This is a genomic window from Corynebacterium sp. NML 150383 (assembly GCF_002285085.1).
GTDB lineage: Bacteria > Actinomycetota > Actinomycetes > Mycobacteriales > Mycobacteriaceae > Corynebacterium > Corynebacterium gottingense.
Genome location: NZ_NSGK01000002.1, coordinates 1 through 55,235, shown reverse-complemented (window position 1 = coordinate 55,235; position 55,235 = coordinate 1). Strand labels below are relative to the sequence as shown.

Sequence of the window (55,235 nt, the reverse complement as noted above, 5' to 3'; positions counted from 1 at the left end):
GACGCGGGCGCGTTCAAGCGTTTGCTTGGCGACGGCTCACGCTTCGGAGTCATGCTCAACTACGCAGTCCAACCCTCCCCGGATGGGCTCGCGCAGGCCTTCATCATCGGGGAGGATTTCATCGGCGACGACTCGGTCGCACTCGTGCTGGGGGATAACATCTTCGAGGGCACGCAGCTCACCCGGATTCTTGGCGAGACCCGCGACGTGGACGGCGGTGCCATCTTCGCCTACGAGGTCTCGGACCCGCAGCGCTACGGTGTCGTCGAGTTCGATGCAACAGGTACCGCCCTGTCCATCGAGGAAAAGCCGGATACACCGAAGTCCAACTTCGCCGTCGTGGGCCTGTACTTCTACGACAGCAAGGTGGTGGAGATTGCTAAACAGATCACCCCGAGCGCGCGCGGCGAGCTGGAAATCACCAGCGTGAACGAGGCCTACCTGCGCGAGGGCGCGCTGAAGGTCCACCGGCTGCACCGCGGGGACGTGTGGCTAGACACCGGCACCATTGATTCCATGAGCGAGGCCAGCGCGTACGTGGAGGTCATGCAGAAGCGCACCGGTACCATCATCGGCTCGCCCGAGGTGGCCGCCTACCGGGAGGGGTTCATCTCCCGCGACGCGCTCGAGGCCCTCGGCCGCGCCACGCTGAAATCGGGTTACGGGCGCTACTTGTTGGACGCAGCGCGGGACTAGGAGAAGTCACGGGAAAGTCATTTTCCCGCTCTAATTTTTGGTACAATTCTTTTACCCGGAAAACCACCGCGGTCCCCCCTCCCCCAACACCAAGGAGATGCCATGTTGGCAAAAATCACCGCAGCAGCAATGCTCGCACTTACCCTAGGCTTAACACCTCTCGCCCACGCGGATACCCAGGAGCTTGATACCGAAGGTTTTAGCAGCGTTGACCGAAGCCGAATCACTCCGACAGCAGAAGCTGATGCGAAAGCCTTCATCGAACAAAATCGCACTCTTTCCGAAGAGGAATTTTGGCAGGAATTCGACAACCTCAGTCTGGAAACCAAACTCGCAGTCACAGCGGAGCTTGAAGATGCAGCCGCCCTTGCGCACCCAAACGCACAAACGCGATCAGCCTACAGCCGAACCGTTTTAAGTGCTGCTGAGATTGCTCAATGCGGCATCACGCTAGGCGCGTCCAAATGCTACAAAGCAAAGCAACTCGCCGATCACGCTTCCGACGAAGCTATTCGCTTCTATCCGACTTCCTCACACAACGGAAGAGGAGACGCCTGGCGTCACTGCTGGTGGAGCGCATCAATGACAATCGATCTCGGAGAAAATGCAGCGAAACTGATTGGGACTAATCACGAGAAGTTCACAACCGGTCCGCAAGCTGAGAAGGAAATGGACCTATACAACAATGCTCAAGGAAGGTGGGCAGCTGTCGCCGCAGGAAATGACTGGAGAAAAGCAGTCAACTTCTGCCACACATGGTCGGGGAATGGTATTTTAAAAACCTTGAACTAGCCAGATGTGAAATCTCAGGGCTTCAGAGAAATTTGCCCTGAGATCACACGTTCACAATTCGAAGAAAAGCAGGTCAAGTCATTGCGCGTAGGCGAAGTCACAGTACTCATGTCCGTATACGCAAATACGAAAGCTGAAGATCTCGCCTTCGCCCTGAAGAGCCTACAAGCACAGACTCGACCGCCCGAACGCATTCTCGTAGTTCTCGACGGCCCAATCGCCCAGGACGTCCATTCGCTTCTCAACAACGTCGATACGCTACCGTTGGAAGAAAATGTTGGCCTCGGGAAAGCTCTGGCAGCTGGTCTTCGTGCAGTCGACACCGAATTTGTCGCACGCCTTGACTCGGACGATGCCGCTTTCCCACACCGCATCGAGACTCAGCTCAGTTTCCTCAGTAAGCACCCTGACATCTCGGTAGTCGGCTCCTCGATGAGGGAGTTCAACGAAGCGGGTCACGGCAATATTAGAAAACTGCCGGAATCTCCCTCGGCGATTGCAAAATACGTCCGACTCAACTCCCCAATGAACCACCCTTCGGTAATGTTTCGCACCGCCGACGTACTTGCCGTAGGAGGTTACCGCGATCTACGTGGCATGGAGGACTACGATTTATGGGCACGCATGATCTCGCAGGGGAAGAAACTTTATAATCTCCCAGAACCTCTAACATATTTTCGAGTGGATCAAGACCAGTTCAGACGCCGTTCCGCGAACAACGTACGCGAGGCTGAAAGAGAACTTCAAACCGCGCTGGTTCAGTATGGCCTAGTCTCGCCGGTGCGCGCGCGCCTCAACTTCGTCCTCCGAAACCTCTACCGCGCGCTCCCACTACACCTCATGCAGCGCGCATATGGCGTGCTGTTCCATCGAAGTAAGTGAACACCGTTTTCGCTGACTATTCCTCACAGGCTGCTCACGCGCGTGTACGCCCTACTTTTCCATCGAGACCGGTAACGTATTGAGCGCTATGAACCAATCTCGCGGCGTCGATAAGCATTCGGCGCAATACCCAGGGCGCGAACAGGGCGCGCACGAGTCCTTCACCGACACCTGGCTCATCGTCCCCTGCTACAACGAGGGTCAGGTCATCCAGGACGTGTTGGAGCACGCGCGGGAAACGTTTCCCAATATCGTGGCGGTCAATGACGGCTCGCACGACAACTCCGCCGAGTCGATCCACGCTGCGGGCGCACACCTGGTCAACCACCCGGTGAACCTTGGCCAGGGTGCCGCGATCCAGACGGGTGTTGAGTACGCGCGTACTCAGCCCGGCGCGAAGTACTTTGTCACTTTCGACGCCGACGGCCAGCACCAGGTCAAAGACGTTAAGCGCATGATCCACCGGCTGCGCACCGAGCCGATTGACATCGTCGTGGGCACCCGCTTTGCAGGCCAGGAGGAGACGCAGGTGCCGTGGATCAAGCGTCTCGTGCTGAGAACGGTGGTGCTCCTTTCCCCTCGCACCCGCAGACTTGGGCTGACCGACGCGCACAACGGCCTGCGCGCCTTCAATGCCAAAGTGGCACACGAGATGAACATCCGCATGAATGGGATGTCGCACGCCTCCGAAATTGTCAGCATGATTGATGCGCGGGGGTGGCGCGTGGCTGAGGAGCCGGTGGACATCCTGTACACCGAGTACTCCATGAGCAAGGGCCAGTCCCTGATCAACGGTGTGAACATCCTCGCGGACGGCATTGTGGCAAGGAGGCTCCCATGATCCAGCTGTTCCTCATCCTGGCGACCCTGGTGCTGGTCATCTACTTCTTCACTCACCGCAAGAAGGCGAACGCGAAGGCGTGGGTCAAGCTCGGTTTCGTGGTGCTCGTCTTCGCGGCAATCTGGGCGATCCTGCGCCCCGACGACGTCACGGTGCTGGCCAACTGGCTCGGGGTGTCTCGCGGCACGGATCTCATGCTGTACGCGCTCATCTTCGCGTTCTTCTTCACCACCATTTCCACGTGGACTCGGTTCCGCGAACAGGAGCTACGTTATGCCCGCTTGGCCCGCGCGGTAGCCTTGCAGAATGCGGTGCGCCCGGAAGATCCGTACGGCGCAGCGCCTCAAGCATCGCAACCTGAATAGGAGCAGTTTTACCGTGAGCGATACGAAGATCCCGCCCCTGATGTGGGCCTTTACGGCCGTGCTCGCCATCGGCACCGGCGTGGGCGGATATCTCATTGGCAACCAGACCGCGACGCCGCCCGCCGCGACGGAGACGGCCCAGCAGTCTACCCAGGCAGAGGCCCCGAAGGTGGATGTTGCTCGCCGCGAGGCCGACGACGCCATGGCGCTTGGCGACGTCGACGCCCCCGTCGTCATCTCCGAGTTCTCCGACTGGGCCTGCCCCTACTGCATGCGCTTCGCCGCGCAAACGATGCCGGAGATTGTGGAGCAGTACGTGGACACCGGCAAGGTCCGCTTCGAGATGAACGACTTTGTCATCAACGGACAAGGCGCCCTCAACGGGGCGCGCGCCGGCCGCGCCGCTGCGGACCAGGGCAAGTTCTTCGAGTTCCAGGAAGCCTACGTCGCGGCCGCCTCCAAGGTGGAGGGCCACCCGGACTTCTCCCTCGACGAGCTCGCGGGCTTTGCCAAGGAGGCCGGCGTGCCGGACCTCGAGCAGTTCCGCTCGGACGCGGAAAGTGACAAGTACGACCAGGCGCTTTCGGAGGCGAACACGCTCGCCCAGCAGTCCGAGGTCACCGCCACCCCGACCTTTATCATCAACGGCCAGGTGCTCGAGGGTGCACTGCCCTACGAGAAGTTTGCCCAGGTCATCGACGCAGAGCTTGAAAAAGCCGGGGCGTAGGGGCCAGCAAAAACTCGTATGCGACTTTCGCTAAGCTAGACAGCCCTAAGTTCAACCGCTCCTCGAGGAGTCCCCCATGTCTCATTTATATCCCGTCCCATCAACTGGCCAGCCGACGGCTATCGAGTTCTTCGCTGGTATCGGCCTCGCGCGAGCCGGGATGTCTGATGCTGGAATTTCGACGGTTTGGGCAAACGACTACGACAAGAATAAATTTGCCATGTACTCGGGCCAGTGGGGCGGCGATGACTTTGCACTGGAAAACGTGTTTGATGTGGACCCCGACCAAGTGCCGCATGCAGACATAGCCTGGTCTTCCTCCCCTTGCACGGATCTGTCACTTGCTGGAAAACGAAGTGGGATCAGCGGTCGGGAATCATCCGCGTTCTTCGGTTTCACCAAAGTCCTCCGCGGCATGGGGGATCGCGGACCAAGCGTGGCAGTCTTGGAGAATGTTGTCGGCCTCGCGTCTTCCCATGGCGGCGACGATCTCCGCGCCGCGATCCGGGAATTCAATGGGCTCGGGTACGCAGTAGATGTCGTCACCATCGATGCACGCCGGTTTGTCCCGCAATCCCGTCCAAGGCTTTTCCTCATAGGCGCAAAGCGACCACTCGAAGGAGGCAAGGACGACACCGCACTGCGACCAGACTCAGTGGCGTGGGTGCACCAAGAGGATGGTTTTCGCACCTTCAAATTTCCTTTCCCACCCATTCCCGCTCCGCGTAAGGAGGGGCTCAGCAGCGAAATCGAGCACCTCGCAGATGATGACTCACGGTGGTGGGACAGCCAGCGAACCGACAACTTCATCCGCTCCATGTCACCGACGCAAAGGCTGCGTGCTGATGGGTTCATCAACGCGCGCGAATTGTCCGCTCGCACTGCTTACCGGAGGACGCGAAACGGTGTGCCTACCTGGGAAATGCGCGCGGAAGACATCGCGGGATGCTTGCGTACGGCACGTGGCGGCTCCTCGAAACAGGCGGTAGCGGTTATGGGACACGGCCAGATCCGAGTTCGCTGGATGACCGGGCTCGAGTACGCCCGCCTCATGGGGGCCGGGTGGTACAACCTCAGAGGATTACGAGAGTCCCAGATTCATTACGGTTTTGGCGATGCGGTAGCTGTACCAGTTGTGTCCTGGCTTTCGCGAGAAGCGCTGGTTCCGCTTACGCTGCAGACTCGAGGGGGCGCATATGACGAGCATGCACTCTAACGACTCAAATACGAGTCGCGTAGAAGAAGCGTTCATCGAACTTCTCGGTGAAGCGACAGACTGGTATGAAGACCATCGCAAGCGAGATAGAAGTGCGAAAACGAATACGATCAATGTTGGGTTAATCGTTTCTAGGATGGTCCGCGATGGTTTGCCAATCCCCCAGGAACGTCTACTCTCCGAAAATCAAAGTCAGGTTCGCGGCCTTTCTGGCACAGCAATAAAGAAAATCCTGGCTGAACACGGCGAGCACAGAAAATACACCTCTGAAGGTGGGAGAACCTCCCGCGGAACAATCCCTAAGGCACAAGGTCTCGTTGCGCGCTGGAATCGCGTCAACATCGACGGGGTAGACGTTGCAGCTCTAGCGGATCAACTCGAGTCCTTTTTCGTCGAAAAAGCAAAAGTTGATTACTTTGACAAACAACGGATCAAAGTCGACCTGAACCACCGCAAGCCCGTTTCACTCACGGTTGGCGAGATTCTCGAGGCAGCTGCCGCCCGAGAAGACCGTCCCACCGGCGCAGTACTCCAACACCTGATTGGCGCAAAACTTGAGCTCCGTTTCCCGGATCTCGATGTGGGACGGGATAAAGCCAACACAGCGGATCTCCAGACTGACCGCTACGGCGATTTCCAGTTAGGCACCACCGCGTTTCACGTGACCGTTTCTCCAATGGAGAAGCTCATGGACCGATGCCGGGAGAACCTATCCGAAGAGGTACGCCCAGTAATTATCGTTCCCGCATCTCGTGTTCTGGCAGCGAAACAGCTCGCCGAAGTCGCCGCGATTGACCACAGCGTGGGCATAGTCGAGGCAGAATCCTACATTGGGACGAACATCGAGGAGCTCGCTCTGTACAGCTCTGACCAGATCCGTGAAGGCCTCGCTCGCCTCATTCGCCGTTACAACGAACGAATCGAGGATGTCGAATCCGACCTCTCTCTGCGTGTTGACGAGCCGAAATGGCTCAGCAAAATGGCAGACGAGCAAGGCTTCTAAAGGCGAGGGTCTAGGCAGTCGCCCTAGTAGCCGCGGCGGATCCACTCCTCCAGGTGCGGGGCCTCCGCACCGATGGTGGTGTGGTCGCCGTGGCCGGTGCGCACCACCGTCTCCGCGGGCAGGTCCAGTACGGACGTCTGCAGGGAGTGGATGATGGTGTCAAAGGACGAGAACGAGCGACCTGTAGCGCCCGGGCCGCCCTGGAACAGGGTGTCGCCCGAGAACAGCTCGCCGGCCTCCTGCGCGTAGACGACCACGGAGCCGGGCGAGTGGCCCGGGGTAGACAGCACCTTGAGGTCGGTGCCGGCGATCTGGAACGTGGTGCCGTCGACAAGCTGCTCATACTGCGCGTTGGGGTTCTCGCGCTGCCACAGGAAACCGTCGGTGGGGTGCAGGTACACCGGCGCGTTGACCAGGCGAGAGAGCTCCGGCGCGGCGTCGATGTGGTCCGAGTGCCCGTGGGTGGCAATGATGCCCTTCACCCGGCGGTCGCCCACCGCGGCGGCGATGGCGTTGGCGTCGTGGGCGGCGTCGATGATGTAGACCTCGCTGTCGTCGCCGACGATCCAGACGTTGTTGTCCACCTCCCACTCGCCGCCGTCCAGCTTGAACAGGCCGGAGGTGACAACGTTTTCTACGCGGAATGTCATGGTGGTCCTTTCGGGCTCGGTCTGACTAGAACTCGACGACGCTGCGCAACACGTCGCCACGCTTCATCTTGACAAAAGCGTCCTCCACATCGGCAATACCGATGCGCTCGGAGACGAACTCGCCCAGCGGGAAGCGGCCCTGCAGGTGCAGGTCGACGTAGGTGGGGAAATCGCGCTCCGGCAGGCAGTCGCCGTACCAGGCCGGCTTGATGGAGCCGCCGCGTCCGTAGACGTCGATAGCCGGCACGTCGATGTGGTCGGTCTGGTTGGGCACGCCCACCATGACCATGCGGCCGGCCAGGTCGCGCGAGTAGAAGGCCTGGCGCCAGGTGGGCTGGATACCCACGGCGTCGATCGCCACGTCGGTACCGAAGCCGTCGGTGAGCTCGCGGACCTTATCAATGACCTCCTGCTCGCTGAGGTCCTTCGCGCACACGGCGTGGGTGGCGCCGAAGGTCTCGGTGGCGGCGTCGCACTTGCGCTGGTCAATGTCCACCGCGATGATCTTCGATGCGCCCGCGAGCGCAGCACCCGCCACTGCGGCCAGGCCAACGCCGCCCAGGCCGAAGACGGCGACGGAATCGCCGCGCTGGATGTCGCCGGTGTTCACGGCCGCACCGAGGCCGGCCATGATGCCGCAGCCGAGCAGGCCCGCGGCCGCCGGATCCTCGTCCGGGTTCACCTTGGTGCACTGCAGCTCGTGGACCAGGGTCTTCTCCGCGAACGAGCCGATGCCCAGCGCCGGGGTGAGCTCGGTGCCGTCCTCCAGGGTCATGCCCTTGGAGGCGTTGTGGGTGTTGAAGCAGTTCTTCGTGTCGCCCTTGCGGCAGGCGCGGCACTCACCGCAGACTGCGCGCCAGTTCAGCACGACAAAATCGCCGGGTGCCACGTGGGTGACGTCCTCGCCGACCGTGTCGACCACGCCAGCGGTTTCGTGGCCGAGGAGGAAGGGGAAAGCGTCCTCGATGTCGCCGTCACGGTATGCCAGGTCGGTGTGACACACACCGGTGGCCTGGACTTTCACCACTACATCGTTGGGGCCCGGCTCCGGGATGACGATGGTGGTGACTTCAACGTCTGCGCCCTTCTCGCGGGCGATCACTCCTTGGACCTTTTGGATACTCATAGGGCCCTACCGTACCGAAATTTGGAGATCTGTCAACTATCCGAGCACTGGCCCCTCACACCAACCAAAGCCTTGACACATACCTAGATACATTTCATACTTAGGTACATGAAATTCCCCCAACCTTGGATACGCGCCTTCATGCCGGCTGCGGTCCTCCGATGCCTCGCCGACGGGCCCGCGCACGGCTACGCCATCGCACAATCGCTCGAATCGCTCGGCTTCGGCAGACCAAAGGGCGGCTCCCTCTACCCCGTCCTGGGCAAGCTCGAGAACGCCGACCTCATCGAAGCCCACTGGGCCCCCAGCGAAAGCGGGCCCGGCCGCAAGACCTACTCCATCACCACCAAGGGCAAGGCCGAGCTCTTCGACTACGGCACCCAACTCGACCAGCTCAAGGCGGCGCTTCGCGACGGGCCAACGCACACCACCGGCACCGCCCCCGCTGACTCTGCTGCTTCTGCTGCTTCTAGCGCTTCTACCGCGACCCGAAAGGACACGAAATGAGCTTCTGGACCGACCGCGCAACCCTCGTCCTCACCCTCAACCACGGCTTTTCCCGCGACGCGGCCGAGCAAGCCGCCACCGATGCCGCAGCGCACGCAGACGCCGACGGGCTCACACCCGAGGCCGCCTTTGGCAAGGCCGACGAGTGGGCAGAATCCCACGCCGCCGAGGTCCGCGACGACCTGGCACACGGTGGCACGGACCCGTTCGTCGGTCAGGGACTGGCGCGCCCACCGCGCCTGGCCTGGATCTTCTTCGTCGCCACGGCAGGCTTCGCCATCGGGACTACCATCTCCACCTGGAACGATGACGTCACCCTTGGCATGGCGATCGCCCCGGCAGTCCTCGCGCTCGGGCTGAGCGCCACGCTGGCAACGTACTGGAATCTCTACACCCGCATGGCGAAGTGGAAGGCCGGTGCCATTTCCGCCATCCCGCTCGTGGCGTTCAGCCTCCTCGGCGCGTGGCTCATTATGGCGCTGAGCACGATCGACCTGCCGTTTGGCAACGGGTGGGGCCTCATCCTGGCACTGGTCATGTCGGCCGCAGCGTTCTTCCTGCCGTGGAAGAAGCGCGCGCCTCTCAACGCCGCCCCCACCGGCGATTGGGACACCACGGTCGCCAGGGAGCTGCGCGCCCGTGGTGAGTACCGCGAGCGCGAGATCCGCGAAGTGCTTGCGGAGGCCCACGCGTTCGCCGAGGAAAACGGCACGACGGTGGAGGAAGAATTCGGCGACGCAAAGCGCTACGCGCACAGCCTTCCGTCGCGCCCGAAGCGTAAGTTGCAGCGCGCCGCCAGCATCAACGCCGGCGTATTCTTGCTCATGCTCGCCAACATGGCGCTCAACTACTTCAGCGAAGACGGGCCAAACATGTTCGGCATCGTCATGTTCAGCATCGCCGCGGTATGCTCCGCCGCGGCAGCGATCTACTCACTGCTTAAGATGCGGCAATCATAGCCGCGACGTGGGCGTGGCCGCGCTGGTTCACGTGGATGGGCAGATTGCCCGGCCCGCCGTAGAAGTCTACGAGGCCGGCCCACATGCGCTGGTTATCCGGTGAGCACATGTTGTTGTTCCAGGTGGACGGCTTCATGTCCAGGAACTCCACACCGGTCGCGCGCGCAAGGTCAACCTGCGCCCACTGCGCGGAGTCCTCCCACTCCTGCACCGCCGCGAACGGGGTGTAGTCCGACACGTTCGGCGCTACATGGAAGAGGCAGACGCGATCACCCTGCGTGATCTTGGGGTAGCCGACGATCTGGATGCGCGCATTAGGGGCGGCGGCGCGAATGCGGTTGATCTGCGGCACCATGGCGGCGACAAAGTCGCGTCGAAAAGCGGCTCGATCGCGCCCGTCGTTGTGGTAAGTGTCGTTGAAACCGGTGGAGATGATCACGCGGGCCGTGCTGGGGGTCAGGCCGCCCTCGTTGACGGCGCGGGTGACCTGGGAGGCGAACTGCGGCCCCTTCTGGATAGAGACCGTGCCCGTGCAGGAGTAGTCCCAGGCGGGCAGCCCGAGTCGGCCGGCCGCCTGCTTGCCCCAGCTGGTTGGCGAGGTCGGGCACCACGTGGTCACGGAAGAGGAACCGCGCGGGTCCAGCCCGAGCTTGCCCGCCGCCCACTGCGGGCCGCTCGGGTCCGCGATAACGGAGTCGCCGAGGATGACCAGGTTTCGCTCCTGCGCCTGCGCGGCCGGTGCGACGGCCGTGCCGGCAGCCCCGACGGAGCCGATGGTGGCCAGGACCGCTGCGCAGGTGGCGGCAACCTTGGTACGAAGTGAAGTGCGCGTCATGTTCCGTATGCTCCTTGTGGCGGCATTATGTACAGGATGTGTATCCCCAAGTCGTGGACAAACGTTACCCGTGCCATACTTTCACCACAACATAAGTCACATACGTTTACTGAATTAACATCCCAACTCTTTTTGTGTAACTAAGCAGATATGCTGTGTCTGCCAGCTTTTCAGGGAAAGAAGGACCTCGCGCCATGCCGCACCCCGCACTCTCTCCCGTGGGCCGCGCCGCGTTCACCGCGCGCTCCGCGGCCCGCTTCCTCCGCGCCGCCACCCGCGCCGGCTTCATCAGCGCCGAAGGCGGGCCGAAAGCCCTGCTCACCCTCGCGCCCGCGCTCGCGCGCTACCGCTTCACCACCGCGCGCGAGGTCGAGCAGGGCGCCGCGGCAGTGCCCGAGCGCACCGCGCTTATCGACGACGACGGCCTCCTCACCTACCGCCAGCTCCGCGACCACTCGCGCACCCTCGGCCGCTGGATGCTTGACGTCCAGCGCGCGCAGGACCTCGACGCGCTGCGCATCGGCGTGATGGCGCGCAACGGCCGCGGCATCATCCTGCCCCTCGCGGCGAAGGGCTACACCGGCGGCACGATCTTCCTGCTCAACATCGGTTCCTCCCTAGAGCAGCTCGCCGGCATCATCGCGGAAAACGACATCAACATCCTGTTCATCGACGACGAGTTCGCCGACCGCATCCCCGAGGGGATCGACCACGTCACCACGGTGTGGGCGCACACTTCCCGCGACCACGGCGACGAGCTGACCCAGGCCGGCATCATCGCCCGCGGCACCCGCGACCTCCCCGCACTCCCCACCTTCCCCGCGCACGGCGACATGGTGCTCATGTCATCGGGCACCTCCGGCATCCCCAAAGGCATCCTCCGCCCCGAGCCGAAGCTGCCGATCGTGGCAGCCGGCTACCTCGAAGCCATGCCGTTCCGCTCCGGCCACACCATCCAGATGACGGCGTCCATCTTCCACACCTGGGGGTGGTCCGCGCTCAACATCACGCTCGGCGTGCGCGGCACCGTGGTGACCCAGCGCGTCTTCGATCCCGAGAACGTGTTCCGCCAGATCCAGAACTTCCGCTGCGACGGGCTCGTCTCCTCCCCTGTCTTCTTCAAACAGATGCTGGACGTCCCCGGCAACGAGCGCTACGAGACCTCGCACCTGAAGTTCATCGGCTCGGCCGGCAACGCGCTCACCCCCGCCATCATTGAGCGCATGCACGAGCGCTTCGGCCCCATCCTGGCCAACATCTACGGCTCCACCGAACTCGCCCTCGCCGCGGCCGCTGACCCGGAACTGCTGGCCAGCGACTTCTCCGTCGCCGGCCGCGTCCCGCCGGGCACGGTGCTCAAGCTTTACGACGCCAACAACCAGGAAGTCCCCCAAGGCGAAGTCGGCCGCATCTTCCTCAACAACGAAACGGCCCTGCGCGGCTACACCAACCCGGACACCCCGCTGGTCACCATCGACGGACTCGTGGAGATGGGCGACCTCGGCTACTTCGACGAGCACGGCTACCTCCACGTCTTAAGTCGCAACGACGACATGATCATCGTCGGCGGCGAAAACGTGCACCCGCAGTCCGTCACCGAGGTCCTGGAGAAGATGCCGGGGGTGGACGAGCTCCACTCCGGCGGCGTCGACGACCCCGACACCTTCAAGCGCATCGCCGTGTGGGTGGTGCGCGAACGCTCCGACGCCGGCGCTCGCCTGACTCCCCAGGCAATTCGCGACTGGGTCCGAGCCCATTTGGCTGACCACTCCATCCCCCGCGACGTAAACTTCGTGGACAAGCTTCCGCGCAACGCGACGGGCAAGGTTGTCCCCCGCCTGCTGCCGGAAAGCCGCCGCGACACATAAGTCCCGAGGACCAGGGTGCCAGTGCTCATCCCCGGGCGGAAGGAGCCCCATGGGAGCTGCTGCACCGGGCCCGCGCGACAACGCCCGCGCACCATTCCTCCTCGCCCTCGCGTTCCTCATCACGGCCGGGTGGTCAGCGAACCACTTCGCCTCAGTGCTGGTGCTGCTGCGCCGCGACCACGACGTCTCCGCAGTGTTAGCCAACAGCGCCTACGGCATCTACGCGCTCGGGCTCTTCCCCAGCCTGCTCATCGGCGGGTGGATCGCTGACTGCTTCGGGTCGCGCCCCGCCGTCGTTGCGGGCACCGTCATCGCGGCCGCAGGCAATGTCTACCTCATGCTGGGTATCCCCGGGCACGGGTTGCTCCTCGGCCGCTTCGTTGTCGGGCTCGGGGTGGGGCTGGTCGTCAGCGCCGGCACTGCCTGGGCCGGCAGACTCCGCGGCGCGGGCGGTGCCACCGCCGCGGGCATCGCCCTGACCACCGGGTTCATGCTCGGTCCGGTCTCCTCCGGTGTGGTCGCCCACCTGGCCGCAGACGCGGTGAAGGTCCCGTTCGTGGTGCCGATTGTGATGGCTATGGGGGTGGTGGTGGCGTCGATAAGCATGCGCGACGACGGCGCGCCTGCGGTGACGCGAGAGACTGCTGAGGCTCGCCCGGGCCACAGCGAGGTCAAGGCGCTCGCGACTGCGGTGCCGATGGGGATATGGGTTTTCGCCTCGATCACGACCGCGATGGTGGTGCTGGCCGGGTGTACCGACTTTGCCATCGGCGCGGCGTTTATGCCTGGTGTGGCCGCGGTGCTGGGCTTTAGCGTGGCGCTGGCCGTGCAGGCGCTCGCGCGGCGCGGGCAGTGGGGGCCGCGCGCGGGTGTGGTCGGGGCGCTCGGCGCGGGCGGCGGCATGGCGCTCATCGCGGTTGGCGGAGCACGGCCGTCTGCTTGGGTGTTTGTGGCGGCGACCGCGCTGCTCGGGCTGGCGTACGGGCTGTGCCTGCGCGAGGGGCTTCTCGACGTCGACGAGTACACCCCACCCGAAAAACGCGGCCGCGTCATCGGGCTGTACTACGTGGCCACCTACATCGGGTTCGGGATCTCGCCGCTGATCGCGTGGATCACGCCGCGCGTCGGGCCGAGCCTGCCGTTCGTGGTGCTCGCCGCGCTGGCCGGGTGCTCCGCGCTCATCCGCGCCGCGCAGATTCGCCGCGGGTACCTGATGCGTGGGGTTGTTGGGAGTTGAGGTTTCGTCGGTGTGGCGTCGTGGGTGTGACGTCCTAGATGGAGCTAGCTCCGTTTGGCCGATGCGGGCGACGGCGACCTGGGGCTTTACGGAGCGGGCGGGTGCAAATGGAGCTAGCTCCGTTTGGACAATGCAATCCCACGGGTTGGAGTGTGATGAATCGCGTCGCTAGTGCCGAGAATCATTGCCCCTACTCATATCCGGATAGCTGCTGCGATAGCAAAACAACCCGCGTAGGCGGTAAGATTCCCGGCAATGACTGACAATGCTTCCCGGGTCGCTCCCCCGCCTCGTATCTATCTGGCGTATGTGAAACGTTTCTACCTAGATGACCCTTCCTCGGCTTTACAAGTTTTGGCAGGTGCTAGTTTCGACGAAACAACCGTTCTCAACTGGATCGAAGAGGGGAAACAGATAAACCATGATATCTGGTATGAGGACATTCCCATTGATAATCTCCCTCATCCCAGTGCTGCACCGCGTGAAATCCTCATCCATTTTACCGGTGATTTTATGGACGAGGGCTACTGTAATCAGGATCTCCAATGGTCGGATCCGGTAGGACGTAAAGCTCGCGTCCCAGATAATTTCCTTGGAATCGTGCGTCCCCAACCTGAACGAGAAGGAACACAAAACGAAGACGGTTATTTAGGCGATAACACGTACCTGTGGCGGGTCCCATGCCCATGGAAGAGTCGCTACTTGCTGTCACCGTTTACTGAAAGTAGTAACGAAAACATTAATTACGGTCGCCCTTGGTCGGTCTAAGTATTGCTTCAAGGGCCTATAGATTCCGTGAGGTGACCCACTTCTCACCCCGGATTTCCTGCGGCAACCCGGCGCGCCAAACCAACGAAGAAACCCCAGCTAAAACGGTGCGAACTGGGGTTTTGTGCCCGGCCTTGGTCCAAATGGAGCTAGCTCCGTTTGGACAATGCAGCCTCGCCGGTTCGAGTGTGTTGATCTCGTGGCTGAGGCTTGCAATCAATGCCCTGCTCATATCCGGATAGCTGCGACAGACCATTCTTCTTCGAGGGGAAGATCACCCAAGATCGATTCAAAATCACGGGAGATGATCACGGGGCGGAATCCTTCTGCATAGAACGTTACTTCTTTGGTCTTTTCTCCCCTGACTTTCAACGCGATTTTTCCTTGCTCAGGTGTGCGGTGTCGAACTACAGCATGATCGACGAGCGCTACAGCACTTGCCCAGGATTCCTTGTCTATATCTGCAAGGCAGTGCCCCGAATAGAAGTCGGGAAAGGAATTCCGCTGTACTGGAGAGATTCCAGGACGCGAAATTCTCTTCATGGCGACCGACCGAAGGTTCGAGATGATAGCTACAGGGAGCGCCAAGTCCCACACAGCGAAGAGTTGCCGAAGGGGCAATCGGCCCTCCGCAGAGCGGACATTTACATGTATTTGGATAGCTTGTAGCTCTTTGTTCATGTTGCGTGTGACGTCATTGAGTTCCCAGAGACCCGAAGAGACTTCCTCGTTCAAGGAATTCCCGGTGCTGGCGAAGCCAAGCGATAATTCTGCCCACCTAAAGCGATCAAAGAGTAGGTCTACGTCTACTTCCACGGCGGCTGAGGCAGAAGTCTCAAGGATGATGTAGTTGTCCTCGTACACGGTGTATGTCACACCCCGCAGGGTAGCGTCACTTCTACACCCCAAACCATGCCAGGGGCATCAGCATCATCGTTGATCTCCACATCGACGTCGCCTCGAAATACCGTTTGACCGTGATTCTTGCAGATAGCACGTGCGGTAGCCCGATTTCAGCGACCGCCCCCACCAGGAATAGAATTTTGGTACCCGTCCCTACCTTTCGGAACCCCTGGCCATGGGGTCCTTGGCCAAAGCTCAATACGTACCGTAGCAGTTCTTGCGGGCCAGAAACCTGATCCCACCATCCGTGGACACTGGCCGCCCTAGGTCCTTCAGATGTAGAAATATGCGGGAGGTCGAAAAACGAGATTTGAATCTGAATGGCTGCGGAAACAATCCATATGGATTGACATGTTCCTGTTCCTGCGGATCATTCAAATCGACTGCGTAGGATACCGTGGGTGCCTGTCCGAACGTGCTGGCTTGAGCGGGCGAAATGAATGAGATGATGGTTAAAACGCAAAAACTCATTGCACTCGCTTGCTCATACCGAGAGTCTTATTGGGTAGTGGCCTACTGCGGATGCTCCTCGCTGTAACGCAGCAAGGTATCCGCAACAATCAGGACTCCAAGCTCAGCTTCGTCACGCAGCTGTGCTTCGGAGTACGCAACGCCCTTGATGATTCGATGCTCAGCGTGGATAACACTCGCAGTCTCTTGGTCCACGCGGAAGACCACCGGCCACAACGCACGATTATTAAAGTCGCTGATCCAATTGAGGTCCTCTGCTTTCGGCTGACGCGCCTGGATCATCCCACCAATACCAATGTTCGTGTCCTGATCAACGATGTAGATAGGAACCCCATTGACCTTAGTAAGCAACCCACCAGTCGACAGCTGCGAGCAGCTAAGCCCCAGAGAGGAGAGTGCCTCCCCAATAGATTCGACGGATGCTTCACGCAACGTCGGCTTCTTCTTTCCAAACAATCCCATGGACTTACTCCGTTCCTTCAAAAAGAGCTTCGATCTTTCCCAGCGCGTCGAACCCGACCTGCAAGCTGGCGTCGATGAGCGTGTCCAGCTGGAATTGGGACACACCTTGGGTGAAGTTGAAGTGATTGCGGAAGACAACCATCCTGCGTCCCTCGATGACATTAGGAACCACTTTGCCGAATGCGAGGTTGTCGTTCGTCGCATTGATAGCGTTCATTGCCGCAAGCTGCTCGCCTGACGGGATTGTTTGAGAGGACTCAATGCGGACACTGAAATATTCACCCTCGGGAACGAAGATGGCAACACCTTGCGGAAATTGGGCGCCCCAATCGCCGTTGTCCTCTCTCGCAGAAATCTGCAACGTATTCAGAGACTTGACGAGCATAGGGACAGAGAAGGTCGTGATGTCTTTGTATGAACTCATTTTGCTCCTGCCGAGTTAGGTGTTGATGAGACGTTTGGGGTCAGGTGAGTCGTTCTCTTGCCCAGGAGTCGCCCCTATTCCCGCGCTTCACTGGAGCCATCCGCGATGATGCGCCCTAGAGATCCGATGATGACTGCGGTAATTAAGTATCCGCTGACCGCATAATTGAAAAGGCCGCTACACATCTCATCGCTGAGAATGTCGTAGATCAGAAAAACCGGGGCTAGTAAAACCATCACGACTAAGAAACGGAATGGAGAAAGCACCTTTCGCTTCACTGAAAGGTGGACAAGGTACCCCATTGCCATGATGCATAAGGAGATGAATATCGCGACCGCTGCGCCAAAGACCACATAGATCATATTTCTCCCTGAATTCATTTGGGGGTGGCCACCACAACCTGGAACAACTGGCGCGCCAGACCTACGATGAAACCCCAGCTAAAACGGTGTTCTATCTGGGGTTTTGGTGGAGCCGCCTGCGAGAATCGAACTCGCGACCTTTTCATTACGAGTGAAACGCTCTGCCGACTGAGCTAAGGCGGCCGGACAACGCACAAAGTGACGCTGTACCGGAAAGTGATTGTAGTGCAGAAACCGGCAAATAATAAACCAGCAGGTCAGCGCACGCCGCAGGCGATGCGCAGGTGTCCGATCATGCCGTTGAACGCCACGGTCGGTGTCACGGACTGGTGCAGGCGGGCGCGACACTGCGCGATCGCGTCCTGGCAGGCGACCAGGCCGGCGGCGGGTACGCGGTCCGCTACCTCGCGGACAAGTGGCTCGAAGTCGGGGTGCGTCAGCGGGACGTCGGCACCCGACTGCACCACCAGCGCATCCCGGTACACGCCGGCGAGGTCCACCAGGACCAGGTCGAAGACGTCGCGCTTACGCCGGGTGCCGCGCGCTTTCTGCCGCGACTCAAGCTCCTTGATGGAGCTGGCCGCCCCGCGCAGCGCCTTCGCCGCGCCCTTCCCCTTCGCGCCCATGCCCAGGGCCTGCTCGAGTTTGGCGCGCTCGGCGGCATCTTCCTCTGCGTAGGCGTCGACAGCTTCCTTCTCAGTCGCCTTGACCAGCGAACCCACTGCTTGGAACGCCTGTGCGCCGTGGAAAATCAGCTCGGCCAGGTTGATCGCGCGGGCGCGGCGCTGCTGGATGTCCGGGTTGCGCACCAGCAGGCGCGCGCGGCCCACGTGGCGCAGCGAGGTCGCCGCGGCCAGGCGCGCGTCGTGCTCGCTCGCGCCCTCCTCGTCCATGAGGATGCGCACGAGCTCCGACTCGGACGGCGACGGGATATAGAGGTGCCTGCAGCGAGAGCGCAGAGTTTGCGAGAAGTCCTCGGGGTCCGTCGACGGCGCGAGCATGATGATCACGGTGCGCTCCGGCGGCTCCTCCACCGTCTTGAGCAGGGCGTCCGCGGCGGCCGGGTGGAGGCGATCCGCGTTCTCGATGATCAGGACGCGGTGCGCGGCCACCGTGGGCATTCGGGCCGCTTGCGCCACAATGTCCCGGATGTACTCGGTTTTGATGATCAGTTCCTTGGGCACCACGTGCACCACGTCGGCGTGCTGGTCCGCCAGCGCGTCGCGGCACCCGGCGCAGCGGCCGCAGCCCACCTCGTGTGGGTCCGTGCACACCAGCGCCGCGGCGAACGCCATCGCGGCCTGCGAGCGCCCTGAGCCCGGCGGGCCCGTGAACAGCCAGGAGTGGGTCATTGCGTATTGGTCCGCGGGGGCGTCGATAAGCAACTGCTCGCGCGCAGACGCTGCGGCGAACAAGATGACGTCGCGCACGTGGGGTGCGTCGGCGAGGCGCTCTGCGACGCTGCGTGGATTGGCTGGCTGAGTCACGCTGCTCTAGCCTACTAGTTCGCCCCCACAACCACGATGAACGCTAAGGTGATAGGTCATGGAGAGATTCTGGCACGGACTGCGTTGGGTGTGGGGCACCTCATGGCCCCTGTACGCCGCAACCGTGCTTGGCACCAACGTGCTCGGCGCCGCCGCAATCATGTTGTTCATCAGGTACTTCATCCCCATGCCGGAGACCGATGAACTGGCGCTGCACAGCTCCACGCTCGGCCTGATCGGGCTGGTGTACGTGGTGTTCGCCGTGATCGTGGGCATGGTGGTCACGTTCTTCCTCTTCCGGCCCGTGCTGGAATGGCAGCGAAGCCCCGAGGACCACGACCCAAACATGGTGCGCCACCTGGTGCTTCGTCTGCCGGTGTTGCAGACGATGATCGTGGTGGTGGTGTGGCTCATCGGTATCGCCATCCTCGCCGTGATCACCGCGCGCACGAGCGGCCCGTTTGCGCTGGTCATTTTCATCGCGACCTCCATGGCCTGCTTCGTTACCGCCGTGCTCACCTACCTGCAGGCTGAGCGCCTCGTGCGGCCGATCGCCGCCACCGCGCTCGCGCGCCGCTTCGAGGACTCCACGCTGGAGCCGCCGATCAAGCAGCGCCTGTACATGACGTGGTTCACCACCTCGGCGGTGCCGATTCTGGGCATCGTCCTGCTCTTCGTTGCGCAGGCGCGCGGCTTCTTCACCGATACCCCGGGCGAGCTCGGGCCAGCCGTCTTCGCGCTCGCCATCTCCGCCCTGGTCACGGGCGCGTTCGGCACCGCGTTTGTGATCATGAGCGTGGTCGACCCGATCAAGGAGCTGCAGGACGCCATCAACAGCGTGCGCCGCGGCGAGACGAATACACAGGTGGACATTTACGACGGCTCCGAAATCGGCGTCCTCCAGGCCGGGTTCAACGAGATGATGCGGGGCTTGCGCGAACGCCAGCGCGTCCGCGACATCTTCGGCCGCTACGTGGGCAGCGAGGTCGCCCAGAAGGCACTCGAGGAAAAGCCGGAGCTGGGCGGCGAGGACCGCAAGGTCGCCGTCGTGTTTGTCGACGTCGTCGGCTCCACCACCTTTGCCGTCGACCACACCCCCGAGGAGGTCGTCGCGGCGCTGAACAAGTTCTTCGAAATCGTCGTCGAGGTCGTCCACCGCAACAAGGGCGTGATCAACAAGTTCCAGGGCGATGCGGCGCTCGCCGTCTTCGGGGCCCCAGTTTCGCTTCACGACGCCACCTCGCACGCCCTCCAAGCAGCCCGGGAACTCCGCCAGGAGCTCGGCGGGCTGGAGCTCGAAGCCGGCGTGGGCGTCGCCTCCGGGCACGTCGTGGCGGGCCACATCGGCGGCCACGACCGCTTCGAGTACACCGTGATCGGCGACGCCGTCAACGCCGCCGCCCGCCTCACCGAGCTGGCCAAGGGCGTCCAGGGCCGGGTGCTCACCAACGCATCGACCCTGCGCGCCGCCAACGAGGTCGAGCAGCAGCGCTGGACCCTCATGAAGTCGGTCGAGCTGCGCGGCCGTAACAAGATGACGCAGCTGGCGCGCCCAGTGCGCTCCACCATGGCGGACCAGTACTAGGCAGGTTGTTGCTTGGGGGCTGCTGGGCCCCACAAATGACGAGAGTGCGTAAAATTTCCCGCACCCAGCCCTATTCCCCCAGGTCGCCCCCCTCCCGGCTCCCCCGCGCCGAGCAAATCTGTCACTGTCGGTCCGGCGCGGTGAGCCCGTGGACGAGTAGCAGCTGGCCGATCGACCCCGCCCAGGAGACCGCGGCGCGCGTGCCGCGCTCGCCAAGCCACGCCGGGAGGCCCGCGGCGCGGCACACCCGGGCCGCCACGCCGGAGTTGGTGAGCAGGCGCAGCCCCTCGGCGGCGACGAGCAGATTCGCACCGTGGCTTAACCCCTCCCGGGCCGGGTCGATGGTGGTCGCGTTCGCATCGGCGCGGAAGGCGGGGTCGTTCGCCAGCGCGGCAGTCGCAGCCACCGCCGCGCCGCCGAGCAGCGTGGCGGGCAGCAGGCGGCGGTCCGCCCGGGCCGCGACCACACCACCAGCGGCGCCGCCGCCAGCCGCCGCCGCGCCGCCGCGCTTCCCCACCCTCGCCCCGCGCTGCCCGCGCCGCGCGATGTAGCCGGCCTGCTCGCCGGCCAGGGCCGCAACGCCGAGCGCCGACGGGCGCGTCGGGGCGCGGTGCTGCTCGAAGGCGGCGACGGCGGAGGCCAGGACGGCGCAGGTCAGGACAGCGTCGGCGCCGGAGGCAGCGCCGCGTCCGCCCTCCCGGTGCAGCGGGAGCGCGGCGAGCGCGACGCGGGAGGCCGGCTCGGCAACACGCGCAGCCCTGCGTGAACCGGCGAGGTGGGCGATGCCGGCGGCGTCCGCGCACCCGGCCCACGCGAGGCGGGCTGGGGTGGGGTTGGTGTGGGGAAGCAGGGCGTCGACAAGCGCCTCGGCGCCCCGGAGCGTGCGGGTGAACATTTACTTCTTCCTGGAGCCGGCCTTGACCACGCGCTTGGTGGTCTGCGTGGGCTTCTTCACCGTCTTCTTCGCGCGCTTAGTCGCCTTCTTCTTGGTGGCCTTCTTCTTCGTGACCTTCTTCTTGGTTGCCTTCTTCGGGCCCTCTTCGGCCTCGCGGGCGCGGCGGGCGGAGAGCAGCTCATTTGCGCGCTGGTCGGTGACCGTCTCCGGGGTGTCGCCGCGCTGCAGCGACGCGTTGGTCTCGCCGTCGGTGACGTACGGGCCGAAACGGCCGTCCTTGATGGTCATGGGTTTGCCGGAGACGTCGTTGTCGCCCAGCATCTTCAGCGGTGGCTTCGCGGCGGCGCGGCCGCGGCGCTTCGGCTCCGCGTAGATGCGGCGGGCTTCGTCGAGGGTGATGCTGAAGATTTGGTCCTCGCTGGCCAGGGAACGCGAGTCCGTACCCTTCTTCAGGTACGGGCCGTAGCGGCCGTTCTGCGCGGTGATGACCTCGCCGTCTGCCGGGTCCGTGCCCACCTCGCGCGGGAGGCTCAGCAGCTTCAGCGCTTCTTCGAGCGTGACCGATGCCGGCTCCATGTCCTGGAACAGGGACGCCGTGGCGGGCTTGAGTTGCTCGTCCACCAATTCGGCCAGGCGCTTTTCTTTCTGCTTCGCCGCCGTCTTGGTCTCCCAGTTCTTCTTGCGCTTGCCTTCTTCGGCGCGCTGGGCGTCCTCCTCGGCGCGCTCGGCCGCGATGACCTCCTCGGCGTGGGCCTCGGCGGTGGCGCGCTCGTCGTCACGCACAAGCTCGGTGACGTACGGGCCGTAGCGGCCCTCCTTGGCCACCACGGTGCGGCCGTTGGCCGGGTTCTCCCCCAGCTCGCGGCCGGACTGCGGGGTGGCGAAGAGCTTCTCCGCCATGTCGAGCGTGATGCCGTCCGGGGTGGAGGCCTCCGGCAGGTTGGCGCGCTGGTAGTCCGGCTCGCCGTCGGCGGTCACGCCCACCTGGCGCTCGATGTAGGGACCGTAGCGGCCGACGCGCACGTTGATGTCGCGACCCTCGGCGTCCTCGAAGAGCTTGAGCGAGTTCACCTGGCGCGCGTCGATGCTTTCCAGGTTGGCCTCGATGATGTGTTTGAGCCCGCCGCGGCGCGCGACGGCCTCGGCCATGTTCTCGTCCGCCTCGGCGTCGCCGAAGTAGAAGCCGGTGAGCCACTCGGTGCGGTCCTCGTTGCCGTGCGCGATCTCATCCAGCTCGTCCTCCATGGAGGAGGTGAAGTCGTAGTCCACCAGCGCGTCAAAGTTGTTCTCCAGCAGACCAACCACGGAAAACGCCACCCAGCTGGGCACGAGCGCATTGCCTCGAGTGACCACGTAGCCGCGGTCCTGGATGGTCTTGATAATGCTGGCGTAGGTGGACGGGCGGCCAATGCCCAGGTCTTCCATCTTCTTGACCAGGCTGGCCTCGTTGTAGCGCGACGGCGGGTTGGTGGTGTGCTCGTCGGCGCTCAGCTTCGTCGCGTCCAGCGCGTCGCCCTTGGCCAGCTGCGGCAGGTGCGTCTCCTTGTCGTTGGTGTCGGAGTACGCGCGCAGCCAGCCCGGGAAGGTGATGGTGCGACCGGTGGCGGTGAACTCGGCGCGCTCGCCGCTTTCCGCCTCACCGGCGACGGTGACCTTGGTGGAGTTGCCGCGCGCGTCCGCCATCTGCGAGGCCACGGTGCGCTGCCAGATCAGCTCGTAGAGCTTGAACTCCTCCGCGTCCAGCGACCCGCCGAGCTGGCCGGGGGTGGCGAAGCGCTCACCGGCGGGGCGGATCGCCTCGTGCGCCTCCTGCGAGTTCTTCACCTTGCGGTCGTAGGTGCGCGGGGACTTGGAGACGAAGCTGTCGCCGTACAGTTCGGTGGCCGCGGAGCGCGCGGCCTGCAGGCCCTGCTTGGACAGGGAGGTCGAGTCCGTACGCATATACGTAATGTGGCCGTTTTCGTACAGGCGCTGCGCGATGCGCATCGTGCGCGCGGACGTGAAGTGCAGCTTGCGCCCCGCTTCCTGCTGCAGGGTCGAGGTCATAAACGGCGCGTGCGGGCGGCGGGTGTACGGCTTTTCCTCCACTGCGGTGACGCGCATGGGGCGGTCACGGAGGCCGTCGGCAAGCGAATTGGCCTTTTGCTTATCGACGACCACCGCCTCGCCCTTCAGCCGACCCCGATCATCAAAGTCGCGGCCCTGCGCCACGCGCTGGCCGTCGAGCGTGGCCAACTTCGCGTCGAACTCGGTCTTCTCGCCCTGCTGTGGCAGGAGCGACGCGGTGATGTCCCAGTACTCGGCGGCGATGAACGCCATGCGCTCGCGCTCCCGCTCCACGATGACGCGGGTGGCCACGGATTGGACGCGGCCGGCGGACAGGCGCGGCATGACCTTCTTCCACAGCACCGGCGACACCTCGTAGCCGTACAGGCGGTCGAGGATGCGGCGGGTCTCCTGCGCCTCCACCAGGTCCATGTCCAGCTCGCGGGTGTTTTCGGCGGCCTCGCGGATGGCGGACTCGGTGATCTCGTTGAACACCATGCGCTCCACCGGCACCTTGGGCTTCAGCGTTTCCAGCAGGTGCCAGGCGATCGCTTCGCCCTCGCGGTCGGGGTCTGTGGCGAGCAGCAGCTTGTCCGACTCCTTGAGCTTGGCGCGCAGGTCAGCGACCTTCTTCTTCTTGTCCGGGCTGACCACGTAGATCGGCGAGAATCCCGCCTCCGGGTTCACGCCCAGCTTCGCCCACGGCTCCTTCTTGTACTTCGCGGGGATGTCGGCGGCGCGGCCCGGCAGGTCACGGATGTGGCCGACGGACGCCTCGACGATGTAGTCGTTGCCCAGGTACTTCTGGATCTTCTTCGCCTTCGTCGCCGACTCCACGATGACCAGGGTTTTGCCGTTTCCCGCCACGCTTTGTGACACCTCGCTCTATTTACTCGATTCGCACCTATATATATGTACTGATGCGATACATGCGCTTTCTCGCAGTATATGCATACACCCGGCGGGCGCGCCTAAACGCCGAATCTCAAACACCAACATTTGTAGCAGACCCGAGATCTCGCAGTCCCCGGTGCATGCGCGTATCGTAGCGGGGAGCATACGGCAGCGCCGCTCCCATCGCACCGCTGCGGCAAGCCCGTGACCAGGCGTTTTGAAAGGAGGAACCCCATGGAGATGTTCGACCCGTTCATCAACTTCCTCCACATGCTCATGGGCACCCCATTGTTCTACCCCCTCGTCACGGTACTCATCGTCGCCGACGCCCTCGCGCCGATCGTCCCGTCCGAGTCCGTGCTCAACCTGTCGGGCGCGTTCGCCGGCTCGCAAGGAGTGCCGGATGTAACGGCCGTGATCGTCGCCGCGATCATTGGCGGCATTATCGGCGACAACATCTGCTTCGCCCTCGGCGGCCGCCTCATCGGTTATGTCGAGCGGCTCGACGCGGAGTCCAAGGCCGGCCAGGCGATCCTCTGGGTGCGCCGCAACATGAACCGCGGCGCGGGCGCCACCATCATCGTCGCCCGCTTCATCCCCTGGGCCCGCTGGGTAGCCACGATCGTGCTCGGCTCGGTGCGCTTTAACTGGTTCGCCTTCGTCATCTACGACACGATCGGCGTCATCGTCTGGGCCATCCTCTCCGTGGGCATCGGCTACGCCGGCGGCGCGCTGTTCTCGGATTTCCCGCTGCTCGGCATGGTTGTGGGCGTGCTGCTCGGCTCGCTCGTCGGCTTTGGCGTCCAGAAGCTGCAGGGCAAGCTGTTCGACTGGCGCGACGAGCGCCGCGGCGAGTCCTCGCTGTAGGGGTGTAGGGCTGTAGGGAGGGGCGCCCGCGCTCGCTCTCGTCGGGAAACAGGGCGGCCAGCCCGCGGCGACGGCGGCAACAGCGCTCTCGACGCCCAGATGACGAGACCTGGATGACGAGGATACGACGAAAGGGGCCTGCGTCTTCGTCACCCTGCCCTCGTCAAACAGGCCAAACCCCACCCCACCCCACACATTTTGCCGTTTCACCCGCGCACCCCGCCCGCACACCCCACCAGACCGGGCAGCGGGCCCAAAAATACCCCGCTTCCGGGGTCACCGGCAGCGGGGTCTCTTTGGAATGCGGGCTTACAGCGCGCGCACCTGCTGGGCCTGCGGGCCCTTGGCGCCCTCGCCCACCTCGAACTCGACCTGCTGGTTCTCCTCCAGGGTGCGGAAGCCGGAGCCCTGGATCTCGGAGTAGTGCACGAAGACGTCGGAGGACCCGTCGTCCGGTGCGATGAAGCCAAAGCCCTTTTCTGCGTTGAACCACTTAACAGTTCCGGTAGCCATGGTGAAACCTTTCACGTAAAACTTGAGTGAGATATGTTTGGTCGTCCACCAGGACCATCTCGGGGTTCCTGGCGCCCGCGTCAACGATCCTCGCGAGCACCTTTGGAGGGCGCACACAAAATCTGTGACCGTGCTCTAGTGTGCCACGAATCGCATACTTTGGCATAGCGAGTGGCATACTTCATATGGAATGACTCATACCCCCGCACCCCCACCGTCGCTCGGCGCAGACCTCATCGAGCTCCTGCGCCGCCGTTTCGGCAGCTCCACCATCACGCACGTGGAAGACGTCCCCGCTTCGCCCGCGCAGTTCGCTCCGTGGCCAGCGTGGGTGCTCCCCGAGCTGAAGCAAGTGCTTATCGACGCCTCCGTCACCGCCCCCTACACCCACCAGGCCCAGTGCGCGCAGTCGGTGCGCGACGGCAACGACACCGTTATCGCCACGGGCACCTCCTCCGGAAAGTCGCTCGGTTACCAGCTTCCCATCCTCACCGCGCTTGCAGAGGACCCCAAGGCGTGCGCCCTCTACCTCACCCCCACCAAGGCGCTGGGCTCGGACCAGCTCCAGGCGACGCTGCGGATGACGTCGCAGATTCCCCAGCTCTCCGGCGTCCACCCGGCCCCGTACGACGGCGACACCCCCACCGAGGCCCGGGCCGGAATCCGCGAGGCGTCCCGCTTCGTCTTCTCCAACCCCGACATGCTGCACGCTGGGCTGCTCGGCGCGCACCCCCGGTGGGCGCGCTTCCTGCGCCAGCTCCGCTTCGTGGTGATGGACGAGTGCCACACCTACCGCGGCGTCTTCGGTGCCAACGTGTCCCTCGTCCTGCGCCGCCTGTTGCGCATCGCCGCCGCGTACGGGTCGCACCCGGTCGTGGTGTTCGCCTCCGCAACCGCCGCGGCCCCGGCCGGGCAGGCGTCCCGACTCTGCGGCCGCAGCGTCACCGCCATCACCGAGGACACCGCGCCGACCGGGTCCCGCACGATCGCGCTGTGGGAGCCCGGATTCATCGAGGGCGCGGAGGGCGAAAACGGTGCGCCCGTGCGCTACGCCGCCTCCACCGAAGCAGCGTCCATCATGTCGACGCTGATGCAGGAGGGCGCGCGCACGCTTACCTTCGTGCGCTCGCGCCGCGCCGCGGAGACGGTCGCGCTGCGTGCGCAGGAGGACCTGGTCGTGGCGGGCCGCGCCGACATGGCGGGCCGGGTGGCGTCCTACCGCGCTGGCTACCTGGCGGAGGATCGTCGCAAGCTGGAGCGCGCGCTGGACGAGGGCGACCTCCTCGGTCTCGCCACCACGAACGCGCTTGAGCTGGGCATTGACGTCGGGGGCCTCGACGCGGTGGTCATGGCCGGTTTCCCGGGCACGGTCGCCTCGTTCCGCCAGCAGGCGGGGCGCGCCGGCCGCCGCGGCCAGGCTTCCGTGGTGGTCATGGTCGCCCGCGACGAGCCGATGGACACCTACCTGGTCCACCATCCGGACGCGCTGCTGGGCCGCCCGGTGGAGTCCTCGGTGTTCAACCCGCAGAACCCGTACATCCTGCGCGGACACGTCTATTGCGCCGCTGTCGAACGGCCGCTGTCGCACTCGGACGTGGACGCGTTGGGCGCGCACGACGTCGTCGAGGAGCTCGAGCGGGAAGGCTATTTACGTCGCCGCCCCCGCGGCTGGTTCGCCACCCCGCAACTGGAGGGTGAGCTCACCCCGGAGACCGCACACTCCGTCGTGTCCCTGCGCGGCGGCACCGGGGAGGAGGTCCTCATCGTGGACGCGACGGACGGCCGGCTGCTGGGCACCGTAGACGCCGCGCGCGCTGCCACGCAGGTCCACGACGGCGCCGTCTACCTGCACCAGGGCGAGTCCTTCGTGGTCCAGAAGCTGGACCTTGACGGCTACGTGGCGCTGGTGGCACCCGAGACGCCCGACTACTCCACGCAGGCGCGTTCCACCACGGACATCGCGATCCTGGGCGACGCCTCCGCGCGCGTCCACCCCTCCCCGGGCCTGTGGGTGGCCAACGTCGACGTCGAGGTGACCGACCGGGTCACCGGCTACGTCGTGCGGCTTGCCGACGGCACCGTGTCCGAGCACATCCCGCTCGACCTCCCCGAGCAGACGCTGATCACCCGGGCGGTGGCCTACACCATCGACCCGTTGGTTCTCGACGAGCTGGGGATCTCGGCGGGCGACGTCCCCGGCGCGCTGCACGCCGCAGAGCACGCAGCCATCGGGCTGCTTCCGCTCCTGGCCACCTGCGACAGGTGGGACATCGGCGGCGTGTCCACGGCGCTGCACCCGGACACCATGCTGCCCACGGTGTTTGTCTACGACGGCCACCCGGGCGGCGCGGGCTTCGCCGACGAGGGCTTCGCCCGCTTCCACGAGTGGATCACCGCGACGTTCGAGGCGGTGTGCGCCTGCCCCTGCGAGTCCGGATGCCCGTCCTGCGTGCAGTCCCCGAAGTGCGGCAACGGGAACCAGCCGCTGAACAAGCACGCTGCGCTGAAGCTGCTGGGCGCGCTGGTCACCATGACTGCCGGGGACGTTCCTCCTCAGCCGGGCCAGCCCGGGCAGTAGCTTCGGCGCGCCCGATCCGGGCACGGACGGTGACGTCGCCGGTGTCCACCTCACACCACTCTGCGGCCGCAGAGTTGAGCGTCGCGGTGCGCTCGGCGGCCTCGCAGGCGGGCGCGCCCGTGTAGAGCGCCGTCGCCCCAGAAACGGCAGCGAGGTCGGCGGCGACCTGGGCGCGGTGGTGGTCCACGACGCGCGCGCCGACCGCGGCTACGGCGAGCGCCAGCGCGATCACCGCGGTGATGATGCCCGCCGAGGTGACCGTCGCCGAGCCTTCCTCGCTGCGGAGTCTCCGGAGCCAGCCCATTAACGTTCCCCTGCGGTGTGCTCGACGGGGAACAGCGCGGTTGCCTGCATCTGCCCCACCGCCGCCGGGACCCGCGCGGTCACCGTGACGACCCCGCCGGACTCGGTGACATCGACGCTGCCGCGCGGCGGGGCGAACTCCACCCCGATCGCGTGGGCGCGCGCCGCCGCCCCGGCCGTATCCACCGCCGTGATGTAGGCGGCGATGGTGGCGATGCCGGCAACGATGGCAGCCGCGACGGTGACGAGTGCGGACAGCGAGAGCGCTGTCTCGATCGTGGTCATTAGCCCGGGGTGTTCGTGAGTGCGTCGGTAATCACGCCCTCAATTGCAGAGGTCACACCGTCGCCGTTCACCACGAGGTAGAGCACTCCGGCGAGCGCGGCCGCCGCGAGTGAACCAAACGCATATTCGATAGTCGACATCCCCTGGTCATCGCGTATTTTTACAGCGATTTTCTCGGTGTAACCGCGCAGCTTCTGAGCGCCCATGATGGTAGCAGTGTTGATCGTATTCATAGTATTTGTGTTCCCTTCGTTGGTTGAGAGTGGTCGTTGATTTTCGGAGTGGACAGTTAGTGCAAGATCGCCGCCCCCAAGCTGAGCACCGCCGGTGCAAGCCCGAGGACGAAGAACGCCGGGAGGAAGCAGGCGGTAAGCGGGATCGCGATGAGGACGCCCGCCCGTTCCGCTTTGGCGCTCGCCTCGTCGGCAGCTTCAGCACGGAGCTTGGTGACGATGCGCTCGCAGCCCGCCACGATGGCGGACCCCGAGGAGTTGGAGAGGGCAACAAGCCCGGCGAGCTCCGCGCCACCTGGGACGCTATGGAGCTCTGACCAGGCGCGCTCGGGGCTCACCCCGAGCGCCGTCAGCGCAGCGACGGTATGCCAAGGACTCGCGTGCGCGTTGCCTCCGCCGGTGTCGCCGTACGTTTCAGCAACAGCGGCGGCGGCGCCGGCGAGCGGGAGCCCGGCCTCGCAGCATGCCGCGAAGAGCGTGATGTCGGCTGCGCTGCGGTGGGCGTCGATACCCGGCGCTTCCCCGCGGGGACCATCCCGCGGGGTCTTCGAACCCGCGCCGGGAGCGACGCGCAGCCGCAGCAACGGCTGGACCCGGGGCAGGGCGAGCGCGGCCGCGAGGAACAGTGATGCGAGAAGCAGGATCATTGCGCCGCCCTTTCGATAATCACCCGGGACACGACCGTGCCCGCGCATACCAAGGCGGTGCCGACGACGAGGAGTACCCCACCTATGCCGCCGGAGGTCAGCAGCCCGACGGGGTTCGCCCCCATCGCGGCGCCCATGAGCATCCCGGCGAGCGGCAACGCGGCGAGCACCATGGCCGTGGTGCGCGGCCCGGCCAGCGCCGCGGTTGTCGCGGCTCGGTGCCGCTCGGCGTGGTCGAGCTCGTCGCGCGCGGCTCGCAGCAGCTGGGCGACGGGGATCCCGCGCCCGGTTGCAAGCCGCCACAGCGTGACCATGCGCGCGAGCTCCGGCTGCGCCGTGGGCACCTCGATCTGCGCGGCAGAGTGCCCGAGCCGGATGTGGTGGACCAGCCGGTGGATGTCGCGCGCGAGTGGGGCCGGCGCGTTGTCGGGCAGGCGCTCGGCGGCGGTCACGCAGGCGCGCGGCAGCGGGGCTCCGGCGTCCAGGTTGGCCACCACGTGGCCGAGAAAGTCGGCGGTCACGGCCGCACCCTTGGCGCGTTGCCGCTGCTCCCGGCGCCGGACGATGAGGTCGACGACGGTCGCCCCGGCCATGACTGCCGCGAGGACCACGCTGACCCGTTTGGCGGCGACCAGGCCGAGCGCGAGCGCGATGCCGGCGATGCAGAGCGTGGAGTGGAGGCGTGGCGTCGAGAAGCGTTGCACGTTGCGCGTGAGTGCGCCCAGGCGGGCGGAGGGAGCGGGGGCGGTGAGCGCGGTTGCCGCGGCGGCGATGAGCAGTGGGTTCATGCTGCCAGCTCCTTGTAGCCGGCGGCGGGGCCGCGCTCGCTGTCCCACACCACGCGCGCAGTGACGGGCTGGCCCTCCAGCACGCCGATCTGGTGCACGTAGCGGGTGCCGTCGGGGCCGCGGCGGACCACCACCACGGCGTCCACGGCTGCGGCGAGCTGCGAGTGCAGCCCGGCGCGGTCCAGACCGCCGAGGGCCGCGAGCGCCTCCAGCCGGGCGGGGACCTCGTGGATGGAGTTGGCGTGGAGGGTGCCCGCGCCGCCGTCGTGGCCCGTGTTGAGCGCGGCGAGGAGATCCACGACCTCGGCACCGCGGATCTCGCCGACCACGATGCGGTCCGGCCGCATGCGCAGAGCCTGGCGCACCAGGTCCGCGATCGTGATCGCGCCGGCGCCCTCGGCGTTGGCGGCGCGCGTGGTCAGGTTGAGCACGTGCGGGTGGTGCGGGGTCAGCTCGAGCGTGTCCTCGATGGCGATGATGCGCTCGGTGGGGGCGGCCTCTGCAAGCAGGGCCGACAGAAGTGTCGTCTTGCCGGAGCCGGTGCCGCCCACCACTAGGATCGCCTTGCGCTGCGCTACCAGCGCGCGCAGCAGGTCGGCGCGCTCCTGATCGAGGAAGCCGCCCGCCACCAGGTCCGCGAGCGAAGCGGTGGCGGTGCGCAGCACGCGCAGCGACAAGCAGGTGCCCACCTGCGCCGTTGGGGCGAGGATCGCGTGGAAGCGTAAGAGCGTGCCGTCGTCGCGGGTGAGGTGCCCGTCGCAGTATGGCTGTGCGTCGTCGAGCCTGCGCCCGCAGCTCAGCGCGAGGCGCGTGGCCAGAGCACGCACGTCCGCCTCCGAGTCGAAGGTGGTCTCCGCCAGCTCGAGGCCGCGGCCACGGTCGACGTAGACCTCGGACGGGCCGTTGACACAAATATCTGTCACGTCGCCGGCCGCCAGCAGCGGTTCGAGCGGGCCGGCTCCGGTGGTGTCGTCGCGGAGCTTGCGCATGAGCGCGAGCACATCGAGGTCGCTAATCACCACCGCCTCGTCGCGGATGATGTCCACCAGCCGTGCGGGCGACGGGGGCGCGGGCTCGTCCGCAAGGCGGCGCTGTACGCGCGCGAGTACGTCGTTGGCATCCATCACGCCACCTCCCCGAGCACCGCGTCGGCCGCCTTACGCAGGGGCTTGGGCAGGCGCGCCGGGAGCCCAGCGCTCTCGATCGAGCGCGGCAGCCGGTGCAGCGTGGGCAGTCGGTGGCAGATCCGCGAGCGGGTCACTGCGACAACGCCGTCGTCGTCGATGCCCTGCCAAGGGGAGTCGCGGAGGACCAGCACGTGCTCGACGCCGGCGGCGTTGCACTCCAACGCGATCGTCTGCGCCGCGCAGACGGAGCGCACCGTCGGCGTCACGACGATGACAGCCAGGTCGCACGCCGCCGGGAGCAGGTCGATGGGGACATCGAGGACGGTCAGGCCCTCGCCGCCCACAGCGCGGCAGAGCCTCTCCAGCTCCGCCGTGTCGACCCGGAACGGGTCCGCGACGGTGCTGCGCGCAAACGTGAGGACCGCGGTGCCGGAAGCGGTGGAGGGCAGGGCGCGGCGCACGTCGGTGCGCGCTACGGCACCATCGCCCAGCACGATCTCGCCCCAGCGCGCGCCCGGCCGCTCCTCGACGCCGAGGAGGAGATCGAGTCCGCCGGAGAGCCGGTGTGCGTCGATAAGCGTGGCGTTCCCGCCCACCTCGGCGAGCGCACAGGCGAGGACGGATGCGCCGACGCCACCGCCCGCGCCGAGCACGGCGATCGTGCGCCCGCCGCCGCTGTGCTGGCTCGCCTGTGCGCAACGGCCGAGCGCGACGAGGAGGTCGCCGGCCTGCGCCGGCAGGACGAAGGCGTCCGGGGACGCGGAGGCGTCGGCGAGGCTGCCGCTGACAATGAACACGTTGTCGGCTCGGGGTGGAGGGAGGTGTGGGGCCCAGGTGGCGTCGACAAGCACTGCGAACGCACGCGCCACGTATCGCGGCAGCGTGGTGGGGTCGGCAACGTCCACGATGGCGTGGCCAGCGGCTGCGGCGAGGTGGGTTACCTCCGGGTGGAGGAGCGGGTCGTCCACCGCGACGATGATGGGGCGGCCGGCGCGAGAATTCGGTACTTTTGTTTGTGTCATGCCGCAAGCATTGCAGGCGCAACATCAACGTGCAAGGGGTTGGATACATCTGTGGATAACCCAGGCCGCGATCGCATCCAAAATAAACAATCTGTGGATAACCCAGCCCCATCACTCACACGCGCCTCAGCATTTACACGCCGGGCGCTGAGGTTGGCTCGTTAGAATGAGGCACATGGCAACTCGCGCGCCGGTGGCGGCATTCTTCGACCTGGACAAGACGATCATCGCGACCTCGTCTGCCTACGCCTTTGGCAAAGAGTTCCTCAACAACGGCCTGATCACCCGCCAGGAGGCGCTCGACCTCTACCTGTCCAAGGCCTCCTACATGCTCGTCGGCCACTCCAGCGAGCAGATGGACGCCTCGCGCGACCAACTCGCACAGCTGGTCAAGGGCTGGGACGTGGACGAAGTGCGACGCATCACCACCGAAACGATGCACAACGTGGTCACGCCCGCGATCTACCGCGAGGCGCGCGAGCTGATCGAGCAGCACCGCGCAGCGGGCCACGACGTCATCATCATCTCCGCGTCCGCGGACATCCTCGTCGAGCCGATCGCCGCCGAGCTCGGCGTGGACACCGTCGTGGCCACCGAGGTGGAGGTGGAAGACGGCAAGCTCACCGGCACAATCACCCAGTACCTCAAGGGCGAGGCCAAGGCGGCGGCCGTGGAAACATTCGCCCGCGAGCACGGCTACGAACTCGCGCGCTGCTACGCCTACTCCGATTCCGCCACGGACATCCCGATGCTCGCGGCCGTGGGCAACCCCGTGGCCGTCAACCCGGACCGCGCCCTGCGCAAGCACGCCATGTCGTCTGGCTGGGAGATCCGCACCTTCAAGAACCCGGAGCCGCTCATCCAGATGCCCAACGCGCGCGAAGTGGGCATCGGCGCGGGCGTCATCGCCGGGATCACGGCGCTCGCGGTCGTCGGCACGCTGGTCACGCGCGCGATCATGCGCGACGGCCGCTCCGCTTAGCCCCCCGCCCGAGGAGCTCGAGTAGCTACTGCCTCCCGTGCCACTGGTCGAGGCGCTCCAGCAACACGGCCCGCGAGTCCTCGTACGCGGCGCGGTTGCCCTCCGGAGTACCCCCGAGCATGATCTGCCAGCCGTCCGGCAGCTCCTCCGAGTGCTCGAAGAAGACGTGCCCGGCGTCCGGGTACACGTGCGCCTCCACCTGCTCGCCCTGCGCCTCGAGCTCGCGCGCCGCGTCCGCGGACTGCCACATCTGGTCTTCCTCGCCGGCGAAGAGCAGCACGTTCCCGCCGAAGTGCGCAAGGTCAATGCGCGCCTCCTCCGGTGCCGCTTCCGCCGCGGACTCGTAGGTCGCGCGGTACGACACCGGGTAGCCGGTCACCATGTCCCACATCTGCTTCGCCCCGGCCGCCATGGACCCCGCGCGGAACGACGCGAACGGCACCGCCTCACCCTTGTAGGTAAACGACGGCAACTCCTCCGCCTGCCGGAACACCAGCCCCGGGTAGGAATAGCTCGCGGGCACGAACGCGACCACGTTGTCCACCCGGAAGCCCTTTGCCGCCAGCAGCTCCACAAACTCCGCGCCCTTCGACGTCCCCACCACCGTCACCGGCCCGTCGCCGTCCACGGTGGCGTCGATAAGCGTGCTGACCTCATCAAACTGCTCCAGCGGCACCTCCGCGAGCCCCTGCTGCTGCCCCTCCTGCCCGAAGAAGTACATACTGAGCACCTCGTAACCCTCGCCGGCGAGCCACTCGGCACGAGAGCGGTCCGCACCGCCCTCGGAGCCGCCGTACACGACCACCACGCCCGGGTGCGTCTTCCGCTCGGGCATGATGTGGAACCCCTCGATCTGGTCCCCGTGGATCGGGGCAACGCTTAACGACGCCCCACCATCCCCCTCCCCCGCAACAGAAGACGACCCCACGCTCCCGAACGGGTAGGTGTGCTGGTTGTAAGCGCGCAACCCAACAATCACCGCCGCGAGGAGCACAAGCACAACCAGGAGCGCGACCAGCGCCTTGCCAAGGATCTTAAGGACCTTCACCACATTCCTTCCCACGCAGCGCTCACACCCGTGAAAGAATCTGCGCATTTTGGACCATTTGCAGGATGTTTTAGGCTTACATCCTAACTTGCGCGGCAGCGGTTTCGCCGACCTTCCGGCCCCAATACAGGCACGAAGGCTGGACTATAGCTAAAGTCGTGGAGGACAATGCATCACACGTGTACGTATACGCGCGAGAGCAGCAGTAGCCACACGCCTTGTAGGCGACTCGCAGGAAGGTTTGAAAAACAGTGAGCAAAGACGGTCTGTACACCAGCGGTTCCACGGCAGTGTCTGCCAAGGTGGACTCCATCCCGCTGCGCGACGCCGACACCACCCAGCCGGGTAAGGATTCCATTGGCACGCTGGTCTCCAACGCGACGGAGCAGATTTCCACCCTGGTCCGCGGCGAGATCGAGCTGGCCAAGACCGAGGTCATCGGCGAGGTCAAGAAGGGTGCCATGGGTGGCGGCCTCTTCGCTGTGGCCGGCGTCATCGCACTGTACTCCAGCTTCTTCGCCTTCTTCGCCCTGGCGGAGATGCTCGCGTCCTGGATGCACCGCGGCTGGGCATTCCTCATCGTCTTCCTCATCATGATCGCCCTCGCCGGCATCCTGGCCTTCATGGGCCTGCAGAAGGTGAAGAAGATCAAGGCGCCGGAGAAGACCATCGAGTCCGTCGGCGAGCTGAAGCACCTGCGCCCGGGCCAGGCCCAGCAGAACCTGTCCAAGGATTCCAGCGGCCTGTACTCCTCCGCCGCGCACACCACCGGCTCCACGGCAGTGACCAAGTAGGCGCTTTTCGCCTCCAGGGCCGCTCCGGGCATGCCCCGCCTGACCCCGACGCCACCCTCGGTCGTTGACCTGCCGGGGGAGTTTGCGCACCGCATGCTGCACACTCGCGGCGTGCGCCTGCACGCCGCCGTGGCCGGCGACTCCGCCGACCCCCTGGTCCTGCTCATCCACGGCGCGTACGGCGGCTGGTTCGACTTCCGCTACGCCCTCGCCCCGCTGGCCAGCCGCGGCTACCACGTTGCCGCGCTGGACCAGCGGGGCTTCGGCATGTCTGACAAGCCCGCCCACCGAGGCGGCAACCTGCTGCGCATCCTGCGCGGCGACCTCGGCGGGGTGATCCATACCCTGGGACACGCGAACGCCGCCCTCGTCGCCGCCGATACCGGCGCCGTGGTCGCCCGCGCCCTCGAGCAGGCCCAGCCCCAGCTTGTCCGCAGCGTGCTCACGCTCCCCAACGAGCCGCACCTCCCCGCCTGGCTCGGCCGCCTCCCCGCCCCCGTCGCGGCCGCCACCGCCACACACCTGCCCGGCGCGCTGGACCGCGCGTGGCGTAGCGCGTTTCACGCCACCCTCGCGCGGGCAGCGGCCGACAGCGCCGCCAAGCACCCCGATCACCCAGCGGAAACGCTCGCGACCCGGCTTGCGGCGCTGCGCATCGATAACGCGCTGCCCCACATCCTCGCCACGCACCGCCTGCGGCGGCACGCGCCAGCAGACGGCGCCAACCACGTCCTCCACGCCCTGCCCTACGCGGGGGATCCGGGGGCGTTTGTGCGGGGCGTCGAGAAGCACTTGGCGTCATAGCACTCCTGGTGCTTTAGACCGCGCAGGTTTGCGTGTCCACCGGGTCGGTGAGGCGCTCGACGTCGCCAATCACCTCGCGGAGCTGCGTGCCGGTCAGGGCGTAGCCGGTGTCCGCGACGTCCACGTCCGTGCCGAAAATCATGCCCGCGACCTGCCCCTCCGGGGTGAACATGGGCCCGCCGGAGTTGCCCTGGCGGATGTCGCCGCGGATCGTGTACGCGCCGCGCTCCACCCGGCCAGTGGCGTAAATGTCCGGGCCGCTGAGCTCCAACTGGGTCCGCACGCGTACCGCGTCTGCTTCAAAGGGGCCGGACTCGGGGAAGCCCATCACCACGGCATCATCGCCGGACTTTAGCTCGCGCGGCGCCCACGTCAGCTCCGGCAGGCCCAGCTCGGGGGCGTGAAGGACGGCGATGTCCACCTCCGGGTCGTAGAGCACGACGTCCGCGTGCTTCACGCCCAGCACGGTGTCCAGGTTGACCAGCTGGGTGCCCGCCACCACGTGGGCGTTGGTCAGCACGTAGCCGTCCGCGATGACGAAGCCGCTGCCCATCAGGCGGTGGTGGCAGGTCTCCGAGTCACCCACGACGTGGACGACGCTCGGTCGGACGCGGTCGACCAGGTCACCGGTCACCACCGACTCGTCCGGCGCGTCCACCTCACGCTTCGCATCGGCGCTCAACGGCGAGACCAGCGGCGGCAGGCCCGTGTCGTGCAGCAATGCGGCCGCCTTGGCGGGCAGCTGCGCCCACGCGTCCGGTGTTGCGCCGTCGATCCCGCGCAGCACCCGCGAGTCCCGCAGCGCGGCGCTCTGCTGCTCCGGAAGCGCGCTGACCAGCGGGATAGACACCAGCCACAGCGCCAGGGACATGGCCAGCGCCTGCAGTAGCGCGCCCGCGACGGAATCCAGCGCGCGCATCGGGCGCCACCGCTGGGCGCCGCGCAGGGCGTCGCCAATCGCGGAGCCAGCCAAGTTCCCCAGCCCGACGAAGAACACCACGACCGCCAGGAAAATGATGACGCGCAGCCCGCGGCCGGAGAAGAAGTCGAGCGTGTACGCGGCAGCGAGCAGCCCCACAATCAAGCCGGCCACGCTGCCCACCGCGATGAACACGGACGCCAGCACGCCCCGTCGCCACCCCGCCGCGAAGCTGCCCACCACCAGAATCGCCGCGACGAGGTCCACGATGGCTGATCCGGTCACTGTTTTGCTGTCTCCTGGTTCGTGTTGTGGGGCGTCATCGGGGCCGGTCCGCGGGGGCTACCGCGTGTACCGCGGCTCCCCGTTGGCGGAGTTGGCGAGCACCTCGTCCAAATCGCGCAAAGTGCGGTCCCAGTCGCGGGCCCACGCGGCTTGCTCCAAAAGTATTGAGAGCAGAATAGCCGTAAAGCCCCACACAACGTAACACCCGGCGCGGAAGGCGGGTCCGGCAAAATTGGCCAGCCCCACCTGCAGCCGGTTCGCGGGATCCACCAGGTCGCGCACGGCGATGAAGAAGACGTCGTCCGTTTCAAACGGGCTGGCCACGTAGGTCTCGCCCGGCTGCTTCGCGTACGCAATCACCGGCCGCACCCGGAGTCCGCTGCCGCCCGTAGTCACGGTGCGCAGCGTGGCCAGCGGCGTCACGCGCGAACGCTCGAGGCCGGTCTCCTCCCAGGCCTCGCGCAGCGCCGCGTCGACGGGCCCGCGGTCCCCGGCGTCGATATGCCCGCCGGGAAACGCCATCTGCCCCGAGTGGCTCCGCATCCGCGGCGTGCGGTGGGTGATAAGCACGTGCGCGTCGTCCGGGATGGTCACCGATGCCGCGTTCCCGGTAAACAGGATCAGCACCGCGGCCTCGTCCGCCGCGTCCTCCGGCACGGTGCGCCCGTGCAGGAGGGGCCGCGCCGCCTCGCGGTAGGTGCCGCGTTGAATCCGGTCGATCAGCGGCGCGAGCCAGCGGGGCGCCTTGTGGGGCTGCAGTGGGACGTCGAGAAGCTGCCCTTCCTTGCGCTCGCTCATCGCCCAAGCACCCCGTCGATGGCGCTGGCCAGCGCTTCTTCCGACTCGAAGGCCTGCGCGAGCGTGCCCACCTGCTCGCCGTCGCGGAACACCACCGTGATGGGCACGACGCCGGGCAGACCCAGCTGCCCCGCGAAACTGTTGTCGGAGTCCTGGTAGCTGGACAGTTCCACGCCGAGCTCGTTGAGCAGATCGGCCCCAGCCGCCGCCTGGCGGTCCGCGTGCACGCCCACGACCTCCACGTCCGGGTGGTCTGCGGCGTAGCGCTCGAGCACGGGCAGCTCAGTGCGGCACGGCTCGCACCACCAGGCCCACACGTTGACCACCGTCACGCCCGCGCGCTCGCCGGGCACATCGGCGCCACCCAGGCACGGCAGCTCCACGCCACCGACCCCACCAGCCACGCAGTCGGGCCGCTGAGCCACGGGCGCTTCCTCGCTTAGCGACGCCCCCGTCTCCCCCTCCCCACGCACTTCATCACCCGATCCGCCGCCGCGCAGCAGCGCCACAGCGCCGGCGACGACGAAGCACGTGACCACCAGCGCGCCCACCACGCTGGCCACGACCGCGGTCTTGCCCGACCTCACTGCGCATCACCCAGCATGCCCAGGATGTGCTCGCGCTCTTCCCCGGTGACCAGGGCCGCCGCCTCCTCCGGGTCGGTTGGCCCCGCGCCGAAGCCGGGGCAGTCGAACGCAATGGGGCACGCGCCGCACGCCGACTTCTTCGCGTGGCAGACGCGCCGGCCGTGGAAGATGAGTCGGTGCGAGAACATCGTCCACTCGCTCGCGGGGATGATCTGGGCGATCTCCCGCTCGATCTTCACCGGGTCGCGCTGCGCACTCAGCGCTAGGCGCGCGACGAGCCGCTGGAAGTGCGTATCCACGGTGAGCCCCGGCTTACCAAAAGCGTTGCCCCGCACCACGTGCGCGGTCTTGCGCCCCACTCCGGGGAGCGTGACCAGGTCTTCGAGCGCGACCGGGACCTCGCCGCCGAAGTCCGTGACCAGTTTCTGCCCCAGCCCGATCAAGTTGGCGGCCTTCGCGCGGTAGAACCCGGTGGGGCGGATCAGCGCCTCTACCTCCGCCTGGTTTGCCGCCGCGTAATCCTGCGCCGTGCGGTAGGTGGCAAACAGGGCCGGGGTGACGTGGTTGACGCGGACATCGGTCGTCTGCGCCGAGAGCACCGTGGCGACGAGCAGCTCGAGCGGGTTGGAAAAGTCCAGCTCCGCGTGGGCATCCGGGAACGCCGCCGCCAGGGTGCGATTGATCCGCCGGGCGCGGCGGGTGCGGCCCAGCTCCGTCTCCTTCCCTTTCGCCGCCGGGTGGGATCCCGGTGCGCGGCGCCGCGGCGGCGTAAGCTTGCCGGCCAGCGGTTTCCCGGCGTCCGGTGCGGGGGGAAGCGAGACGTTGGACATGCTGCAATGCTATCGCACACGTACCATGACCCCTATGACGGTAATTTTAGTTGCGATCCTGCCCCTCTTCCTCGGCCTGTTCACCCTGGGCATGGAACGCCTCGAATCAGCATCGGTTGAGGCCCATTAACACGCACTGGTGTTGCAGACTGAACGTTTTTTGAACCTAAAATTGCCGGTAGGGAAACTTTTCCGGGATATGGCACCCATCACAACGTGAACTGGTAGCATCTGCCATTGTGACCACGCCGTAAAAATAAAACTTAGGTGACCCAAACCACGCAGAGGATAACAGTCACCGCCGTTCCGAGGAGGTTCAATGGAAGGCATTCAGGACACGCTGGCCAAGGCCGGCATTTTCCAGGGCGTCGACGCCGACGCGGTGGCCGCTCTGATCAAGGAGATGGAGACGCTGACGTTCTCCCGCGGTACCACCATTTTTGATGAGGGCGAACCGGGCGACCGGCTCTACATCATCGTAGACGGCAAGGTAAAGCTGGCTCGCCACGCCCCCGACGGACGCGAGAATCTGCTCTCCGTGATGGGCCCGTCCGACATGTTCGGTGAGTTGTCCATCTTTGACCCGGGCCCGCGCACCTCCTCCGCCGTCTGCGTCACCGAGGTGACCGCGGCGACGATGGACTCGCAGATGCTCAAGCAGTGGATCACGGACCACCCGGAAATCTCCCAGCAGCTGCTGCGCGTGCTGGCCCGCCGCCTGCGCCGCACCAACGCGTCGCTGGCAGACCTCATCTTCACCGACGTGCCCGGCCGCGTGGCCAAGACGCTGCTGCAGCTGGCCAACCGCTTCGGCACCCAGGAGGGCGGCGCGCTGCGCGTCAACCACGACCTCACGCAGGAAGAGATCGCGCAGCTGGTCGGCGCCTCCCGCGAGACCGTGAACAAGGCGCTCGCTACGTTTATGCACCGCGGCTGGATCAAGCTGGAGGGCAAGTCCGTCCTCATCGTGGACACTGAGCACCTGGCTCGCCGCGCCCGCTAGCCCGCGAGCACCCCAAAAACGAACACTGCCCCGGCACCTCGCCGGGGCAGTCGCAGTTGTACGGGGCGTTACTTCTGGTTGCGCAGGTAGCGCAGGCCCACGCGGGTGGACTGCTCGGCAGCGCCGCGGAGGACCGGATCGACATCGTCATAAATCGCGTCAACGAGGGTGTTGATGTCCGCGTCCTCGCCGTGCTCCTTGAGCGCCTGCTGGATCTGCTCGAGGCGCTGGTTGCGGCGATCAATGTACTTGCGCGCGTACTTGGACAGGTCCTCGCCCTCGGGGCCGTGGCCCGGCAACAGCATGATCCCATCGCCGCGGGTCTCCAGCATCTCCAGGCTGTCCAGGTACTCGCCCACATCCCCATCGGTCTCGGAGATCATGGTGGTGTGGCGCCCCGCAATGGTATCGCCGGTGATGATGCCCTCCAGCTGATCGTCCTCCACCTCGTGGGTGTAGACGAAGAAGCAGACGGAGTCCCGGGTGTGGCCGGGGGTGTGCGCAACCTGCAGCTTCGGCGTCACGCCGTCGAGGGAAATGATCTCGCCGTCCTGCAGCGCTTCCGCGTTGTGGCAGTACTGCGGGTCGAACGAACGAATCGGCGCGCCGGTGAGCTGGCGGAACCGCTCTGCACCATCCGCGTGGTCGTGGTGGCGGTGGGTGATGAGGATGAGGGCGACCTTGTCTGCCTTAGCCTGCAGCACGTTGAGGTGGCCTTCATCCGCCGGGCCCGGGTCCACGACGATGCTGTACTCATCTTCCGGGTCGCGGATGACCCACGAGTTGGTTCCTTCCAGCGCCGCGTAGCTCGGGTTGGGCGCCAATACGACAGCGGCGGAGGTCGTCACAGGGCGCAACTGACTGTAAGCGGGGTGCTTCATGTCTCCAACCCTACCGCGTCCTGCACCATCAGCGCAGCACGGGGCATGCGCTTATCGACGCCCCTCCGCGCCCTCCGCAACCTCGACCACGAGCTCGACTTCGACGGGTGCGTCCAGCGGCAGGACAGCAACACCAACCGCGGAACGGGCGTGCTCACCGGCCTCGCCGAAGACCTCCTTCATCAGGTCGGAGGCGCCGTTGATCACGGCCGGCTGGCCGGTGAAGGACGGGTCCGAGGCGACGAAGCCGACGACCTTGGAGATGCGGGTGACATTGTCCAGGCCCACGAGCGCGTCCACGGCGGCGAGCGCGTTCAGCGCGGCCTGGCGGGCGTACGTGTAGGCATCCTCCGCGTTGACCTCTGCGCCGACTTTGCCGGTGGCCGGCAGTGTGCCGTCGATAAGCGGCAACTGCCCCGACGTCCAAACCTGGTTGCCGACGCGGTTCGCGGGGACGTACGCCGCGACGGGCGCGGCGACCTGCGGGAGCTCAATGCCGAGCTCGTCGAGTGCTGCGGTCCACGATCCCGCCATGGCTTACTCCACCTCTCGCTTGAGATACGCGACAACGTTATCCGGGTTGGGGCCCGGGGTGACGGAGACGAGCTCCCACCCGTCCTCGCCCCAGGTATCCAGGATCTGCTTCGTGGCGTGAGTAAGTAGCGGCACAGTGGCGTATTCCCATTTCTTCATGGCGACCACCCTACCGTGCCGCGCCACGCGACAGCGGGGCTTCTATTCTCGTGTCGGCTCAGGCACGACGAAGCGGTACCCCAGCCCCGGCTCAGTGAGGAGAAACTGCGGGTTCGTCGGGTCATCTTCCAGCTTGCGCCGCAGCTGGGAGGCATACACACGCAGGTAGTGACCCTGCCCTTCAAAACCCGGACCCCAGATCTCCTCTAGCAAATCCTCCTTGCGCACGAGTCCGCCGTGCGCGCGGAGCAGCGTGGTGAGCACACCCCACTCCGTCGGGGTCAGGTGGAGGACCTCACCGGCTTTGGTCACGCTGTGCTGCGGAATATCAATGCGCAGATCCCCCGCGCGAATGACCCCGGTGTTCTGGTGCACCGGGGACTGCTGCGGCGCACCGTGCCGCAACGCGACGCGGACACGGGCAAGCAACTCTTCCATGGAAAAGGGCTTGGTCACGTAATCATCGGCACCTTGGTCCAGCGCCGCGGCGCTTAAGAAGGGATCAGCGCGGGCCGTCAGGATCACCACGGGTACCGCGGACCAGCCGCGGATCCCGTCCAGCACCACGGAGCCGTCCATGTCGGGCAAGCCCATATCCAAGATGACCACGTCGGGCTCGTTGCGCGAGACGACCTGCAGCCCCTTTGCGCCAGTGCCCGCGACAAAGACCTCGTAGCCGCGCGCTTTAAAGTTGATCCGCAGCGCGTTGAGCAGACGCCGGTCATCGTCCACGATCGCAATACGCACTTTCCTATTCGTCATCGCTTTCTCCTTCCCGCCGCGGGAAACTTAGGGTAAACGTTGCCCCCGGGGTGGCTTCGACGGTGATCGTACCGCGCATTGCCTCGACAAACCCGCGAACTACTGACAAACCAAGACCTACGCCACTGTCGTTGTTGGTATCGCCGAGACGCTGGAACGCCACGAACATGTCCTTTTGTTTCTCGGGCGGAATCCCCGGCCCCTCGTCCGACAAAGTCAGCTCTACTCGATCGTCCACAACTGCCGCGCTCAGGAGAATCTCCCCCGTTGGCGCGTAGCGCAGCGCGTTATCGAACAGGTTCGCCAGCACCCGCTCGAGCAGGGCGGCATCGGCGCAGCAGGTCATGCCCCGCAAGCTTTCATCGAGCACAAAGCGCTGCGTCTGCGCGCGCGAATGTCCAAACGCGCAAGAAGCAATCGCGCGGTGCGCCACCTCGTAGAGCTCCACCGCTTCACGACGAGCCGTCACCGCACCGGCACTCAGACGCGAGTGGTCCAACAGGTTCGTCACCAGAAGCGTGAGCTGGTCAATACTCGCAGCGGTTTCCGCCAACAGCTCCTCCCTATCCTCCGGGCTGAATTCCACCTCCGAGTTACGCAGCGAAGAGACCGCGAGCTTCGCCGTAGCCAGTGGGGTGCGTAGATCGTGGCTCACGCTCGACAACAGCGCGCGGCGCAGCTCATCTGTCGCCGCCACCGCGTTCACGCGCGCCGCCTCCTGGCTCAGCTGTTCCTCGCGCACCACACCCGCGAGATACCCAGCGACGACTGCGACTAGGGTCCGGTCGCGCGCCGACAACGCCGGGCCTTCCAGAGCCAGCTCGACAGTCTGGTCCTCACTGTAAACGACCGTCTCGATGTTTTTACCCGGGGCCGAACGCGGAATAGGGAGACGAGTGTGTTTTCGCTCCCCGCTGCCAGTGCTCTGAGATCCCCGTGCCGCAGACGAGGAGTACCACACAGCGAGGCTGTCGCCTGAGGCGTCAACAAGTTCGGCGCGGTGGCATCCAAACGCTTCGCCGACTTTCCGCATCACCGCGTCGATTGGTGCCACGTCGGCGTTGCGGTTGAGCACTGCGCGGGAGAAGACGGTGAGGAGCTCCGCGTCGCGGGCAGCTACGAGCGCATTGTGGCGCTCCCCCTTGGTCCTCCGAACCAAGATCCCCACGGCCAACGCGGTGGCAACCATGACAGCGGCGATCACCGCGTTCGCCGGATCAGCAATGTCAAAAGTATGTATGGGAGGGGTGAAGTACCAGTTCACCGCCAGTCCCGACGCCACCGCCACCAGCACTGCGGAGAGCAAGTCTGCAGCGAGGCTGACCAGGAGGATGAGTGCAAAATAGAACGCGGCGCAGGTGCCGGTGCCCAACGCCTGGCCATCTGCCGCGACAAGAAGCGCGGTCAACGCGACGAAGGCAAGAGCCGCCACCACCAACGACACCGCGCGGCGCGGAACCGAGCGCAGTGGGCGAAAGAGCTGAGTGACCCTGCGCGTTCGTTTGGGAGGCAGGTTCACAATGTGGCAGTCAATCTTGCCGGACTGGCGCACCACCGCATCCACCACAGAGCTGGGGCCGTGCAGCTCAAACCGTCCCCTGGAGGAGACCCCCAGCACCAGCTGCGTTGCATTGACACTCCGTGCAAAATTCAGCAAGGCTTCTGGCACCGAGTCGCCGGTGACCTGGTGCAATCGCGCGCCGACGTCCTGGGCCAGCGTTTGCAGCTTTGCCAGTTGCTGCGCCGACCCCGCTACGGACGAGGTACCGGATGCGAAAGAGTCCCCAAAGACCACGTGCACCACGTGTAGCTCCGCGGAAGACTTCGTGGCAATGCGACGCCCGCGCCGGATGAGCAGCTCGGCGTGCGCAACATTCTGCACAGCCACGACAACCCGCTCCCGCGCCTCCCACGTCTCCGTGATCTCCTGCTCGGCACGGTAGGCCGCCAGGGCTTCGTCGACCTGATCTGCCAGCCAAAGCAGGGCGAGCTCGCGGAGCGCGGTGAGGTTACCGACGCGAAAGTAGTTATTTAGCGCCGGTGCGATGCGCGCCTCGTGGTAGACCTGGCCGTCGCTCAAGCGCGTGCGCAACAGTTGCGGGGAGACGTCAATCAGCTCGATCTCGTCGGCGGCACGAACCACCTCATCGGGCACCGTTTCCTGCGGCGCGATGCCTGTGATCTGCGTGATGACGTCGTTGAGGCTTTCTACGTGCTGGATGTTCAAGGTGGAAATCACGTCGATTCCCGCATCCAAGATCTCCTCTACATCCTCCCAGCGCTTCGCGTGCGTTTCGCCGCGAGGATTGGAGTGCGCGAACTCGTCGATAAGCACGATGCTCGGTCGCCTCCTAAGCACTGCCTCGGTATCCAACTCACCGGCGGCGATCGCGCCAACGTGCCGCCGCGGAATGACCTCGAGGCCCTCGCACAGCGACTTCGTGTAGGCACGGCCGTGATCTTCAACAATGCCGACGACTACATCAGTGCCACCCCGCAGCAGTGTGTGCGCCTCACTCAGCATTGCGCAGGTCTTGCCCGAGCCGGGCGCAGCGCCAAGATAGATTTTGAGCCGACCCCGCTTAGGAGTCTGGGGTGTGGAGTGCGTGGACATAAGTCAATTCTCTTATGCGCAGGGCGGTGGCGTGGGCAACGCCATGTTCAGCGTGGTCACATTGACAGCGTCCTGGCCAAGAATCCCCAGGCTAGCGAGGTCAGTGTGGGTGGCAATCAGCTCCTCGATCTCCGCGACACTCATACCCTGCTCCCGCGCGACTCGAGGTGCTTGGAGTGCGGCGTACGCGGGGCTGATCCCAGGGTCGACGCCGGAACCAGAGCCGGTCACCGCGTCGCTCGGTACCTCGCCCTCCGCGACCCCTTCCCGCTGAGCAATTGCTTGCCGACGCTTGCCTATCTCCTCCTGCAGCACCGCACTACTCGCACCGTAGTTGCTCATGCCCTCGGCGCGAGGGAAGAAGTACGGGCCTTCGCTCACGCCATCTTGAATTTTGGCTGAGCCCGCCAGACATTCACCCTGGTAGAGCAGGCTCCCCTCCGCCGAATCCACCTTGATGCGGGAAATTCCCCACACCGCCGCCGGGTACGCCAAACCGAGGGCGAAGGTACACAGCAGTACTGCCACAAAACCGGCGATGAGGTTACGCATATAGATACGCATGACTATTCCTTTCCTACTGCAATCCCGGAAGGAGTGCGACGACCTGGTCAATGAGCCAGATCCCGATGAATGGTGTGAGCACGCCGCCCAGCCCCCAGATTCCGAGGTTGCGGCGAAGTAACGAGGACGCTGAAGCGGGGGTGTACGACACACCCTTCAAGGCGAGCGGGATCAGCGCGACGATAATCAGCGCGTTAAACACCACTGCAGAAACGATGGCCGACTGCGGTGAATGCAGGTGCATCACGTTGAGCTGTTCGAGGTGCGGCAGCTGCGCGGAGAACAACGCAGGCAGAATGGCGAAGTACTTCGCCAGGTCGTTGGCCAGAGAGAAGGTGGTCAGCGCGCCGCGGGTGATAAGCAGCTGCTTGCCGATACGCACGACGTCGATGAGCTTTGTCGGGTCCGAATCCAGATCGACCATGTTCGCGGCCTCCTTGGCCGCGGAGGTGCCAGTATTCATCGCCACGCCGACATCGGCCTGCGCGAGCGCCGGTGCGTCGTTCGTGCCATCGCCGGTCATCGCGACCATGCGCCCTTGTGCCTGCTCTTCCCGAATGCGGGCGAGTTTATCCTCTGGGGTAGCCTCGGCAATGTAGTCGTCCACGCCGGCCTCTTGTGCGATCGCGGCAGCCGTGAGCGGGTTATCGCCGGTGACCATCACCGTTTTAATGCCCATTGCGCGCAGTTCCGCGAAGCGCTCCGCCATGCCCGGCTTCACGACGTCGCTCAAGCGCACCACTGCCAGCACCCGCCGAGTCTCGTCCGCCTCTTCCACGGCAACAGGCAGCGGGGTCCCGCCTTCCTGCGCGATCTGGGTGATTGCCGCCTCAATCTCTTGCGGCCACTGGCCACCGGCCTCGGTGACCCAGCGGCGCACCGCGTCTCCTGCGCCCTTGCGCAGTTTGCGCCCGGCAAGGTCCAGGCCGGACATGCGAGTCGAAGCACTGAACGGGATGACCTCGGCGGTGCGTTCTTCCTCGCCTGCCCCGGAGGGCAGGTCGTAGTGCTCGGTCAGCCATGCGACAATCGAGCGCCCCTCGGGCGTTTCATCTGCGACCGAAGCCACACGCGCGACGTTCGCTGCCTCGAGTTCATCGACGCCTTGCGCCACGATCAGGTCCGTTGCCTGACGGTTTCCGTAGGTGATGGTGCCCGTCTTATCTAGCAGCAGGGTCGCCACGTCACCGGCGGCTTCCACCGCGCGGCCAGAGGTGGCGAGCACGTTGTGGCGAACCAGGCGATTCATCCCTGCGATGCCCACCGCAGAAAGCAGTGCCGCAATCGTCGTGGGGATCAGGCACACCAGCAGCGCGATCAGTGAGAGTGGGGACAGTTCAGCGCCAGTAAAAACACCCATTGGGGCAAGGGCGGTGACGGCGATGAGGAAAAGGATCGTCAGCGTAGACAACAGGATGCTCAACGCGATCTCGTTGGGTGTTTTCCTGCGCTCAGCCCCCTCCACCAGCGCGATCATGGTATCCACGAAGGTCGAGCCGGGCTCGGAGGTGATCGTGACAACGATGGAGTCGGACAACACGACGGTGCCGCCCGTCACTGCACAGCGATCGCCGCCCGCCTCGCGCACAACCGGGGCAGACTCACCAGTGATCGCAGATTCATCGACAGTGGCCGCGCCCTCGATCACATCACCGTCGCCGGGGATGGTCTCCCCCGCTTCAACCCGGACAATCGCGCCTCGTGTTAGCTCCGACGCCGGGACGACTTCGATGCCGTTGTCGGTCACGAGGTTCGCGGTGGCGTCGTCACGCACCGAGCGCAAACTGTCAGCCTGGGCCTTGCCGCGCCCCTCAGCGTAGGCTTCCGCAAACGCCGCGAACGCGATGGTAAACCACAGCCAAATCGTGATCACCCAGCCGTAGACACTCGGCGCAGCGATGGACCACATCGTGGTCAGCGCAGCGCCGACCCAGACGACGAACATCACAGGGTTCCGGGACTGCTCCAGCGGCGACATCTTCCGGGGCAGCGCCTGCAGCGCCGGGCCCACGAGACTGCTGTTGTCGTTGCGCTGCTTCTTTTGGGGTGTCAAAGTTTGGGTAGTCATGAGAGTGCCTCCGAAATGGGACCCAGGGTAAGAACGGGGAAGAACGTCAGTGCTGCGACCAGCACGATGACGCCAACCGTGAGCAAGGCGAAGGTGATGCCAGCCGTGGGCAAGCTCCCCGCGGTGGTTGCTTGGGCACGCTGCCCCGCAAGGCTGCCGGCCAGCGACAGCGCGAACACGATGGGCAAGAACCGGCCAAGCAGCATGACCACGCCAAGCGAGATCTGCCACCACGGTTCGGTCACCGTCAGCCCTGCGAAGGCGGAGCCGTTGTTGTTTGCCGCCGAGGTGAAGGCGTACAGCACTTCAGAGAGCGCGTGGGCGTTGTCAGGCGTGCCCGGCGCGCCAAAGTTCGTCGCGGACGCTTCAACCAGCGCACGCTGCGCAACCGACGCACCGACGCCGACCAGCACCAGTACCGGCATCGTCAGGATGTACAAGCTCACCGCGGAAATCTCCTGGCGGCCAATCTTGTTGCCCATGAACTCTGGAGTGCGACCGACCAGTAGCCCGCCGATGAACACTGCGAGCACAGCGACAATCACCAGGCCGTATAGACCGGTACCGACGCCACCCGGCGCGATTTCTCCCAACAGCATGTTGAGGATGAGCAGGCCGCCGCCGAGCGGCGAGTAACTGTCATGCATCGAGTCGACTGCACCCGTGGACGTCCCTGTCGTCGAGACCGCAAAGAGCGCGGACGCATCGATGCCGAGGCGCTGCTCAATGCCCTCCATGTTGCTTCCGGCCGCAGTGGCGGCACCTCCCACCACGGTGTGCTGCGCCCACGCCACCAGCATGACCATCACTGCCCACAGACCACCGGCCACCCCAAGGAGGGTATAGGCGTGCTTGTGGGATTTGAGCATGACACCGTAGGCGCGGATGAAGCTGAAGGAGATCACGAGCAGTGCGAAGATCTCCACCATGTTGGTAAAGCCCGTGGGGTTTTCAAACGGGTGCGCAGAGTTCGCACCAAAGATACCGCCGCCGTTAGTGCCGAGAAGCTTGATTGCTTCCTGGCTTGCCACCGGCGCACGCGAAATATCGACGCCGGACGCGCTCACCAGATTGGACCCGAAGGTTTGCATCGTGCCGCCCAGGATGAGCACAGTGGAAATGACCAGTGATAGCGGCAGCAGGATGCGGACAAGGCTGCGCGTTAAATCCACCCAGAAGTTTCCGATCAGCTGCTGGCCGGACTGCTCAGCCACCGTGTCGCGGCTATACCCGAGGTGGCCAATGCCGCGGATGAGCGCGGCAGCCACAGACATGCCAACGGCTGCGGAGGCGAAGTTCTGTACCGTCAGGCCAAGCATCTGCGTTGCGTTGGTCAGCGTGTCTTCGCCGGAGTAGGACTGCCAGTTCGTGTTTGACACAAACGACGCCGCGGTGTTGAAGGCCATCCACGGCTCGACCGCCGTGTCGCGAGCGTTGCCGAAACTCGGCAGCACCGTTTGCAACCGCTGGACTAAGTAGAGCGCGAGCACGGAAGCGAGGCTGAATCCGAGGAGTGCACGCGCATAGTTTTTACTGCTGTGCCCCCGGCTGGGGTCGACGCGCAGGATTGCGTAAATACCGCGCTCTACCGCCCAATCCCGCTCGGATGTGTAGCTGCGCGCCATCCAACTGCCCAGGGGAACGTACGCGAGCACCAGCAGCGCTATAAGGACGAGGAATTGCGGCAGTACCGCCGCTATTGCGTGCATCATGCGAATCGCTCCGGATCAATGAGCGAAATGACAAGGTAGACCACGAGGAGTGCGACAACGATGAGCCCGACTGTCGCGGTTACGGTACTCATCATTTTCCTCTCCTGATCTCATTAACCAGGGAGGGGCAGCCGAGCGTAAGGAACACGACCACAATGACGAAAAGGTCCAGCATCAGGAAGAGTCCTCCATGTGAACATGTGTTGAAGCGATTGCCCGATACGTGCTGCGAATCAGGCGCCGGTGCGATTGCACCTGCCACAACTCACGTTATGGCTAGTCAGCGTCGCTTCCGCATGTTCTTTGCGCGATATTTACACCCCACCTGCCAAACTCTTACGTTTTCTTTACGCGCCCACTTCCACCCGTCGGGAGAAGCCGTGAAAAGAGTGCGGCCCCGCTCAGAAAGTTGAGCGGGGCCGCAAGACGTACGTGCGTTAGAGCCCTTCGATTTCCTTTCCGGAGGACAGGTACTCGGCCCAGTCGGTCACATCGGGGTTCTTGCGCAGCACGGCGCGACGCTGGCGCTCGGTAAGGCCGCCCCAGACGCCGAACTCCACCTTGTTGTCCAGCGCGTCCGCGCAGCATTCCATCTGCACCGGGCAGCGGCGGCAGATGGCCGCGGCTTTGCGCTGTTCGGCGCCGCGAACGAAGAGCGCGTCCGGATCGCCGTTGCGGCAATGCGCCCTGGTCACCCATTCCCCGCGATCAAACATGAGGTTGCCGTCTGCGTCACACTTTCGCGCGGTGGTAGAGGCTGCGCGCAGTCCAGCGTGCAGGTCGTTGCGTCCGAGTGTTGTGGTCATGGCGGGCTCCTTTCGGGAGGGCGTTCGTGCATAATTCACACCTTGACGCAATTTATACTACGCCAAGCCTGTGCGGCACCCACATCGGCCTACCGTTACCTTGCTGCAGGTTCCCAATCGCGGCCCCGCAACCTGGCAAATAAGCTTCAGGAATGCTGTATGCATTTTGCACCTGTAAGTGTATTCACACACCCCCACCCCTGTCGAATGGGTCACATTTTTGGGGGGAGATATGTATTCACCCGCGGCACGCCGATCATTTAAGGTAAAGGCGTGTCTGCACTGAGTTCCTTAGGAAAACTTCTCGCCGCGCTCCTCGCCGCCGGCGTCGCTATCGCGCTCTGCCTGGCCCCCGTCGCGGGCATCGGCGGCATGGCTATTGCCCGCACCGATGAGACGATGCAGTCAAACCTCTCCGACATGTCGGGCGGCGAGGTGCCCGGCGTGACCACGGTGACGGACGTCAACGGCACCCCCATCGCCTGGATCTACAACCAGCGCCGCTACGAGGTGCCCAGCGAGAAGATCTCGCAGTATGCAAAGGACGCCCTGGTCTCTACCGAGGATCGCCGCTTCTACCAGCACGAGGGCGTGGACATGCAGGGCTTTGCCCGCGCGATGGTCACCAACGTGCTCGCCGGCGGCGTGGAGCAGGGTGCCTCCACGATTAACCAGCAGTACGTGAAGAACTACCTCTGGCTCGTGGACGCGAAGGACGACGAGGACGCGCAGGCCGCGACTGAGCAGTCGATCCCCCGCAAGCTGCGCGAGATGCGCATGGCCTCGGACCTAGACAAGACGCTGAGCAAGGACGAGATCCTCACGCGCTACCTCAACCTCGTCTCCTTTGGTAACCACGCGTTTGGCATCGAGGCCGCCGCGCGCACCTACTTCGACACCTCGGCGAAGGAACTCACCCCAGACCAGGCCGCGCTGCTCATCGGCCTGCTCCAGTCCGTGGAATACCTCAACCCCTACACCAACCCGGACGGGGCGACCGAGCGCCGCAACGTGGTGCTGAACAACATGGCCGCGCAGGGCTTCCTGGACCAGCACGAGGCCGACGTGCTGGCGGGCAAGCCGCTGGGCATCGTGGATACGCCGCGCACTCTCCCCCAGGGCTGCCTCACCGCGGGCGACAGCGGCTTCATGTGCGACTACGCGCTGCGCTACCTTGCCGACAAGGGCCTGCCCCTGGAGGAGCTTGAGCGCGGTTCCTACACCATCACCACCACCCTGGACCCGCAGGTGCAGGAGTCCACGGTGCAGGCGGCGCGCAACAACGTCAGCCCGTACACCAACGGCGTGGCCGAGGTGGTCAACGTGATCAAGCCGGGCGCGGATTCCCGTGACATCCTGGCCATGGCCTCGTCGCGCTACTACGGCCTGGACCTGGAGCAGAGCCAGACCATCATGCCGCAGCCGACCTCCCTGGTGGGCAACGGTGCCGGCTCCGTGTTCAAGATCTTCACCGCCGCTGCCGCGCTGGAGCAGGGCTACGGCCTGGACACCATGCTGGAGACGCCCACCCGCGCCGTCGTCTACGGCATGGGCAAGGGCGGCGCCGCCAACTGCCCGCCCGACGCGTACTGCGTGGAGAACGCGGGCACCTACAAGCCGCGCCTTTCGCTTCGCGACGCCCTCGCGCAGTCCCCCAACACCACCTTCATCCAGCTCGTGCAGCAGGTCGGTGTCGCGCGCACCGTGGACATTGCCGTGCGCCTGGGGCTCCGCTCCTACCTGGACGAGGGCTCGTTTGGCGACGACCGCTCCGTCGCCCAGGCCGCCAAGGACGAGAACATGGGCGCCTTCGTCCTCGGCCCCACCGCCGTGAACGCGCTGGAGCTGTCCAACGTGGGCGCCTCGCTGGCCTCCAACGGCCGCTGGTGCGAGCCGAACCCGATCAGGTCCGTGCGCGACAAGCACGGCCAGGAGGTCTTCATCGACCGCCCCGCCTGCGAGCAGGCGATCGAGCCCGACATCGCGAATGCGCTGGCGCAGGGCATGTCGGGCGACGCCGTGAACGGCACCGCGAAGGACGCCGCCGCCGCGGCCGGGTGGAACGCCCCGGTCGCCGCCAAGACCGGCACGACCGAGTCCCACCAGTCCTCCGCGTTCCTCGGGTTCACCCGCGGGATGGCGGCGGCGACCTACATCTTCAATGACGGCACCCAGACCACCCCGCTGTGCACCGGCCCAGTCCGCCAGTGCTCCTACGGCGACCTGTACGGCGGCAACGAGGCCGCCCGCACCTGGTTCCAAACCGCCTACGGCGTGCCCGGCGCGGCAGCGGCCGGCATCCCGGCCGCCAGCGGCGCCTTTGACAAGGGCACGAGGCGCGGACCGATTGATCAGGTCGTCGGCTTGGACGCGAACACCGCGCGCGCCCGGCTCCAGGGCCTGGGCTACACGGTGACCGTCAACATGGTCGCCGGAGGCGGCGCGCCGTTCAACAGCGTCGTCTCCGCCGTCCCCGCGGATCCGAACCTTGCCCCCGGCAGCTTGGTCACCATCAACGCTTCTGATGGCTCGGGCGGCTCCGGCGGCGCCCCAGGCGCCGGAGATGCAGGCGGTGCGGGCGCAGCGGCCCCGGCGAACCCGTCGCCGGCCGCCCCCTCCGCCCCCGCACCGTCGGGCCCGGCGGCGCCCCAGGCGCCGGAGGCACCGGTCAACCTGGATGATATTGGCCGCCAGCTTGGCGACGCCGCCGACAACATCGGCAACATCCTCGGCGGCAACGGCCAGCAGTAGGCGCGGTCAGCGCTTACTGGGAAAGGCGCGCCTTGACTGCCTCGGAGATGCGCTTGCCGTCGGCGCGGCCAGCGGCCTTGGCAGTCGCCTCCTTCATCACCTGGCCCATCTGGGCCATGGAGGTGGCGCCGGTGGCGGACACGGCGGCGTCGACAAGCTCCTTGAGCTCCGCATCATCCAGCTGCTTCGGCTGGTAGCCCTGCAGAATCTCCGCCTCCGCGAGCTCGGACTCCGCGAGATCCTCGCGGCCGTTCTGCGAGTAGATCTCCGCCGACTCGCGGCGCTTCTTCACCTCGCGGGCGATGATCTTCTGGATGTCCTCGTCGGTGACCTCGTGTTTAGACCCCTCGGTCTCCGCGGCCTGGATGGAGGCCAGCAGCATGCGGATCGTGCCGGTGCGCTCCTTCTCCTTCGCCTTCATGGCTTCCTTGAGGTCTGCGCGGATCTGATCTTTCAATGCACTCATAGGGCAAACGATACGCGACGCACCCCCCAAGACGGCGGGGGCACACTAAGGTTGGGCGGGTGAGCAAGCTGAAAACTATCGCAACGACCATCGGCGGCCTCGGCGCGGCCGGCATAGGCGCGCTGGCGTACGGCGCGAGCCAGACCACCAACTTCCAGCTCAAGGAATACGAGCTGCCGTTGCTCGCGCCCGGCACGCTGCGCGGGAAGGACTCCTTCGACGTCCTTCACATCGCGGACCTGCACATGATCCCGGGGGCGAAGCGCAAAGTGGAGTTCGTCTCCTCCCTCGACGCGCTCGAGCCCGACCTGGTGATCAACACCGGCGACAACCTCTCGGACCTGCGCGGCGTGCCGTGGGTCCTCGACGCGCTCGGGCCGCTGCTCGACCGCCCCGGTGCGTTCGTCTTTGGCACCAACGACTACTGGGCGCCGAAGCCCGTCAACCCGTTCAAGTACCTGCTGGACCAGAAGCGCGAGCCGTCGTACGTAGACCTGCCGTGGGAGGGGATGCGCGCCGCGTTCATCGAGCGCGGCTGGCGCGACGCCACCCACCACCGCCTCGAGTTCAAGGTCGGCGACCTCCGACTCGCGCTCGCCGGTGTGGACGACCCGCACCACGACCTGGACCGTTACGAGGAGATCGCGGGAGCACCCAATGCAGACGCGGACCTGTCGATCGGCCTGTTGCACGCGCCTTATCGACGCGTCCTCGACCAATTCGAAACAGACGGCTACGACCTCGCGCTTGCCGGACACACGCACGGCGGGCAGATCTGTTTGCCGGGCGAGCGCGCCATCGTCACGAATGCGGACATCGACCGCGAGCGTGCCTCCGGCCTGCACCGCTACGGGAAGATGTGGATGGAGGTCTCCAACGGGCTCGGCACCTCCAAGTACGCGCCGGTGCGGCTGTTCTGCCCGCCGTCGGCGGCGCTGCTGCACATCACCGAACGAGCCGAGTAGGCACTTGACCTGCCGTTTTGGCCAAACGGCGACGCTGGGCTAAAGTATCCCAGGTACCGCTCAGCAGAGCAGTTACAACCGGGATATGGCGCAGCTTGGTAGCGCGCCTCGTTCGGGACGAGGAGGTCGCAGGTTCAAATCCTGTTATCCCGACGGTACTGAAACCCCGCCCAGCAGGGCGGGGTTTTGCTTTGCCTTGTTGGCGGGGTTGCGGTGTGTGGGGCTGGGGCCCGGGCAGGCTCGGCCGGTCTGGGCTCGGCCTGGGCCCGGCCGGGGCGCGTTTGACGAGAACACGATGACGAAGTCGCAGACATTTACTCGCATCCTCGTCACCCTGCCCTCGTCATCTCGCCGAATAACACCAGACCCCCACACCCCGGCAGGCAACAGCCGCATCCAGCCAAGCCCCACCGGGTTAAGCGACAAAATGTGTGCTTTTTGAGCTATAGATTCCCGGTCTTACCTCCGGCTACGGCGGGAAAGTGCTCGTCGAATCGGGATTCCTGGCTTGCAACATGAAGGTCCACCACTCCAGCCAT

56 protein-coding genes and 2 tRNA genes (1 of these 58 running past the window's edge) are annotated in these 55,235 nt (G+C 65.3%); 23 read left to right on the top strand and 35 right to left on the bottom strand.

Translation table 11 applies throughout. The annotated features are described in order from the left end of the window. The 8 genes from rfbA to CKJ85_RS02235 form a co-directional block, all read left to right on the top strand. Positions 1–696, top strand: partial view of a glucose-1-phosphate thymidylyltransferase RfbA gene (gene rfbA / locus CKJ85_RS02270; protein ID WP_095553300.1) — the 3' portion only. The gene continues 168 nt to the left of window position 1, outside the view; 696 of the gene's 864 nt are visible here — the last part of the coding sequence; its start codon lies beyond the left edge, outside the window; the stop codon is at positions 694–696. 102 nt (positions 697–798) lie between these two features. Further along, positions 799–1,488, top strand: coding sequence for a hypothetical protein (locus CKJ85_RS11750; protein ID WP_133064815.1), 690 nt, complete (start codon positions 799–801; stop codon positions 1,486–1,488). Positions 1,489–1,596: 108 nt separating this feature from the next. Beyond that, positions 1,597–2,370, top strand: coding sequence for a glycosyltransferase (locus CKJ85_RS02260; RefSeq protein ID WP_095547718.1), 774 nt, complete (start codon positions 1,597–1,599; stop codon positions 2,368–2,370). 88 nt (positions 2,371–2,458) lie between these two features. Further along, positions 2,459–3,211: a glycosyltransferase family 2 protein gene (locus CKJ85_RS02255; protein ID WP_095547719.1), complete on the top strand. Its 753-nt coding sequence runs from the start codon at positions 2,459–2,461 to the stop codon at positions 3,209–3,211. Then, positions 3,208–3,576 carry a DUF2304 domain-containing protein gene (locus tag CKJ85_RS02250; protein WP_095535199.1) on the top strand — a complete coding sequence of 123 codons (369 nt, stop codon included), beginning with the start codon at positions 3,208–3,210 and terminating at the stop codon, positions 3,574–3,576. Before CKJ85_RS02255 ends, CKJ85_RS02250 begins: the two co-directional genes overlap by 4 nt. A 13-nt stretch (positions 3,577–3,589) precedes the next feature. Beyond that, positions 3,590–4,303: a thioredoxin domain-containing protein gene (locus CKJ85_RS02245; RefSeq protein WP_233126917.1), complete on the top strand. Its 714-nt coding sequence runs from the start codon at positions 3,590–3,592 to the stop codon at positions 4,301–4,303. A 76-nt stretch (positions 4,304–4,379) separates the two neighbouring features. After that, positions 4,380–5,519, top strand: coding sequence for a DNA cytosine methyltransferase (locus tag CKJ85_RS02240; protein WP_095553298.1), 1,140 nt, complete (start codon positions 4,380–4,382; stop codon positions 5,517–5,519). Beyond that, positions 5,500–6,522 (top strand): DUF4928 family protein, encoded by a 1,023-nt coding sequence (locus tag CKJ85_RS02235; protein ID WP_198947132.1) that lies wholly within the window; start codon positions 5,500–5,502, stop codon positions 6,520–6,522. The genes CKJ85_RS02240 and CKJ85_RS02235 overlap by 20 nt, the downstream gene beginning before the upstream one ends. 23 nt (positions 6,523–6,545) lie before the next feature. Here CKJ85_RS02235 and CKJ85_RS02230 read toward each other — a convergent pair whose 3' ends face one another. Both CKJ85_RS02230 and CKJ85_RS02225 read right to left on the bottom strand, forming a co-directional pair. Beyond that, positions 6,546–7,172 carry an MBL fold metallo-hydrolase gene (locus CKJ85_RS02230; protein WP_095553297.1) on the bottom strand — a complete coding sequence of 209 codons (627 nt, stop codon included), beginning with the start codon at positions 7,170–7,172 and terminating at the stop codon, positions 6,546–6,548. Between the two features lie 25 nt (positions 7,173–7,197). Continuing rightward, complete coding sequence (locus CKJ85_RS02225) at positions 7,198–8,298, bottom strand: S-(hydroxymethyl)mycothiol dehydrogenase (protein ID WP_095553296.1); 1,101 nt, start codon at positions 8,296–8,298, stop codon at positions 7,198–7,200. Between the two features lie 108 nt (positions 8,299–8,406). Between CKJ85_RS02225 and CKJ85_RS02220 the strand changes: the two genes are divergently transcribed. Next, positions 8,407–8,805, top strand: a complete 399-nt coding sequence (locus CKJ85_RS02220; protein ID WP_095553295.1) for a PadR family transcriptional regulator — start codon at positions 8,407–8,409, stop codon at positions 8,803–8,805. Beyond that, positions 8,802–9,764 (top strand): hypothetical protein, encoded by a 963-nt coding sequence (locus CKJ85_RS02215; RefSeq protein ID WP_095553294.1) that lies wholly within the window; start codon positions 8,802–8,804, stop codon positions 9,762–9,764. The genes CKJ85_RS02220 and CKJ85_RS02215 overlap by 4 nt, the downstream gene beginning before the upstream one ends. On the opposite strand, the gene CKJ85_RS02210 is transcribed toward CKJ85_RS02215, so the two are convergent. Further along, positions 9,745–10,599 (bottom strand): GDSL-type esterase/lipase family protein, encoded by an 855-nt coding sequence (locus CKJ85_RS02210; RefSeq protein WP_095553293.1) that lies wholly within the window; start codon positions 10,597–10,599, stop codon positions 9,745–9,747. The two genes, CKJ85_RS02215 and CKJ85_RS02210, sit on opposite strands and share 20 nt — an antisense overlap. A gap of 194 nt (positions 10,600–10,793) precedes the next feature. Here CKJ85_RS02210 and CKJ85_RS02205 point away from each other — a divergent pair, with 194 nt between their 5' ends. The 3 genes from CKJ85_RS02205 to CKJ85_RS12160 all read left to right on the top strand — a co-directional run bounded on the left by CKJ85_RS02205 (position 10,794) and on the right by CKJ85_RS12160 (position 14,472). Continuing rightward, positions 10,794–12,467 carry an AMP-binding protein gene (locus CKJ85_RS02205; protein ID WP_198947131.1) on the top strand — a complete coding sequence of 558 codons (1,674 nt, stop codon included), beginning with the start codon at positions 10,794–10,796 and terminating at the stop codon, positions 12,465–12,467. 49 nt (positions 12,468–12,516) lie between these two features. Further along, the gene (locus CKJ85_RS02200) at positions 12,517–13,704 is read left to right on the top strand and encodes an MFS transporter (protein ID WP_095553292.1); all 1,188 of its coding nucleotides are present in this window, start codon (positions 12,517–12,519) and stop codon (positions 13,702–13,704) included. A 255-nt stretch (positions 13,705–13,959) separates the two neighbouring features. Continuing rightward, positions 13,960–14,472, top strand: a complete 513-nt coding sequence (locus CKJ85_RS12160) for a hypothetical protein (RefSeq protein WP_233126916.1) — start codon at positions 13,960–13,962, stop codon at positions 14,470–14,472. A gap of 228 nt (positions 14,473–14,700) precedes the next feature. On the opposite strand, the gene CKJ85_RS11745 is transcribed toward CKJ85_RS12160, so the two are convergent. The 6 genes from CKJ85_RS11745 to CKJ85_RS02170 all read right to left on the bottom strand — a co-directional run bounded on the left by CKJ85_RS11745 (position 14,701) and on the right by CKJ85_RS02170 (position 18,581). Continuing rightward, on the bottom strand, positions 14,701–15,348 hold the full coding sequence (locus CKJ85_RS11745) for a hypothetical protein (RefSeq protein WP_095275176.1): 648 nt from the start codon (positions 15,346–15,348) through the stop codon (positions 14,701–14,703). A gap of 540 nt (positions 15,349–15,888) precedes the next feature. Further along, a complete protein-coding gene (locus CKJ85_RS02190; RefSeq protein WP_095275177.1) occupies positions 15,889–16,308 on the bottom strand; it encodes a hypothetical protein in 420 nt (139 codons plus the stop codon). Between the two features lie 4 nt (positions 16,309–16,312). Beyond that, complete coding sequence (locus tag CKJ85_RS02185; protein ID WP_095553291.1) at positions 16,313–16,732, bottom strand: hypothetical protein; 420 nt, start codon at positions 16,730–16,732, stop codon at positions 16,313–16,315. A 74-nt stretch (positions 16,733–16,806) separates the two neighbouring features. Continuing rightward, positions 16,807–17,094: a hypothetical protein gene (locus CKJ85_RS02180; protein WP_095275179.1), complete on the bottom strand. Its 288-nt coding sequence runs from the start codon at positions 17,092–17,094 to the stop codon at positions 16,807–16,809. A 107-nt stretch (positions 17,095–17,201) separates the two neighbouring features. Further along, positions 17,202–17,277, bottom strand: a tRNA-Thr gene (locus tag CKJ85_RS02175). A 74-nt stretch (positions 17,278–17,351) separates the two neighbouring features. Beyond that, positions 17,352–18,581 carry a DNA polymerase III subunit delta' gene (locus CKJ85_RS02170; protein ID WP_095553290.1) on the bottom strand — a complete coding sequence of 410 codons (1,230 nt, stop codon included), beginning with the start codon at positions 18,579–18,581 and terminating at the stop codon, positions 17,352–17,354. Positions 18,582–18,639: 58 nt separating this feature from the next. Here CKJ85_RS02170 and CKJ85_RS02165 point away from each other — a divergent pair, with 58 nt between their 5' ends. Then, positions 18,640–20,166, top strand: a complete 1,527-nt coding sequence (locus tag CKJ85_RS02165) for an adenylate/guanylate cyclase domain-containing protein (protein ID WP_095553289.1) — start codon at positions 18,640–18,642, stop codon at positions 20,164–20,166. Between the two features lie 121 nt (positions 20,167–20,287). On the opposite strand, the gene CKJ85_RS02160 is transcribed toward CKJ85_RS02165, so the two are convergent. Together CKJ85_RS02160 and topA are read right to left on the bottom strand one after the other, a co-directional pair. Then, on the bottom strand, positions 20,288–21,061 hold the full coding sequence (locus CKJ85_RS02160; protein ID WP_095553288.1) for a hypothetical protein: 774 nt from the start codon (positions 21,059–21,061) through the stop codon (positions 20,288–20,290). Next, entirely contained in the window at positions 21,062–23,974 is a 2,913-nt protein-coding gene (topA, locus tag CKJ85_RS02155; RefSeq protein ID WP_198947130.1) for a type I DNA topoisomerase, read from the bottom strand. It lies immediately after the preceding gene. A 261-nt stretch (positions 23,975–24,235) separates the two neighbouring features. Here topA and CKJ85_RS02150 point away from each other — a divergent pair, with 261 nt between their 5' ends. Next, on the top strand, positions 24,236–24,868 hold the full coding sequence (locus CKJ85_RS02150; protein ID WP_323746813.1) for a VTT domain-containing protein: 633 nt from the start codon (positions 24,236–24,238) through the stop codon (positions 24,866–24,868). A 309-nt stretch (positions 24,869–25,177) separates the two neighbouring features. On the opposite strand, the gene CKJ85_RS02145 is transcribed toward CKJ85_RS02150, so the two are convergent. Beyond that, on the bottom strand, positions 25,178–25,381 hold the full coding sequence (locus CKJ85_RS02145; protein WP_034996968.1) for a cold-shock protein: 204 nt from the start codon (positions 25,379–25,381) through the stop codon (positions 25,178–25,180). Between the two features lie 190 nt (positions 25,382–25,571). On the opposite strand from CKJ85_RS02145, the gene CKJ85_RS02140 reads away from it, so the two are divergent. Beyond that, complete coding sequence (locus CKJ85_RS02140; protein ID WP_095553286.1) at positions 25,572–27,959, top strand: DEAD/DEAH box helicase; 2,388 nt, start codon at positions 25,572–25,574, stop codon at positions 27,957–27,959. On the opposite strand, the gene CKJ85_RS02135 is transcribed toward CKJ85_RS02140, so the two are convergent. The 7 genes from CKJ85_RS02135 to ssd all read right to left on the bottom strand — a co-directional run bounded on the left by CKJ85_RS02135 (position 27,907) and on the right by ssd (position 32,364). After that, the gene (locus tag CKJ85_RS02135) at positions 27,907–28,263 is read right to left on the bottom strand and encodes an Rv3654c family TadE-like protein (protein WP_095546833.1); all 357 of its coding nucleotides are present in this window, start codon (positions 28,261–28,263) and stop codon (positions 27,907–27,909) included. The genes CKJ85_RS02140 and CKJ85_RS02135 overlap by 53 nt on opposite strands. Continuing rightward, positions 28,263–28,547 carry a hypothetical protein gene (locus CKJ85_RS02130; protein WP_095535944.1) on the bottom strand — a complete coding sequence of 95 codons (285 nt, stop codon included), beginning with the start codon at positions 28,545–28,547 and terminating at the stop codon, positions 28,263–28,265. The genes CKJ85_RS02135 and CKJ85_RS02130 overlap by 1 nt, the downstream gene beginning before the upstream one ends. Continuing rightward, positions 28,547–28,753, bottom strand: coding sequence for a DUF4244 domain-containing protein (locus CKJ85_RS02125; protein WP_095538178.1), 207 nt, complete (start codon positions 28,751–28,753; stop codon positions 28,547–28,549). The genes CKJ85_RS02130 and CKJ85_RS02125 overlap by 1 nt, the downstream gene beginning before the upstream one ends. A gap of 83 nt (positions 28,754–28,836) precedes the next feature. Next, positions 28,837–29,427, bottom strand: a complete 591-nt coding sequence (locus CKJ85_RS02120; RefSeq protein ID WP_095553285.1) for a type II secretion system F family protein — start codon at positions 29,425–29,427, stop codon at positions 28,837–28,839. After that, positions 29,424–30,215, bottom strand: coding sequence for a type II secretion system F family protein (locus CKJ85_RS02115; protein ID WP_095553284.1), 792 nt, complete (start codon positions 30,213–30,215; stop codon positions 29,424–29,426). The genes CKJ85_RS02120 and CKJ85_RS02115 overlap by 4 nt, the downstream gene beginning before the upstream one ends. Next, the gene (locus CKJ85_RS02110; RefSeq protein WP_095553283.1) at positions 30,212–31,339 is read right to left on the bottom strand and encodes a TadA family conjugal transfer-associated ATPase; all 1,128 of its coding nucleotides are present in this window, start codon (positions 31,337–31,339) and stop codon (positions 30,212–30,214) included. Before CKJ85_RS02110 ends, CKJ85_RS02115 begins: the two co-directional genes overlap by 4 nt. Next, on the bottom strand, positions 31,339–32,364 hold the full coding sequence (ssd, locus tag CKJ85_RS02105) for a septum site-determining protein Ssd (RefSeq protein WP_095553282.1): 1,026 nt from the start codon (positions 32,362–32,364) through the stop codon (positions 31,339–31,341). The genes CKJ85_RS02110 and ssd overlap by 1 nt, the downstream gene beginning before the upstream one ends. Positions 32,365–32,539: 175 nt before the next feature. Between ssd and CKJ85_RS02100 the strand changes: the two genes are divergently transcribed. Continuing rightward, positions 32,540–33,346, top strand: coding sequence for an HAD family phosphatase (locus CKJ85_RS02100; protein ID WP_233125657.1), 807 nt, complete (start codon positions 32,540–32,542; stop codon positions 33,344–33,346). A gap of 25 nt (positions 33,347–33,371) precedes the next feature. Here CKJ85_RS02100 and CKJ85_RS02095 read toward each other — a convergent pair whose 3' ends face one another. Next, positions 33,372–34,394: a dienelactone hydrolase family protein gene (locus tag CKJ85_RS02095; RefSeq protein WP_198947129.1), complete on the bottom strand. Its 1,023-nt coding sequence runs from the start codon at positions 34,392–34,394 to the stop codon at positions 33,372–33,374. Positions 34,395–34,645: 251 nt separating this feature from the next. Between CKJ85_RS02095 and CKJ85_RS02090 the strand changes: the two genes are divergently transcribed. Both CKJ85_RS02090 and CKJ85_RS02085 read left to right on the top strand, forming a co-directional pair. Further along, on the top strand, positions 34,646–35,188 hold the full coding sequence (locus tag CKJ85_RS02090) for a phage holin family protein (protein WP_095275193.1): 543 nt from the start codon (positions 34,646–34,648) through the stop codon (positions 35,186–35,188). A 30-nt stretch (positions 35,189–35,218) separates the two neighbouring features. Continuing rightward, positions 35,219–35,992, top strand: a complete 774-nt coding sequence (locus CKJ85_RS02085; protein ID WP_095553280.1) for an alpha/beta fold hydrolase — start codon at positions 35,219–35,221, stop codon at positions 35,990–35,992. Positions 35,993–36,005: 13 nt separating this feature from the next. Here CKJ85_RS02085 and CKJ85_RS02080 read toward each other — a convergent pair whose 3' ends face one another. From CKJ85_RS02080 to nth, 4 genes are read right to left on the bottom strand one after another with little or no spacing between them, the layout of a single operon-like run. Next, positions 36,006–37,196, bottom strand: coding sequence for a MarP family serine protease (locus CKJ85_RS02080; RefSeq protein ID WP_095553279.1), 1,191 nt, complete (start codon positions 37,194–37,196; stop codon positions 36,006–36,008). Positions 37,197–37,253: 57 nt separating this feature from the next. Beyond that, complete coding sequence (locus tag CKJ85_RS02075; protein ID WP_095553278.1) at positions 37,254–37,994, bottom strand: CoA pyrophosphatase; 741 nt, start codon at positions 37,992–37,994, stop codon at positions 37,254–37,256. Beyond that, complete coding sequence (locus CKJ85_RS02070; protein ID WP_095553277.1) at positions 37,991–38,581, bottom strand: TlpA disulfide reductase family protein; 591 nt, start codon at positions 38,579–38,581, stop codon at positions 37,991–37,993. The genes CKJ85_RS02075 and CKJ85_RS02070 overlap by 4 nt, the downstream gene beginning before the upstream one ends. After that, entirely contained in the window at positions 38,578–39,411 is an 834-nt protein-coding gene (nth, locus tag CKJ85_RS02065) for an endonuclease III (RefSeq protein WP_095553276.1), read from the bottom strand. Before nth ends, CKJ85_RS02070 begins: the two co-directional genes overlap by 4 nt. 319 nt (positions 39,412–39,730) lie before the next feature. Between nth and glxR the strand changes: the two genes are divergently transcribed. Next, positions 39,731–40,414, top strand: coding sequence for a CRP-like cAMP-activated global transcriptional regulator GlxR (gene glxR, locus CKJ85_RS02060; RefSeq protein ID WP_095535934.1), 684 nt, complete (start codon positions 39,731–39,733; stop codon positions 40,412–40,414). Between the two features lie 68 nt (positions 40,415–40,482). Here the strand turns inward: glxR and CKJ85_RS02055 are convergent, their stop codons facing one another. The 10 genes from CKJ85_RS02055 to CKJ85_RS02010 form a co-directional block, all read right to left on the bottom strand. Continuing rightward, the gene (locus tag CKJ85_RS02055; RefSeq protein WP_095553275.1) at positions 40,483–41,295 is read right to left on the bottom strand and encodes an MBL fold metallo-hydrolase; all 813 of its coding nucleotides are present in this window, start codon (positions 41,293–41,295) and stop codon (positions 40,483–40,485) included. A 51-nt stretch (positions 41,296–41,346) separates the two neighbouring features. Continuing rightward, positions 41,347–41,829 (bottom strand): RidA family protein, encoded by a 483-nt coding sequence (locus CKJ85_RS02050; protein WP_095535932.1) that lies wholly within the window; start codon positions 41,827–41,829, stop codon positions 41,347–41,349. Between the two features lie 3 nt (positions 41,830–41,832). Next, entirely contained in the window at positions 41,833–41,988 is a 156-nt protein-coding gene (locus CKJ85_RS02045) for a DUF4177 domain-containing protein (RefSeq protein WP_095066741.1), read from the bottom strand. A gap of 42 nt (positions 41,989–42,030) precedes the next feature. Then, positions 42,031–42,750, bottom strand: coding sequence for a response regulator (locus CKJ85_RS02040; RefSeq protein ID WP_095553274.1), 720 nt, complete (start codon positions 42,748–42,750; stop codon positions 42,031–42,033). Beyond that, a complete protein-coding gene (locus tag CKJ85_RS02035; RefSeq protein WP_095553273.1) occupies positions 42,740–45,364 on the bottom strand; it encodes an ATP-binding protein in 2,625 nt (874 codons plus the stop codon). The genes CKJ85_RS02040 and CKJ85_RS02035 overlap by 11 nt, the downstream gene beginning before the upstream one ends. 12 nt (positions 45,365–45,376) lie before the next feature. Beyond that, a complete protein-coding gene (locus CKJ85_RS02030) occupies positions 45,377–45,928 on the bottom strand; it encodes a potassium-transporting ATPase subunit C (protein WP_095535929.1) in 552 nt (183 codons plus the stop codon). A 13-nt stretch (positions 45,929–45,941) separates the two neighbouring features. After that, positions 45,942–47,996 (bottom strand): potassium-transporting ATPase subunit KdpB, encoded by a 2,055-nt coding sequence (gene kdpB / locus CKJ85_RS02025; protein WP_095553272.1) that lies wholly within the window; start codon positions 47,994–47,996, stop codon positions 45,942–45,944. Then, a complete protein-coding gene (gene kdpA, locus CKJ85_RS02020) occupies positions 47,993–49,708 on the bottom strand; it encodes a potassium-transporting ATPase subunit KdpA (RefSeq protein WP_095535927.1) in 1,716 nt (571 codons plus the stop codon). Before kdpA ends, kdpB begins: the two co-directional genes overlap by 4 nt. After that, on the bottom strand, positions 49,705–49,800 hold the full coding sequence (gene kdpF / locus CKJ85_RS02015) for a K(+)-transporting ATPase subunit F (RefSeq protein ID WP_233125659.1): 96 nt from the start codon (positions 49,798–49,800) through the stop codon (positions 49,705–49,707). Before kdpF ends, kdpA begins: the two co-directional genes overlap by 4 nt. Positions 49,801–50,145: 345 nt before the next feature. Then, positions 50,146–50,424 (bottom strand): WhiB family transcriptional regulator, encoded by a 279-nt coding sequence (locus CKJ85_RS02010; RefSeq protein WP_095275337.1) that lies wholly within the window; start codon positions 50,422–50,424, stop codon positions 50,146–50,148. Between the two features lie 363 nt (positions 50,425–50,787). Between CKJ85_RS02010 and CKJ85_RS02005 the strand changes: the two genes are divergently transcribed. After that, the gene (locus CKJ85_RS02005; RefSeq protein ID WP_095553271.1) at positions 50,788–53,265 is read left to right on the top strand and encodes a transglycosylase domain-containing protein; all 2,478 of its coding nucleotides are present in this window, start codon (positions 50,788–50,790) and stop codon (positions 53,263–53,265) included. A 13-nt stretch (positions 53,266–53,278) separates the two neighbouring features. On the opposite strand, the gene CKJ85_RS02000 is transcribed toward CKJ85_RS02005, so the two are convergent. After that, the gene (locus CKJ85_RS02000; protein WP_095538153.1) at positions 53,279–53,731 is read right to left on the bottom strand and encodes a GatB/YqeY domain-containing protein; all 453 of its coding nucleotides are present in this window, start codon (positions 53,729–53,731) and stop codon (positions 53,279–53,281) included. A 68-nt stretch (positions 53,732–53,799) separates the two neighbouring features. On the opposite strand from CKJ85_RS02000, the gene CKJ85_RS01995 reads away from it, so the two are divergent. Beyond that, positions 53,800–54,696: a metallophosphoesterase gene (locus CKJ85_RS01995; protein WP_095553466.1), complete on the top strand. Its 897-nt coding sequence runs from the start codon at positions 53,800–53,802 to the stop codon at positions 54,694–54,696. A gap of 79 nt (positions 54,697–54,775) precedes the next feature. After that, positions 54,776–54,849, top strand: a tRNA-Pro gene (locus CKJ85_RS01990). The last annotated feature ends 386 nt before the right edge of the window (positions 54,850–55,235 follow it).

Coding starts and splice junctions, on each gene's coding strand:
- CKJ85_RS02030 (WP_095535929.1), bottom strand. CDS start 45,928: ATGCGTATCTATATGCGTAACCTCATCGCCGGTTTTGTGGCAGTACTG.
- CKJ85_RS02190 (WP_095275177.1), bottom strand. CDS start 16,308: ATGGGATTGTTTGGAAAGAAGAAGCCGACGTTGCGTGAAGCATCCGTC.
- CKJ85_RS02205 (WP_198947131.1), top strand. CDS start 10,794: ATGCCGCACCCCGCACTCTCTCCCGTGGGCCGCGCCGCGTTCACCGCG.
- CKJ85_RS02110 (WP_095553283.1), bottom strand. CDS start 31,339: ATGGATGCCAACGACGTACTCGCGCGCGTACAGCGCCGCCTTGCGGAC.
- CKJ85_RS02075 (WP_095553278.1), bottom strand. CDS start 37,994: ATGAGCGAGCGCAAGGAAGGGCAGCTTCTCGACGTCCCACTGCAGCCC.
- CKJ85_RS02210 (WP_095553293.1), bottom strand. CDS start 10,599: ATGACGCGCACTTCACTTCGTACCAAGGTTGCCGCCACCTGCGCAGCG.
- CKJ85_RS02260 (WP_095547718.1), top strand. CDS start 1,597: ATGTCCGTATACGCAAATACGAAAGCTGAAGATCTCGCCTTCGCCCTG.
- CKJ85_RS02220 (WP_095553295.1), top strand. CDS start 8,407: ATGAAATTCCCCCAACCTTGGATACGCGCCTTCATGCCGGCTGCGGTC.
- CKJ85_RS02050 (WP_095535932.1), bottom strand. CDS start 41,829: ATGGCGGGATCGTGGACCGCAGCACTCGACGAGCTCGGCATTGAGCTC.
- CKJ85_RS02240 (WP_095553298.1), top strand. CDS start 4,380: ATGTCTCATTTATATCCCGTCCCATCAACTGGCCAGCCGACGGCTATC.
- nth (WP_095553276.1), bottom strand. CDS start 39,411: ATGTCCAACGTCTCGCTTCCCCCCGCACCGGACGCCGGGAAACCGCTG.
- CKJ85_RS02185 (WP_095553291.1), bottom strand. CDS start 16,732: ATGAGTTCATACAAAGACATCACGACCTTCTCTGTCCCTATGCTCGTC.
- glxR (WP_095535934.1), top strand. CDS start 39,731: ATGGAAGGCATTCAGGACACGCTGGCCAAGGCCGGCATTTTCCAGGGC.
- kdpF (WP_233125659.1), bottom strand. CDS start 49,800: ATGAGTACCGTAACCGCGACAGTCGGGCTCATCGTTGTCGCACTCCTC.
- CKJ85_RS02180 (WP_095275179.1), bottom strand. CDS start 17,094: ATGATCTATGTGGTCTTTGGCGCAGCGGTCGCGATATTCATCTCCTTA.
- CKJ85_RS02230 (WP_095553297.1), bottom strand. CDS start 7,172: ATGACATTCCGCGTAGAAAACGTTGTCACCTCCGGCCTGTTCAAGCTG.
- CKJ85_RS02045 (WP_095066741.1), bottom strand. CDS start 41,988: ATGAAGAAATGGGAATACGCCACTGTGCCGCTACTTACTCACGCCACG.
- CKJ85_RS02160 (WP_095553288.1), bottom strand. CDS start 21,061: ATGTTCACCCGCACGCTCCGGGGCGCCGAGGCGCTTGTCGACGCCCTG.
- CKJ85_RS02040 (WP_095553274.1), bottom strand. CDS start 42,750: ATGACGAATAGGAAAGTGCGTATTGCGATCGTGGACGATGACCGGCGT.
- CKJ85_RS11750 (WP_133064815.1), top strand. CDS start 799: ATGTTGGCAAAAATCACCGCAGCAGCAATGCTCGCACTTACCCTAGGC.
- CKJ85_RS02140 (WP_095553286.1), top strand. CDS start 25,572: ATGACTCATACCCCCGCACCCCCACCGTCGCTCGGCGCAGACCTCATC.
- ssd (WP_095553282.1), bottom strand. CDS start 32,364: ATGACACAAACAAAAGTACCGAATTCTCGCGCCGGCCGCCCCATCATC.
- CKJ85_RS02150 (WP_323746813.1), top strand. CDS start 24,236: ATGGAGATGTTCGACCCGTTCATCAACTTCCTCCACATGCTCATGGGC.
- CKJ85_RS02120 (WP_095553285.1), bottom strand. CDS start 29,427: ATGATCCTGCTTCTCGCATCACTGTTCCTCGCGGCCGCGCTCGCCCTG.
- CKJ85_RS02135 (WP_095546833.1), bottom strand. CDS start 28,263: ATGGGCTGGCTCCGGAGACTCCGCAGCGAGGAAGGCTCGGCGACGGTC.
- CKJ85_RS02085 (WP_095553280.1), top strand. CDS start 35,219: ATGCCCCGCCTGACCCCGACGCCACCCTCGGTCGTTGACCTGCCGGGG.
- kdpA (WP_095535927.1), bottom strand. CDS start 49,708: ATGATGCACGCAATAGCGGCGGTACTGCCGCAATTCCTCGTCCTTATA.
- CKJ85_RS02055 (WP_095553275.1), bottom strand. CDS start 41,295: ATGAAGCACCCCGCTTACAGTCAGTTGCGCCCTGTGACGACCTCCGCC.
- kdpB (WP_095553272.1), bottom strand. CDS start 47,996: ATGACTACCCAAACTTTGACACCCCAAAAGAAGCAGCGCAACGACAAC.
- CKJ85_RS02165 (WP_095553289.1), top strand. CDS start 18,640: ATGGAGAGATTCTGGCACGGACTGCGTTGGGTGTGGGGCACCTCATGG.
- CKJ85_RS02000 (WP_095538153.1), bottom strand. CDS start 53,731: ATGAGTGCATTGAAAGATCAGATCCGCGCAGACCTCAAGGAAGCCATG.
- CKJ85_RS02235 (WP_198947132.1), top strand. CDS start 5,500: ATGACGAGCATGCACTCTAACGACTCAAATACGAGTCGCGTAGAAGAA.
- CKJ85_RS02215 (WP_095553294.1), top strand. CDS start 8,802: ATGAGCTTCTGGACCGACCGCGCAACCCTCGTCCTCACCCTCAACCAC.
- CKJ85_RS02010 (WP_095275337.1), bottom strand. CDS start 50,424: ATGTTTGATCGCGGGGAATGGGTGACCAGGGCGCATTGCCGCAACGGC.
- CKJ85_RS02115 (WP_095553284.1), bottom strand. CDS start 30,215: ATGAACCCACTGCTCATCGCCGCCGCGGCAACCGCGCTCACCGCCCCC.
- CKJ85_RS02145 (WP_034996968.1), bottom strand. CDS start 25,381: ATGGCTACCGGAACTGTTAAGTGGTTCAACGCAGAAAAGGGCTTTGGC.
- CKJ85_RS02130 (WP_095535944.1), bottom strand. CDS start 28,547: ATGACCACGATCGAGACAGCGCTCTCGCTGTCCGCACTCGTCACCGTC.
- CKJ85_RS02035 (WP_095553273.1), bottom strand. CDS start 45,364: ATGTCCACGCACTCCACACCCCAGACTCCTAAGCGGGGTCGGCTCAAA.
- CKJ85_RS12160 (WP_233126916.1), top strand. CDS start 13,960: ATGACTGACAATGCTTCCCGGGTCGCTCCCCCGCCTCGTATCTATCTG.
- CKJ85_RS02225 (WP_095553296.1), bottom strand. CDS start 8,298: ATGAGTATCCAAAAGGTCCAAGGAGTGATCGCCCGCGAGAAGGGCGCA.
- CKJ85_RS02125 (WP_095538178.1), bottom strand. CDS start 28,753: ATGGGCGCTCAGAAGCTGCGCGGTTACACCGAGAAAATCGCTGTAAAA.
- CKJ85_RS02100 (WP_233125657.1), top strand. CDS start 32,540: ATGGCAACTCGCGCGCCGGTGGCGGCATTCTTCGACCTGGACAAGACG.
- CKJ85_RS02250 (WP_095535199.1), top strand. CDS start 3,208: ATGATCCAGCTGTTCCTCATCCTGGCGACCCTGGTGCTGGTCATCTAC.
- CKJ85_RS02200 (WP_095553292.1), top strand. CDS start 12,517: ATGGGAGCTGCTGCACCGGGCCCGCGCGACAACGCCCGCGCACCATTC.
- CKJ85_RS02255 (WP_095547719.1), top strand. CDS start 2,459: ATGAACCAATCTCGCGGCGTCGATAAGCATTCGGCGCAATACCCAGGG.